The 55,608-nt window shown below is 47.7% G+C and carries 70 protein-coding genes and 2 other annotated features (1 of these 72 only partly in view); of the genes, 68 read left to right on the forward strand and 2 right to left on the reverse strand.

What is annotated here, in order from left to right; genetic code table 11:
* The first annotated feature begins 209 nt into the window (after positions 1–209).
* The 9 genes from HP398_RS29120 (at position 210) to pssA (ending at position 10,247) form a co-directional block, all read left to right on the forward strand.
* The gene (locus HP398_RS29120) at positions 210–1,331 is read left to right on the forward strand and encodes a UDP-N-acetylglucosamine--LPS N-acetylglucosamine transferase (protein ID WP_017247021.1); all 1,122 of its coding nucleotides are present in this window, start codon (positions 210–212) and stop codon (positions 1,329–1,331) included.
* A 29-nt stretch (positions 1,332–1,360) separates the two neighbouring features.
* The gene (locus tag HP398_RS29125; RefSeq protein WP_017247022.1) at positions 1,361–2,047 is read left to right on the forward strand and encodes an HAD hydrolase-like protein; all 687 of its coding nucleotides are present in this window, start codon (positions 1,361–1,363) and stop codon (positions 2,045–2,047) included.
* Positions 2,048–2,235: 188 nt separating this feature from the next.
* Positions 2,236–2,700, forward strand: coding sequence for a CtsR family transcriptional regulator (locus HP398_RS29130; protein WP_017247023.1), 465 nt, complete (start codon positions 2,236–2,238; stop codon positions 2,698–2,700).
* A 16-nt stretch (positions 2,701–2,716) separates the two neighbouring features.
* Positions 2,717–3,235, forward strand: a complete 519-nt coding sequence (gene mcsA / locus HP398_RS29135) for a protein-arginine kinase activator protein McsA (RefSeq protein ID WP_007716182.1) — start codon at positions 2,717–2,719, stop codon at positions 3,233–3,235.
* Positions 3,236–3,254: 19 nt separating this feature from the next.
* On the forward strand, positions 3,255–4,328 hold the full coding sequence (mcsB, locus tag HP398_RS29140; protein WP_017247024.1) for a protein-arginine kinase McsB: 1,074 nt from the start codon (positions 3,255–3,257) through the stop codon (positions 4,326–4,328).
* Between the two features lie 66 nt (positions 4,329–4,394).
* Entirely contained in the window at positions 4,395–6,845 is a 2,451-nt protein-coding gene (locus HP398_RS29145; protein WP_017247025.1) for an ATP-dependent Clp protease ATP-binding subunit, read from the forward strand.
* Positions 6,846–6,951: 106 nt separating this feature from the next.
* Positions 6,952–8,319: a DNA repair protein RadA gene (gene radA / locus HP398_RS29150; protein WP_016742863.1), complete on the forward strand. Its 1,368-nt coding sequence runs from the start codon at positions 6,952–6,954 to the stop codon at positions 8,317–8,319.
* Between the two features lie 8 nt (positions 8,320–8,327).
* Positions 8,328–9,404: a DNA integrity scanning diadenylate cyclase DisA gene (gene disA / locus HP398_RS29155; protein ID WP_017247026.1), complete on the forward strand. Its 1,077-nt coding sequence runs from the start codon at positions 8,328–8,330 to the stop codon at positions 9,402–9,404.
* Between the two features lie 114 nt (positions 9,405–9,518).
* The gene (pssA, locus tag HP398_RS29160; protein ID WP_017247027.1) at positions 9,519–10,247 is read left to right on the forward strand and encodes a CDP-diacylglycerol--serine O-phosphatidyltransferase; all 729 of its coding nucleotides are present in this window, start codon (positions 9,519–9,521) and stop codon (positions 10,245–10,247) included.
* 95 nt (positions 10,248–10,342) lie between these two features.
* On the opposite strand, the gene HP398_RS29165 is transcribed toward pssA, so the two are convergent.
* On the reverse strand, positions 10,343–10,738 hold the full coding sequence (locus HP398_RS29165; RefSeq protein ID WP_007716195.1) for a nucleoside triphosphate pyrophosphohydrolase family protein: 396 nt from the start codon (positions 10,736–10,738) through the stop codon (positions 10,343–10,345).
* A 286-nt stretch (positions 10,739–11,024) separates the two neighbouring features.
* Between HP398_RS29165 and HP398_RS29170 the strand changes: the two genes are divergently transcribed.
* The 26 genes from HP398_RS29170 to HP398_RS29295 all read left to right on the forward strand — a co-directional run bounded on the left by HP398_RS29170 (position 11,025) and on the right by HP398_RS29295 (position 37,806).
* The gene (locus tag HP398_RS29170; protein WP_017247028.1) at positions 11,025–12,113 is read left to right on the forward strand and encodes a PIN/TRAM domain-containing protein; all 1,089 of its coding nucleotides are present in this window, start codon (positions 11,025–11,027) and stop codon (positions 12,111–12,113) included.
* A 27-nt stretch (positions 12,114–12,140) separates the two neighbouring features.
* Complete coding sequence (gene ispD / locus HP398_RS29175; protein WP_173624361.1) at positions 12,141–12,827, forward strand: 2-C-methyl-D-erythritol 4-phosphate cytidylyltransferase; 687 nt, start codon at positions 12,141–12,143, stop codon at positions 12,825–12,827.
* A gap of 3 nt (positions 12,828–12,830) precedes the next feature.
* A complete protein-coding gene (gene ispF, locus HP398_RS29180; RefSeq protein ID WP_017247030.1) occupies positions 12,831–13,304 on the forward strand; it encodes a 2-C-methyl-D-erythritol 2,4-cyclodiphosphate synthase in 474 nt (157 codons plus the stop codon).
* A gap of 88 nt (positions 13,305–13,392) precedes the next feature.
* Positions 13,393–14,859, forward strand: a complete 1,467-nt coding sequence (gene gltX / locus HP398_RS29185) for a glutamate--tRNA ligase (RefSeq protein ID WP_173624362.1) — start codon at positions 13,393–13,395, stop codon at positions 14,857–14,859.
* Positions 14,860–14,886: 27 nt separating this feature from the next.
* Positions 14,887–15,149 (forward strand) — a binding site (T-box leader).
* Between the two features lie 163 nt (positions 15,150–15,312).
* The gene (gene cysE, locus HP398_RS29190; protein WP_012683965.1) at positions 15,313–15,978 is read left to right on the forward strand and encodes a serine O-acetyltransferase; all 666 of its coding nucleotides are present in this window, start codon (positions 15,313–15,315) and stop codon (positions 15,976–15,978) included.
* The gene (gene cysS / locus HP398_RS29195; protein WP_017247033.1) at positions 15,959–17,365 is read left to right on the forward strand and encodes a cysteine--tRNA ligase; all 1,407 of its coding nucleotides are present in this window, start codon (positions 15,959–15,961) and stop codon (positions 17,363–17,365) included. The genes cysE and cysS overlap by 20 nt, the downstream gene beginning before the upstream one ends.
* A 17-nt stretch (positions 17,366–17,382) precedes the next feature.
* A complete protein-coding gene (locus HP398_RS29200) occupies positions 17,383–17,787 on the forward strand; it encodes a Mini-ribonuclease 3 (protein WP_017247034.1) in 405 nt (134 codons plus the stop codon).
* 1 nt (position 17,788) lies between these two features.
* Positions 17,789–18,544, forward strand: coding sequence for a 23S rRNA (guanosine(2251)-2'-O)-methyltransferase RlmB (gene rlmB / locus HP398_RS29205; RefSeq protein WP_012683967.1), 756 nt, complete (start codon positions 17,789–17,791; stop codon positions 18,542–18,544).
* Position 18,545: 1 nt separating this feature from the next.
* Positions 18,546–19,070 (forward strand): NYN domain-containing protein, encoded by a 525-nt coding sequence (locus tag HP398_RS29210; protein WP_017247035.1) that lies wholly within the window; start codon positions 18,546–18,548, stop codon positions 19,068–19,070.
* Positions 19,071–19,153: 83 nt separating this feature from the next.
* Complete coding sequence (gene sigH / locus HP398_RS29215; protein WP_005828894.1) at positions 19,154–19,804, forward strand: RNA polymerase sporulation sigma factor SigH; 651 nt, start codon at positions 19,154–19,156, stop codon at positions 19,802–19,804.
* A gap of 237 nt (positions 19,805–20,041) precedes the next feature.
* A complete protein-coding gene (rpmG, locus tag HP398_RS29220) occupies positions 20,042–20,191 on the forward strand; it encodes a 50S ribosomal protein L33 (protein ID WP_003392018.1) in 150 nt (49 codons plus the stop codon).
* Positions 20,191–20,439 (forward strand): preprotein translocase subunit SecE, encoded by a 249-nt coding sequence (gene secE, locus HP398_RS29225; RefSeq protein WP_012683970.1) that lies wholly within the window; start codon positions 20,191–20,193, stop codon positions 20,437–20,439. The genes rpmG and secE overlap by 1 nt, the downstream gene beginning before the upstream one ends.
* Before the next feature lie 45 nt (positions 20,440–20,484).
* The gene (nusG, locus tag HP398_RS29230) at positions 20,485–21,021 is read left to right on the forward strand and encodes a transcription termination/antitermination protein NusG (RefSeq protein ID WP_017247036.1); all 537 of its coding nucleotides are present in this window, start codon (positions 20,485–20,487) and stop codon (positions 21,019–21,021) included.
* 186 nt (positions 21,022–21,207) lie between these two features.
* Complete coding sequence (rplK, locus tag HP398_RS29235) at positions 21,208–21,633, forward strand: 50S ribosomal protein L11 (protein ID WP_005828886.1); 426 nt, start codon at positions 21,208–21,210, stop codon at positions 21,631–21,633.
* A gap of 89 nt (positions 21,634–21,722) precedes the next feature.
* Positions 21,723–22,406, forward strand: coding sequence for a 50S ribosomal protein L1 (rplA, locus tag HP398_RS29240; RefSeq protein WP_017247037.1), 684 nt, complete (start codon positions 21,723–21,725; stop codon positions 22,404–22,406).
* Between the two features lie 42 nt (positions 22,407–22,448).
* Positions 22,449–22,612: a sequence feature (ribosomal protein L10 leader region), on the forward strand.
* A 24-nt stretch (positions 22,613–22,636) separates the two neighbouring features.
* Positions 22,637–23,152: a 50S ribosomal protein L10 gene (gene rplJ / locus HP398_RS29245; RefSeq protein ID WP_012683973.1), complete on the forward strand. Its 516-nt coding sequence runs from the start codon at positions 22,637–22,639 to the stop codon at positions 23,150–23,152.
* Between the two features lie 55 nt (positions 23,153–23,207).
* Entirely contained in the window at positions 23,208–23,570 is a 363-nt protein-coding gene (gene rplL / locus HP398_RS29250; protein ID WP_007716218.1) for a 50S ribosomal protein L7/L12, read from the forward strand.
* Positions 23,571–23,672: 102 nt separating this feature from the next.
* The gene (locus HP398_RS29255; protein WP_017247038.1) at positions 23,673–24,269 is read left to right on the forward strand and encodes a class I SAM-dependent methyltransferase; all 597 of its coding nucleotides are present in this window, start codon (positions 23,673–23,675) and stop codon (positions 24,267–24,269) included.
* Between the two features lie 309 nt (positions 24,270–24,578).
* Positions 24,579–28,118 carry a DNA-directed RNA polymerase subunit beta gene (rpoB, locus tag HP398_RS29260; RefSeq protein ID WP_017247039.1) on the forward strand — a complete coding sequence of 1,180 codons (3,540 nt, stop codon included), beginning with the start codon at positions 24,579–24,581 and terminating at the stop codon, positions 28,116–28,118.
* Between the two features lie 29 nt (positions 28,119–28,147).
* On the forward strand, positions 28,148–31,774 hold the full coding sequence (gene rpoC, locus HP398_RS29265; protein WP_017247040.1) for a DNA-directed RNA polymerase subunit beta': 3,627 nt from the start codon (positions 28,148–28,150) through the stop codon (positions 31,772–31,774).
* 138 nt (positions 31,775–31,912) lie between these two features.
* On the forward strand, positions 31,913–32,167 hold the full coding sequence (locus HP398_RS29270) for a 50S ribosomal protein L7ae-like protein (RefSeq protein WP_017247041.1): 255 nt from the start codon (positions 31,913–31,915) through the stop codon (positions 32,165–32,167).
* 122 nt (positions 32,168–32,289) lie between these two features.
* Positions 32,290–32,733, forward strand: coding sequence for a 30S ribosomal protein S12 (rpsL, locus tag HP398_RS29275; protein ID WP_005828873.1), 444 nt, complete (start codon positions 32,290–32,292; stop codon positions 32,731–32,733).
* Between the two features lie 54 nt (positions 32,734–32,787).
* Positions 32,788–33,258 (forward strand): 30S ribosomal protein S7, encoded by a 471-nt coding sequence (gene rpsG / locus HP398_RS29280; RefSeq protein WP_007716226.1) that lies wholly within the window; start codon positions 32,788–32,790, stop codon positions 33,256–33,258.
* A gap of 69 nt (positions 33,259–33,327) precedes the next feature.
* Entirely contained in the window at positions 33,328–35,406 is a 2,079-nt protein-coding gene (gene fusA / locus HP398_RS29285) for an elongation factor G (protein ID WP_017247042.1), read from the forward strand.
* A 120-nt stretch (positions 35,407–35,526) separates the two neighbouring features.
* Positions 35,527–36,717, forward strand: coding sequence for an elongation factor Tu (tuf, locus tag HP398_RS29290; RefSeq protein ID WP_017247043.1), 1,191 nt, complete (start codon positions 35,527–35,529; stop codon positions 36,715–36,717).
* A 153-nt stretch (positions 36,718–36,870) separates the two neighbouring features.
* The gene (locus tag HP398_RS29295) at positions 36,871–37,806 is read left to right on the forward strand and encodes a DMT family transporter (RefSeq protein WP_017247044.1); all 936 of its coding nucleotides are present in this window, start codon (positions 36,871–36,873) and stop codon (positions 37,804–37,806) included.
* 25 nt (positions 37,807–37,831) lie between these two features.
* Here HP398_RS29295 and HP398_RS29300 read toward each other — a convergent pair whose 3' ends face one another.
* Entirely contained in the window at positions 37,832–38,218 is a 387-nt protein-coding gene (locus tag HP398_RS29300; RefSeq protein WP_017247045.1) for a globin domain-containing protein, read from the reverse strand.
* A gap of 356 nt (positions 38,219–38,574) precedes the next feature.
* Between HP398_RS29300 and rpsJ the strand changes: the two genes are divergently transcribed.
* The 33 genes from rpsJ to HP398_RS29465 all read left to right on the forward strand — a co-directional run.
* Entirely contained in the window at positions 38,575–38,883 is a 309-nt protein-coding gene (gene rpsJ / locus HP398_RS29305) for a 30S ribosomal protein S10 (RefSeq protein WP_007716236.1), read from the forward strand.
* A gap of 147 nt (positions 38,884–39,030) precedes the next feature.
* A complete protein-coding gene (rplC, locus tag HP398_RS29310) occupies positions 39,031–39,660 on the forward strand; it encodes a 50S ribosomal protein L3 (RefSeq protein WP_017247047.1) in 630 nt (209 codons plus the stop codon).
* Between the two features lie 20 nt (positions 39,661–39,680).
* Entirely contained in the window at positions 39,681–40,304 is a 624-nt protein-coding gene (gene rplD, locus HP398_RS29315; RefSeq protein ID WP_017247048.1) for a 50S ribosomal protein L4, read from the forward strand.
* Complete coding sequence (gene rplW, locus HP398_RS29320; RefSeq protein WP_007716243.1) at positions 40,304–40,594, forward strand: 50S ribosomal protein L23; 291 nt, start codon at positions 40,304–40,306, stop codon at positions 40,592–40,594. Before rplD ends, rplW begins: the two co-directional genes overlap by 1 nt.
* A 32-nt stretch (positions 40,595–40,626) precedes the next feature.
* Entirely contained in the window at positions 40,627–41,457 is an 831-nt protein-coding gene (gene rplB, locus HP398_RS29325; protein WP_007716245.1) for a 50S ribosomal protein L2, read from the forward strand.
* 49 nt (positions 41,458–41,506) lie between these two features.
* On the forward strand, positions 41,507–41,788 hold the full coding sequence (rpsS, locus tag HP398_RS29330) for a 30S ribosomal protein S19 (RefSeq protein ID WP_007716246.1): 282 nt from the start codon (positions 41,507–41,509) through the stop codon (positions 41,786–41,788).
* A 29-nt stretch (positions 41,789–41,817) separates the two neighbouring features.
* Positions 41,818–42,150, forward strand: coding sequence for a 50S ribosomal protein L22 (gene rplV / locus HP398_RS29335; RefSeq protein WP_017247049.1), 333 nt, complete (start codon positions 41,818–41,820; stop codon positions 42,148–42,150).
* A 13-nt stretch (positions 42,151–42,163) separates the two neighbouring features.
* On the forward strand, positions 42,164–42,826 hold the full coding sequence (gene rpsC / locus HP398_RS29340; RefSeq protein WP_007716248.1) for a 30S ribosomal protein S3: 663 nt from the start codon (positions 42,164–42,166) through the stop codon (positions 42,824–42,826).
* A gap of 2 nt (positions 42,827–42,828) precedes the next feature.
* Positions 42,829–43,263, forward strand: a complete 435-nt coding sequence (gene rplP, locus HP398_RS29345) for a 50S ribosomal protein L16 (RefSeq protein WP_007716249.1) — start codon at positions 42,829–42,831, stop codon at positions 43,261–43,263.
* Positions 43,253–43,450: a 50S ribosomal protein L29 gene (rpmC, locus tag HP398_RS29350; protein ID WP_007716250.1), complete on the forward strand. Its 198-nt coding sequence runs from the start codon at positions 43,253–43,255 to the stop codon at positions 43,448–43,450. The genes rplP and rpmC overlap by 11 nt, the downstream gene beginning before the upstream one ends.
* 22 nt (positions 43,451–43,472) lie before the next feature.
* Positions 43,473–43,739, forward strand: a complete 267-nt coding sequence (rpsQ, locus tag HP398_RS29355; protein WP_007716251.1) for a 30S ribosomal protein S17 — start codon at positions 43,473–43,475, stop codon at positions 43,737–43,739.
* Positions 43,740–43,781: 42 nt separating this feature from the next.
* Complete coding sequence (gene rplN / locus HP398_RS29360) at positions 43,782–44,150, forward strand: 50S ribosomal protein L14 (RefSeq protein ID WP_017247050.1); 369 nt, start codon at positions 43,782–43,784, stop codon at positions 44,148–44,150.
* Positions 44,151–44,199: 49 nt separating this feature from the next.
* Entirely contained in the window at positions 44,200–44,514 is a 315-nt protein-coding gene (gene rplX / locus HP398_RS29365; RefSeq protein ID WP_017247051.1) for a 50S ribosomal protein L24, read from the forward strand.
* A gap of 26 nt (positions 44,515–44,540) precedes the next feature.
* Positions 44,541–45,083, forward strand: a complete 543-nt coding sequence (gene rplE, locus HP398_RS29370; RefSeq protein ID WP_007716254.1) for a 50S ribosomal protein L5 — start codon at positions 44,541–44,543, stop codon at positions 45,081–45,083.
* Between the two features lie 24 nt (positions 45,084–45,107).
* On the forward strand, positions 45,108–45,293 hold the full coding sequence (locus HP398_RS29375) for a type Z 30S ribosomal protein S14 (RefSeq protein ID WP_005828830.1): 186 nt from the start codon (positions 45,108–45,110) through the stop codon (positions 45,291–45,293).
* 27 nt (positions 45,294–45,320) lie between these two features.
* Entirely contained in the window at positions 45,321–45,719 is a 399-nt protein-coding gene (gene rpsH / locus HP398_RS29380; protein ID WP_007716262.1) for a 30S ribosomal protein S8, read from the forward strand.
* A gap of 35 nt (positions 45,720–45,754) precedes the next feature.
* Complete coding sequence (gene rplF, locus HP398_RS29385) at positions 45,755–46,291, forward strand: 50S ribosomal protein L6 (RefSeq protein ID WP_017247052.1); 537 nt, start codon at positions 45,755–45,757, stop codon at positions 46,289–46,291.
* Between the two features lie 32 nt (positions 46,292–46,323).
* Entirely contained in the window at positions 46,324–46,686 is a 363-nt protein-coding gene (rplR, locus tag HP398_RS29390) for a 50S ribosomal protein L18 (protein ID WP_017247053.1), read from the forward strand.
* 18 nt (positions 46,687–46,704) lie between these two features.
* Entirely contained in the window at positions 46,705–47,202 is a 498-nt protein-coding gene (gene rpsE, locus HP398_RS29395) for a 30S ribosomal protein S5 (RefSeq protein WP_007716268.1), read from the forward strand.
* A gap of 16 nt (positions 47,203–47,218) precedes the next feature.
* The gene (rpmD, locus tag HP398_RS29400; RefSeq protein ID WP_007716270.1) at positions 47,219–47,404 is read left to right on the forward strand and encodes a 50S ribosomal protein L30; all 186 of its coding nucleotides are present in this window, start codon (positions 47,219–47,221) and stop codon (positions 47,402–47,404) included.
* Positions 47,405–47,437: 33 nt separating this feature from the next.
* Positions 47,438–47,878, forward strand: coding sequence for a 50S ribosomal protein L15 (gene rplO / locus HP398_RS29405; protein WP_007716272.1), 441 nt, complete (start codon positions 47,438–47,440; stop codon positions 47,876–47,878).
* Positions 47,878–49,173 (forward strand): preprotein translocase subunit SecY, encoded by a 1,296-nt coding sequence (secY, locus tag HP398_RS29410; protein WP_017247054.1) that lies wholly within the window; start codon positions 47,878–47,880, stop codon positions 49,171–49,173. Before rplO ends, secY begins: the two co-directional genes overlap by 1 nt.
* Before the next feature lie 60 nt (positions 49,174–49,233).
* Entirely contained in the window at positions 49,234–49,878 is a 645-nt protein-coding gene (locus HP398_RS29415) for an adenylate kinase (protein ID WP_017247055.1), read from the forward strand.
* Between the two features lie 6 nt (positions 49,879–49,884).
* Positions 49,885–50,631 carry a type I methionyl aminopeptidase gene (map, locus tag HP398_RS29420; protein WP_012683998.1) on the forward strand — a complete coding sequence of 249 codons (747 nt, stop codon included), beginning with the start codon at positions 49,885–49,887 and terminating at the stop codon, positions 50,629–50,631.
* Between the two features lie 118 nt (positions 50,632–50,749).
* Positions 50,750–50,968, forward strand: coding sequence for a translation initiation factor IF-1 (infA, locus tag HP398_RS29425; protein ID WP_003333772.1), 219 nt, complete (start codon positions 50,750–50,752; stop codon positions 50,966–50,968).
* Between the two features lie 34 nt (positions 50,969–51,002).
* Positions 51,003–51,116 carry a 50S ribosomal protein L36 gene (gene rpmJ, locus HP398_RS29430; RefSeq protein ID WP_003333770.1) on the forward strand — a complete coding sequence of 38 codons (114 nt, stop codon included), beginning with the start codon at positions 51,003–51,005 and terminating at the stop codon, positions 51,114–51,116.
* A gap of 21 nt (positions 51,117–51,137) precedes the next feature.
* On the forward strand, positions 51,138–51,506 hold the full coding sequence (rpsM, locus tag HP398_RS29435; protein WP_017247056.1) for a 30S ribosomal protein S13: 369 nt from the start codon (positions 51,138–51,140) through the stop codon (positions 51,504–51,506).
* 16 nt (positions 51,507–51,522) lie between these two features.
* On the forward strand, positions 51,523–51,924 hold the full coding sequence (gene rpsK, locus HP398_RS29440) for a 30S ribosomal protein S11 (protein ID WP_005828803.1): 402 nt from the start codon (positions 51,523–51,525) through the stop codon (positions 51,922–51,924).
* Positions 51,925–52,080: 156 nt separating this feature from the next.
* On the forward strand, positions 52,081–53,025 hold the full coding sequence (locus HP398_RS29445; RefSeq protein WP_017247057.1) for a DNA-directed RNA polymerase subunit alpha: 945 nt from the start codon (positions 52,081–52,083) through the stop codon (positions 53,023–53,025).
* 56 nt (positions 53,026–53,081) lie between these two features.
* Positions 53,082–53,441: a 50S ribosomal protein L17 gene (rplQ, locus tag HP398_RS29450; protein WP_017247058.1), complete on the forward strand. Its 360-nt coding sequence runs from the start codon at positions 53,082–53,084 to the stop codon at positions 53,439–53,441.
* A gap of 167 nt (positions 53,442–53,608) precedes the next feature.
* Entirely contained in the window at positions 53,609–54,460 is an 852-nt protein-coding gene (locus tag HP398_RS29455) for an energy-coupling factor transporter ATPase (protein ID WP_017247059.1), read from the forward strand.
* Positions 54,436–55,308, forward strand: a complete 873-nt coding sequence (locus HP398_RS29460; protein WP_017247069.1) for an energy-coupling factor transporter ATPase — start codon at positions 54,436–54,438, stop codon at positions 55,306–55,308. The genes HP398_RS29455 and HP398_RS29460 overlap by 25 nt, the downstream gene beginning before the upstream one ends.
* A gap of 2 nt (positions 55,309–55,310) precedes the next feature.
* Positions 55,311–55,608 carry the 5' portion of an energy-coupling factor transporter transmembrane component T family protein gene (locus HP398_RS29465; RefSeq protein ID WP_069852847.1) on the forward strand. It continues 500 nt past the right edge of the window, so the window shows 298 of its 798 coding nt (coding positions 1–298); the start codon lies at positions 55,311–55,313; its stop codon lies beyond the right edge, outside the window.

The following is a 55,608-nucleotide window of genomic DNA, read 5'->3' on the forward strand; positions in this document are numbered from 1 at the left end:
CAGGGAATGAAACCAACCTCTTTACCCCAGAATGGGTAAGGAGGTTTTTCGTTTTTATAGCAAAAAGTCAAACTCGCGATTATTTTGTCGATAAGTTAGGCCGAATGACCGACAAGTTCCCTCTTGCAGACGGGTCTTGGGGTAGACTAACATGAGAAGGTACCTGATCCAGGCGTTGGAGTAGGCGAGGTTATGAAGGAGAATCGTTCATGAAAAAAATTCTAATCTTTTCCGCTTCCATCGGTAACGGACACAACCAGGCAGCGCGGGCCATGCAGGAAAGCTTGGCCGAGAGTGGTTGCACATCAATGATCATCGATACGTTGGAATATATTAGCCCCACCTTTCACAAGATTTTGCTAGAAAGCTATATGAATCTGTTAAGGCTGTCACCCAAGATGTGGGGAAGGATTTACCATAATACGGAAAAAACCCGTTTCTTCGATATGAATGTGCTGATGAATAAGTTATTGGCAAACAAACTGAAAAAGCTGATCAACAGTGTACAGCCTGATGCCTTTATTGCTACGCATCCGTTTGCAAGCTGTATGCTCTCCGTCCTGAAGGGGAGAAATGATTGGAAGGAACCAATCTATACGATCATTACTGACTATACCATCCATCCTTCGTGGATTAATCACCATATCAATTATTACTTCATCGGCCATGAACAACTGTATTACTTGTTAGACGTTTATCGTCAGGATCATCAAAAATTCATTCCGATGGGCATTCCCATTATGAAAAAATTCAGCTTACCATTGGACCCTGATTTGATTCGGCAAAAGCTGGGCCTCGCTCCTGGACAAAAGAGCATTATTCTTTCAGGGGGCGGATTGGGTCTCGGCTCGATGGAAAAGGTATTAGATGGTCTAGAAGAGATTAACATTCCTCTGAAAACTTTTGTGTTAACAGGGACAAACGACAAGCTGTACAATAAAGTGATAAATCGTACGTATCGCCATGAAGTCGTTCCACTAAAATTCATCAATAACTTCCATGAATACTTGGAGACGGCTGATTTAATTGTCACCAAATCAGGCGGACTTACATCAGCTGAAGTAATGAGTAAACGGGTACCCATGATTATTTACAACCCTCTGCCTGGACAAGAAGAGAGGAACAGCCACTTTTTGCTCAATAATGGATGTGCGGTACATGCCAATCTCTCGGAGCAATTGATTTACTTTATCGATGAACTATTGCATAGCCCGTCCAAGGTGGACTATATGCGTAGAATGGGACAGAAAATTTCAAAGCCAGATGCTGCACAACGAATTACCGAGTTTATCATGGATGATATGAATATGTTGTCAAGAGAAGTAGAATAGCTGCCTAGCCAGACAAAATGGAGGAACCCATGACTGTACCATTCGCCATATTATTTGATATGGATGGCACGTTACTGCAAACAGAAAAGCTATCGACCCCCGCATTTATTCGAACGTTTGACCAGCTTCGTCAACAAGGGCTATGGCAAGGGGAAACCCCTGACGAGCGTGAACTGATCAATGTACTGGGAATGACGATCGAGCAGATCTGGGACAAATTGCTGCCGGGCGCGAGTGAGGAAGCCATTCGCTCAGCAGACGCCTTCTTGCTAGATAATGAAATCCAATTACTCAAAGAAAGAGTGACCGAGCTATATCCGGATGTAAAATCAACCTTGGAAACACTGCGTGAGAAAGGATTTGCTTTGTTTGTAGCAAGTAATGGGCAAGAAGAGTACATCGATGCCATTTGTCAGGAATACGAGTTAAAGCCGCTGATGACCGATCTGTACTCAGCCGGCCGATTCCGTACGCATTCCAAAAATGACCTGGTTGCAAAATTGTTGTCGGATTACAAAATCGGGCAAGCCATCATGGTAGGAGATCGTCACTCCGACGTGGAAGCAGGCAAGACAAACGGTTTATTTACCATTGGATGCGACTTCGGTTTCGCCAAACCAGGGGAGCTTGATGGGGCAGATGTCATCATCACCAGCTTCACTCAGCTACTGAATCATTTGCCAGCAATCGACACCAATACACAAGAACAAACATAAACCATTCCTCAGGGAGTGGTTTTTTTGTTGATCATGTCCAAGTTTCAAGCGACCTTCTTTTGCCCACACTAGAATGTGTAAGGGACACTTGCGGGCACGCACTAAACCCATTATAATTAACGTCAAAGATAGTCAAAGTCAATAGGTAACCTCATAAGAACATACACAGAGGAATAGGAGGCGATGACTTGCGTAACATCTCGGACATCATTGAACATCACTTGAAAAGCATCATTACAAACAGTCCCAATGGATCGATCGAGATTCAGCGTAGTGAGCTTGCCGACCATTTTCAATGTGTGCCGTCTCAGATCAATTACGTCATCAATACGCGCTTTACCGTTCAAAAAGGATACATTGTAGAGAGTAAGCGCGGGGGCGGCGGGTATATTCGTATACGCAAGGTGCAGATTGTCAGCAAAGCACGCTTGCAGGAATTGCTAACAGAAGAACTGATTGGTGAGAGCATCAGTCAGAGCGTGGGAAATGCGATCGTAGAAAGACTAATGGAAGAAGGATTAGTCAACATCAGAGAAGCCACCTTGATGAAAATCGCTACCTCGCGAAATGTATTGACGCTAGAAGCTGAATTGCGGGATCGTTTGCGGGCAAATATTTTAAAGCAGATGATCGCAGCAATCTTGTTGAAGTAAAAGGAGGTATGATGTTATGAACTGTGAGGAATGCGGAAAACGACCGGCGACACTTCATTTGACGAAAATCGTCAATGGCGAAAAAACCGAATACCATATTTGCGAGCAGTGTGCTCATGAAAAAGGGGACGTCTTTACCGGCTTTCACAACTTCAGCATCAACAATCTCCTGTCAGGACTTTTAAAATTTGATCCCATGCAAAAGAATGGACGCGAAACGGCAACGAATAAGCCGCTTCAATGCGAAACATGTGGACTCACATATTCTCAATTTAGTAAAAGTGGACGATTTGGCTGTAGTGATTGCTACACCTTTTTGGGTGACCGACTGGACCCCCTTTTCCGCCGGATTCACGGAAACACACAGCATAGTGGAAAAGTACCAGAGCGTACCGGTGGCAAATTGAAGATCCGTAAAGAGCTGGAACAACTAAAGCAAGCACTGCAAAGTCATGTCGCAAGTGAAGAGTTCGAGAAGGCAGCAGAAATGCGTGATCGAATTCGAGCATTGGAACAAAAAATGGCCCAATCGTAGCAAGGGAGGTTAGCTGGTTATGTCCCAAAAGCAGTTTATGCAAAACCCGTGGAGCAATTGGATGAAAGGAGAAGGTCCTGATTCCGACATTGTCATTAGTACACGGCTGCGTATCGCCCGTAACCTGCGCCAGCACCCCTTTCCGTTATTGGCAACGGACTCGCAGGGCGAGGAAGTCGTCAGAAAGGTAACGGAAGTAAGCGATTCGGAGGCAATGCGCAAAAGGCATCAGCTTCAGGTCATCCAGATGGATCAAATTAACCCATTAGAAAAAAGGGTACTCGTAGAAAAGCATCTGATTAGCCCTCATCTGGCAGAGGAATCTCGCAAAGGTGCTGTATTACTTCGTGAAGATGAGTCTGTCAGCATTATGGTTAATGAAGAAGACCACATTCGAATACAGGTACTATTACCCGGGTTTCGTTTGAACGAGGCATGGGAATTAGGTACGAAGATAGACGACATTTTTGAGAAAAACTTGAACTACGCTTTCGACGAAACACGAGGATATCTGACAAGCTGCCCAACCAATGTGGGTACGGGTATTCGTGCATCTGTAATGCTGCACTTGCCGGCTCTGGTGATGACGCAGCAGATCAGCAGAATTTTACAGGCAATTAATCAAGTTGGTCTAGTTGTTAGAGGAATTTACGGAGAGGGCAGCGAAGCTCTAGGGAATCTTTTTCAGTTATCCAATCAGGTCACACTGGGGATGTCTGAGTCAGATATCCTTTCCAATCTCTACGGTGTAGCCAGACAGATTATTGAGCAAGAGCGTGTGGCACGTACTTATTTGCTGGAGCATACCCGGGTTTCTTTAGAGGATCGGATTTTTCGGTCGTATGGCATCCTGATGTACGCTCGCACAGTAGAGTCAAAGGAGGCGGCTCAGCGCCTGTCCGATGTACGTTTGGGGATTGATCTAGGTATTATTCCAAATGTATCTCCGCTCGTCCTAAACGAACTGTTGGTCACGACACAGCCGGGGTTTTTACAACACCACGCTGGACAAAAGCTCACTCCGGACCAACGCGACGAAAGAAGGGCACGGCTGATTCGCGAACGTCTGCGCGTAGTAGAATCACAAGAGTAATCGTAATGGTATCACGCAATTGTTAACCATATAGAGAAAAAACACGGTTATACGGAGGTGTACGATATGATGTTTGGACGTTTTACAGAACGAGCACAAAAAGTACTGGCGCTTGCCCTGGAAGAGGCGGTTCGTCTCGGACACAAAGATATTGGGACAGAGCATGTGCTGCTGGGACTCATTCGAGAAGGCGAAGGGATTGCGGCGAAGGCATTGCAATCACTTGGGCTTGGCCTCGATAAAATCCAGAGTGAAGTGGAGTCGTTAATCGGGCGAGGAACAGAGCAGTCCGGTAGTAATTACACACCAAACTATACACCTCGCGCCAAAAAGGTTATTGAACTGTCAATGGACGAAGCCCGCAAACTGGGTCATACCTATGTGGGGACTGAACATATTTTGCTTGGCTTGATCCGTGAAGGAGAGGGCATTGCTGCGAGAATCATGAACAATTTGGGCGTTAGCCTGAACAAGGCACGTCAACAGGTGCTCCAGCTCCTTGGCAGCTCGGAAATGATGGCATCTCATCAACCGTCTGGAGGGAACCCAGCGGCGAATACGCCGACATTGGACGGCTTGGCAAGGGATCTGACTGCAATCGCTCGTGATGGCGGACTGGACCCTGTCATTGGTCGCCAAAAAGAAATCGAGCGTGTGATCCAAGTACTTAGTAGACGTACTAAGAACAACCCTGTTTTGATTGGGGAGCCTGGCGTCGGGAAAACAGCTATCGCAGAAGGTCTTGCCCAAAAAATCGTGAACAACGAAATTCCAGAGACCCTTCGTGATAAGCGCGTCATGACACTCGATATGGGAACCGTTGTTGCGGGAACCAAATATCGTGGTGAGTTCGAAGATCGTCTGAAAAAAATCATGGACGAAATTCGCCAAGCAGGAAACATCATCCTGTTTATTGATGAGCTGCACACCTTGATTGGTGCTGGTGGAGCAGAAGGCGCAATTGATGCCTCCAACATTTTGAAGCCTGCTCTGGCACGTGGCGAGCTACAGTGCGTGGGTGCCACTACGCTGGATGAATATCGCAAGTACATCGAAAAAGACGCGGCACTGGAGCGTCGTTTCCAACCGATTCAGGTTGATGAACCGACACCGGAGGATGCGATTCGTATCCTGCATGGCCTTCGTGATCGTTACGAAGCCCACCATCGTGTCAAAATTACCGATGAAGCAATCGAGCAGGCAGTAAAACTGTCTGACCGCTATATTACGGAACGCTTCCTGCCTGACAAGGCTATCGACTTGGTCGACGAGGCGGCCTCCAAAGTTCGCTTGCAATCCTTTACGGTTCCACCAAACCTCAAAGAGCTGGAGGGACGTCTGGAAGAGGTACGCAAGGAAAAAGACGCTGCCGTACAATCACAAGAGTTCGAGGAAGCAGCAGCACTTCGCGATCAGGAGCAAAAACTGCGTGAAGAACTGGATAAAACGAAAAAAGACTGGAAAGAGCGCCAAGGCCAGCTGAACATGGAGGTTACGCCAGAAGACATCGCGCAAGTAGTGGCGAGTTGGACGGGTATTCCTGTATTGAAGCTGAAGGAAGAAGAAACAGAGCGTTTGCTGAAGATGGAAGAGATTTTGCACGATCGCGTCATTGGTCAAGATGAAGCAGTCAAATCCATCTCGCGTGCAATCCGCCGTGCCCGTGCTGGTTTGAAAGATCCAAAACGCCCGATCGGCTCGTTTATCTTCCTAGGACCTACTGGTGTGGGTAAAACTGAATTGGCTCGTGCCGTAGCAGAGACGCTTTTCGGTGACGAGGATGCCATGATTCGTGTAGATATGTCCGAGTACATGGAGAAGCATTCCACCGCTCGTCTGGTCGGTGCCCCTCCTGGCTATGTAGGCTTTGATGAAGGCGGTCAGCTGACCGAAAAAGTGCGTCGCAAGCCTTACTCCGTCATTTTGCTGGACGAAATCGAGAAAGCTCACCCAGACGTATTCAACATCCTGCTACAAGTATTGGATGATGGTCGTCTGACAGACTCCAAGGGACGTACCGTTGATTTCCGCAACACGGTTGTCATTATGACTTCCAACGTCGGAGCAAGCATGATCAAGAAAAATACGACGCTCGGCTTCACGACCAACGATTCGGAAAGAAAGTACCAGGATATGAAGGACAAAGTCATGGATGAGCTGAAAAAGAGCTTCCGTCCTGAGTTCTTGAACCGTATCGACGAAGTCATCGTGTTCCACTCTTTGGAGCAAGAGCACATCGAGCAAATCGTATCTCTCATGACAGAAGATCTGCGTAAACGTTTGAAAGAGCAAGACATTGATTTCCAATTGAGTGAAGAGGCCAAGAAAGTATTGGCAAAAGAAGGCTTTGATCCGGCCTATGGTGCGCGTCCTCTGCGTCGTGCTATCCAGCGCCACATCGAGGATAATTTGTCCGAGGAATTGCTCAAGGGCACGATCAGTAAAGGCGATACCGTCAATATCGAAGCCGAAGAAGGCAAGCTGGTTGTTAAGCGCCTCGAAAAAACGAAATCATAAGCTGGATTGAAACGTAATAGAATGCCTCCTGATTCGGGAGGTATTCTTTTTTTGGGTGCGTAATTATGATAAAAGTAGAGAAAGAAATCCAAGTGAGGGTGCGACTATGTCAAAGTATAAAACGAAATACGCGTGTCAAGAATGTGGCTATGAATCGCCAAAATGGATGGGAAAATGCCCGGGGTGTAGCAGTTGGAACACCTTGGTGGAGGAAGTGACCGTAAAAAATCCACATCGTCACGAAGGGATGAGCGGCGGCCAGCGCCAATCTGCGATTCCATTGACTCAGGTAGCCAGTGAAGAAGAGCCACGCATGGATACCACGATCGGAGAATTGAATCGTGTTCTTGGTGGAGGACTTGTTCCGGGTTCACTCATTTTGGTTGGAGGAGACCCCGGAATCGGAAAATCGACATTGCTTTTGCAGACATCTTTTGCCTTGGCTCATCAAGGGGCAAAGGTTCTCTATGTATCTGGAGAGGAGTCGGCAAAACAAATCAAAATTCGCGCGGATCGACTCCATTTGCAAACGCCGCCGATGTTTGTATTGGCAGAAAATGATTTGGATTTGATCGAACAGCATATTAATCAAGTAGACCCGGATGTGCTAATTATTGACTCGATCCAGACCGTGTTTCACCCGACGATCCAATCGGCTGCTGGAAGTGTCGCACAAGTGCGGGAGGCGACTGCCCAATTGATGCGGATTGCAAAAGGGAAAGGAATTGGTACCTTCATTGTCGGTCACGTTACCAAGGAAGGCTCCATCGCCGGACCGCGTATGCTTGAGCACATGGTAGATGCTGTTCTCTATTTTGAAGGGGAGCGCCACAATACGTTTCGAATTTTGCGCGCCGTCAAAAACCGTTTTGGTTCGACAAACGAAATCGGTATTTTCGAGATGAAGGATCGCGGTTTGGAGGAAGTGGCGAATCCGTCTGAGATATTTTTAGCAGAGCGTCCATTTGGTGTTGCGGGTTCCACGGTCGTAGCCAGCATGGAGGGCACACGTCCCGTTTTGGTTGAGCTACAAGCACTCGTTGCCCCGACCAGCTTTGTAACCCCACGGAGAACGGCAACAGGGGTCGATCATCAGCGTGTGGCGATGATCATGGCAGTGTTGGAAAAGCGTATGGGCATGATGCTACAAAATCAGGATGCATATGTAAACGTAGCAGGTGGGGTCAGATTGGATGAGCCAGCGGTTGATTTGGCGATTGCCGTAAGCATTGCAAGCAGTTTCCGTGATCACGCTACCAATCCGCATGATGTCGTTATCGGAGAAATTGGCTTGACTGGTGAGGTGCGCGGTGTCTCTCGTATTGAGCAACGAGTACGAGAAGCACATAAGTTAGGCTTTAAGCGTGTTATCATCCCGGAGAAAAACATCCGCGGTCTGGATGCGCCAGCAGATATTCAAGTGATTGGTGTGAGTAATATTGCCGATGCGTTGAACGAGGTGATAAGGAGGTAGGAGTGGGCATGCAGGGGAACATCAAAAGAGCTCCGCAATTCGGTGATGTGCTTCGTCTCGTGGCACCCGGCACACAGCTTCGTGAAGGATTGGAAAATGTTTTACGGGCCAAAACCGGGGGCTTGATCGTCATTGGGTGCGGTCCAGAGATGAAGACGATTGTCGATGGCGGTTTTTCCATCAATTGTGATTTTTCTCCTGCCCATTTGTATGAATTAGCGAAGATGGATGGGGCGATTATAGTAAGTGAAGACGCAAAACGTATCCTGTACGCGAATACGCAAATCTTCCCACCCTCCTCAGTCCCCACGAGCGAGACGGGGACACGGCATCGTACAGCGCAACGGACAGCCATTCAAACGAATCATCTGGTCATTGCTATCTCTCAGCGTCGCAATGTGATCACGTTGTACCAGGGGAATTTCCGGTATGTCTTAAGTGAAATCAGTGTCATTTTGGCCAAGGCGAATCAGGCTGTATCTACCCTTGAGAAATACAAGGCCGTTCTTGATCAAACATTGACGAATCTTGGTGCGTTAGAATTTGAGGAGCTCGTAACTCTACACGAAGTTGCCTCGGTTTTGCAACGGATTGAGATGGTGTTACGTATTAAGACAGAGGTCTCCAAGTACATATGTGAGCTAGGGGTAGAAGGAAGGCTCGTCAGTATGCAGTTGGAGGAATTGGTTTCAAACATTGAGGAAGAGGCACACATGCTTATTCGGGATTATTCCCGAGATCCATCCTATTCACCTGATCTCGTGTTGCGGGACATGAAAAAATTAAACTCGGAGGAAATGCTGGAACTCACTTCTTTTTTGCGAACGCTAGGGTATTCCTCCAATGCCAGTATGCTGGATGAATCCGTTTCCCCTAGAGGTTATCGGATCCTGTACAAGATCCGGCGTTTGCCCGTTACGATCATCTCAAATCTGGTAGAGCATTTTCATCATCTGCCGCGAATCATGATGGCAACGATTCAGGAATTAGACGAAGTGGAAGGCATTGGCGAGGTACGAGCGAGAGCGATTAAAGAGGGGCTGAAACGGATTCAAGAACAAGTGTTCATTGACAGACACATTTAAAGTAGAATAGGATAAAGGCATTATTTGTATTCAACATTTGCCTAGGGGACTTGGATGAAAACAAGGTCGACAGGATAACCTGCTCCTTACGCAAAAGAAATCAGGAGGTAGTCTATGTTCGTGAAATCGTTACCGAACATACTAACCGTAAGCAACTTGTTTCTGGGAGTTTTAGCAATTATTCTTGCGTTTCGAGGCGATCAATACGTCGAATATGCAGCGATCACAGTGATCATTGGTATGCTGGCAGACGGGCTGGATGGACGTGTAGCTCGTATGTTGAATGCCCAAAGCGAGTTCGGAAAGGAATTGGATTCACTTTCGGACGTCATTACGTTTGGGATTGCGCCAGCGTTCATCATGTATGTTGTCGTCTTGCAACACTTTGATTTGCTTGGGATTCTCATTACAGCCATTTTTCCGATCTGTGGTGCGCTGCGTTTGGCGCGTTTTAACGTACAGGCCGGGGTTCCGGGGTATTTCATCGGTTTGCCGATTACGGCAGCGGGGGGCGTACTGGCTACGCTCGCACTCTATCACCAAGTATTCACTCCGGTATTGCTTGCCGTAAGTATGTTGCTGCTTGCCTTTTTGATGGTATCAAAGGTCAAGTATCCTAACTTTAAAAAAGTGGGGATTCCAAAGTCTGCTTACTGGATCACACCCATTATCATCGCGATTGTGGTTGTTGTAGCGATTAAGTATCCGCAGCAATTTCCAAAAATCGTCTTCCTGCCACTTGCTTTTTATGCACTGTACGGAATAAAAAAAAACGTTGACTTTCTTGTCAAAAAATTACGCAAGCGTAAAAACAAAGAGGAAGAATCCGTTCCGTTTGAATAGTTACGGCATAAAAAAACCCACACTTCAATGTGCGGGTTTTTCTTTTTTGTATGCAACTTTTTTTAGGGTTCATTCGTAATACGAGTAACGGACTTTTAAGACAGATTGAAGACACCCAAAGTATTCAGTCGGTTGGATTCTTTCTGAAGCACATCTTCTAGCTTAATGTCAGTAATATTGCACAGGGCAGTGAGGTAAAAGAGATTTTTGCCAAGCTCAGCAGTAACTACATCGCGACAATGCTCGCACAGCGGTCCGTTAAAGTGGGTGTCCAAATGGGACTTGTTGTCCTCCAGATTCTTGTTCGAATCGTACGTCTGTTTTTTGGCAACCACTTCGACACAGCCGCATTCGGTGATGGCTTTGGTCAGTGAACGGTTAATGCGGGATGCCGTTTCCTGAACTTTGGACATGACGTCCAGTACGCTACGATGTCTGATCAAAAGCTCGGATACTTGCGTTTGAAAGTCGTCTATGTTTCGATTGTCCATCTGGTTCACCTCTGCTTTAGGCTGTTGGTATCGTCATAATTTTCTCTCATTACGATACTGACATTATAAGAAGGGAGTCAGCTCTCTGTCAATTTAACATCGAAGGAAACGAGTGTTCCCGGGTTGACGAGAAAATGACAACTATGTTAAAATTTTTGGCTATTTGACATGGCAAAATCTTTTTTGCTATAGTGAGGGAAAGTAAAATGAAGCATTATAATGATTTGGAAAAAAATAGGGTTTTACTCTTAGGCTTCTGTCTATATTAGTAAAAGGAGGTGAAGGCATGTTACGCCGAGTAGGAAAATTCATTTTTGTTTTGATTGGTGGCGGATTAGGGTATCGCTTTGGTGACGAACTGTTTTCGTTGCTCGATCCACTGTTAAACTTTGGTGTAGTAGCCGGATCGCAATATATTGGAGCTGTACTAGGTGCCATCTTGTTTTTCTTTTTAGCGAATTGGGTTGTGGATTATGTTCTGCGCATCGTTCGATGGGGTGAAGAGACACTCGTCAAAATGCCGGTTGTCGATGTGATGTTCGGAGCGATGGGGTTGATTAGTGGTCTTATTATTGCATTCTTATTATTCCTGCCCATCAGTAAAATTCCGATTCCATTTGTAGGAGATCTTTTGCCGTTAATTGTTTCCGGGTTGCTCGGTTATTTGGGCTTCCAGGTAGGATTTCGCAAGCGGGACGAGATTATGTCGGTATTTTCGATTGGACGTAAGGATAAGAAAAAGGATAGTGCAACAACTGCCGCTAACTTGGAAAATAAAATTCTCGATACCAGTGTCATCATTGACGGACGCATCGCAGATATTTGCCGTACTGGCTTTCTGGAAGGGGTACTGGTCATTCCGGGATTTGTGCTAGAGGAACTGCAGCATATCGCCGATTCCTCCGATGTACTGAAGAGAAACCGCGGTCGTCGTGGTCTGGATATCTTGAACAAGATTCAAAAAGAAATGAAGGTAAAGGTCCAGATTTGGGAAGGCGATTTTGAAGAAGTATCCGAGGTGGACAGCAAGCTGATCAAGCTCGCTAAGCTCATTAACGGAAAGGTCGTAACAAACGATTTTAACCTGAACAAGGTATGTGAGCTGCAAGGTGTTGCGGTATTGAACATCAATGATTTGGCGAATGCAGTTAAGCCCGTAGTTTTACCTGGAGAAGAGATGAACGTTCAAGTCATCAAAGATGGGAAAGAGCATGGTCAGGGTGTCGCTTATCTGGACGATGGCACGATGATTGTTGTAGAGGGCGGACGAGAATACATCGGAAATGACGTCGATGTTCTCGTAACGAGTGTGCTGCAAACTTCTGCGGGACGCATGATCTTCGCCAAACCAAAGTTGCTGGAACGAGCGTTATAGAAAAGACAACAGGAGAGGGATGAATCAGTGAGTACGGGTGTCGTGATCGTTGCAGCCGGTTCGGGTAAACGAATGGGTGGACAACGAAACAAGTTGTGGTTACCGCTTGCGGGCGAGCCGATCTTGGCTCATACGGTACGTCTTTTTGCCACTCATCCCGACATTGATGAAGTCGTGCTAGTGGTGAGTGAAGCAGACCACGCAGAAGTAACGACCTTGATCTCGGCTGAAAAGCTGACGGTTGTGGTTACTCTGGGTGGAGCAGAGCGACAAGACAGTGTGAGAAATGGCTTGGCATCGCTATCCGCAAATTGCGATTATGTACTAGTTCACGATGCTGCCCGTCCTTTCGTCACTCGCAAACAGATCAGTGACATGATCAAACAGGTGCAACAAGATCAGGCAACGATCATGGCAGTACCTGTCAAAGATACGATTAAAGTGGTGGGGGCAACAGGACTTGTAGAGTCAACCCCAGCACGGGAAAGCTTGTGGGCGGTTCAAACCCCACAAGCTTTTCGTATGTCTTTATTGCGAGAGGCACATCAGGCAGCAGAGGCAGCGGGGAAGCTGGGTACGGATGATGCGATGCTGGTTGAGTGGCTGGGTCATCCGGTATCGATTATGCACGGAAGCTATGAGAACATTAAGATTACTACGCCAGACGATCTGTGGTTTGGTGAAGAGATATTGCGGAAACGAAAGGGAGAGTAGCTCATGCGTATTGGACAAGGTTTTGACGTGCATCAATTAGTAGAGGGGCGTCCATGCATTATCGGTGGCGTCACCATCCCGTATGAAAAAGGCTTGCTAGGGCATTCTGACGCGGATGTTCTCCTCCATGCGATTAGTGACGCGATTCTTGGAGCGATTGGTGAGGGGGATATTGGCCGTCATTTCCCAGATACAGACCCGGCTTTCAAGGATGCGGATAGCGTGAAGCTGCTGGAGCATGTATGGAAGTTGGTTCGGGAGCGCGGCTACCGTTTAGGAAACGTGGATGCAACGATCATTGCCCAAGCGCCGAAGATGGCGCCATACATCCCGCAAATGTGTGAAGTCATTGCACGCGTGCTGGAGGCAGAAGATCTCTCGCAAGTGAATGTGAAAGCGACTACCTCCGAGAAACTCGGTTTTACAGGCAGAGGGGAAGGAATCGCTGCACAGGCAGTATGCTTGCTTGTCAAGTAGAAGGGCAAGGTGTAACATAAAGCCTTAGATACGTTTTTACTTAGGTCAAGGTTTATAGCCTTTTACATTCATAAGGATGGTGCTACCAATGGCGAAAGAAATTCGCACTCGTTATGCGCCGAGTCCTACGGGGCATTTACACATCGGCGGTGCGCGAACAGCGCTCTTTAATTATCTTTTTGCGAAACATCACGGTGGTTCGTTCATCGTTCGGATTGAAGATACGGACCAAACGCGCAATAAGGAAAATGCGGACGAAGAGCAAATGAAAAACCTGAAATGGCTCGGCGTAACATGGGAAGAAGGTACAGACGTTGGTGGACCATATGGACCGTACCGTCAAACAGAACGCCTGGACATTTATCGGAAATATATCGATCAACTGCTGGCAGAAGGCAAAGCGTACTACTGCTACGCGACAAAAGAAGAGCTGGATGCAGAACGTGAAGAACAGCTCGCGCGTGGAGAAACACCGCGCATTTTGGAAAAGCACCGCCATGTAACGGACGAGCAGCGTGCTCAGTACGAAGCAGAAGGGCGAGTGCCATCCATTCACTTCCTCGTTCAGGATAATCGCGAGTATGTCGTGAACGACCTGATTCGTGGCCAGGTAACATTCGACTCCAACGAGATGGGCGATTTCGTTATTTGCCGTCCGGATGGAATTCCTACATACAACTTCGCTGTTGTAGTGGATGACTATTTGATGAAAATTAGCCACGTCATTCGTGGAGAAGAGCATCTGTCCAATTCGCCTCGTCAATTGATGATTTATGAAGCGTTTGGCTGGGAAGCGCCTGACTTTGCTCACTTGGCACTGATCCTCAACCAAGATGGCAAAAAGATGTCCAAGCGCGATGAGAGCATTCTTCAGTTCATTGAACAGTACCGTGACCTCGGCTTCTTGCCAGAAGCAATCGTGAACTTCCTTGTTCTTTTGGGATGGTCTCCAGGTGGCGAAGAAGAGATTTTCTTAATGGAAGATCTGATTAAGCTGTTCTCAATGGACCGCGTGAACAAGTCGCCAGCTGTGTTTGATGCAACGAAGATGAATTGGATGAACAACTTCTATTTGAAGCGTCAACCGCTGGATATGATTACAGACATGTGTATCCCGCATCTGCAAAAAGCTGGCTTCATCGAAGAGAATTTGTCTGCTGAGAAGCGCGAATGGGTTCGCAGTATCGTAGGTCTGTACCAAGAGCAAATGTCCTACTGTGCGCAAATCGTTCCGTTGGCAGCTCTTTTCTTCCTCGACGAAGTGGTGTACGATGAAGAAGCAACTCTGGTGCTAAAAGAACCGCAATTGCCGGAAGTGCTTGCTTCCTTTGTGAAACACCTTTCCGCCCAAGATGCATATAATGTGGATGTTATTAAAGCGGTACTCAAAGACGTGCAAAAGGAAACGGGTCACAAAGGCAAGGCGTTGTTTATGCCGGTCCGTGTAGGAGCAACTGGTCAGGCGCATGGTCGCGATCTGGCGGAGACGTTGTATCTGCTTGGACGCGACAAGGTGATTGCACGTGCAGAGCAAGTAATTGCGAACGGTCAGTAAGTATTGGCTGGTTTTCTTTTATAAATAATGAATGCGACGATCAGGAGAAGTACAACAGTCTGCACATCTACAGAGAGGATGGATAGGTGAGAGCCATCTGGTGTGCCCTGTATGGAAATGCCCCTGTGAGCAATGAGCTGAACCTATCTTTTTGAAAAGATATCAGTAGGCGCCATCGGCTTCCCGCCGTTATCGGGATATGAGCGAGATTTGCTCATGACTGTTGTGAGTTTTTCGTGACAGTGATGACGATCTAAGCAGAGTGGAACCACGGTAAACCCGTCTCTGTCCCTTCGTGTTTTTTGAGGGGATAGGGGCGTTTTTTATTTTTTTGAAAAGGTAGTTCAAAAAGTGGTTCTCGCTATTTTCTCGATGCTGAAAAGACAACTTTTTGAACCCTGACATTGAGGTTGAACGTGAGCAGGTAAATCAGGCAGGAGGTGCCACCCAAAAATGTTAGCACAGATGAGAGATGACATTCATGCTGTTTTTGAACGAGACCCGGCTGCGCGAAGTACGCTGGAAGTCGTTATGACCTATTCCGGTTTGCACGCGATATGGGGGCACCGGATTGCCCACAGGCTCTGGAAGGCTGAGCTGTGTACACTCGCCCGAATTGTCTCTCAACTATCCCGTTTTTTCACGGGAATTGAGATTCACCCGGGCGCAACAATTGGCCGCGGCCTGTTCATTGACCATGGCATGGGTGTTGTGATCGGAGAGACGTGCGAAATCGGAGACAATGTAACGATTTACCAAGGGGTTACACTCGGGGGAACAGGTAAGGAAAAAGGAAAGCGTCACCCTACAATCGGCAATGATGTCATTATTGCTACGGGAGCAAAGGTGTTGGGCTCCTTCAAAATTGGCGATAATTCAAAGATAGGGGCTGGTGCCGTTGTCTTGCAGGAGGTACCGCCTAACTCGACCGTAGTAGGAATCAAGGGACGCATCGTCATCCAGGATGGCAAGCGGGTCAAAAATGATCTGGACCATGTAAATATGCCAGACCCGGTAGCGGATACGATTCGTATGATGCAAAAGGAAATTGATCAGTTACGCAAAGAATTGGAGCTTTTGAGGGAGGATAAAAAGAACGATGGGCATTCAGCTGACTAACACGATGACGCGGCGAAAGGAACCGTTTCACACATTGGAGCCAGGGAAGGTAAAAATGTACGTGTGCGGTCCGACCGTGTACAACTACATCCACATTGGAAATGCGCGCCCTGCCATTGTATTTGATACACTTCGCCGTTACTTGAAATATCGTGGCTACGAAGTGACATTCGTGCAAAATATTACGGACGTAGATGACAAACTGATTCGTGTGGCGAATCAGGAAGGTGTCACTGTCAAAGAAGTGGCGGATCGATACACGGATGCGTACAACGCTGATCTGAAATCACTAAACGTACTGCCACCTGATATTCAACCGCGAGTGATGCAGACCATTCCGGAGATCATTGAATTCGTGCAAGGGCTGATTGAAAAGGGCTTTGCCTACGAGAGTGAAGGTGACGTCTATTTCCGCACGGGACGTTTTCAGGAATACGGAAAACTTTCGCATCAACCGTTGGATGATTTGCAGGCAGGAGCTCGTGTAGAAATCAACGAGAAAAAGGAACATCCCCTGGACTTTGTCCTTTGGAAAGCGGCTAAGACCGGAGAAGTTACCTGGGGCAGTCCGTGGGGCGAAGGAAGACCGGGATGGCATATTGAGTGCTCGGCGATGGCCCTGAAGTTTTTGGGTGAGGAAATCGATATCCATGCGGGCGGAACAGACCTTGTGTTCCCGCACCACGAGAACGAAATTGCCCAGTCGGAATGCTTTACGGGTAAAGTCTTTGCTCGCTACTGGCTACACAACGGCATGCTCAATATCGATAACGAAAAAATGTCCAAATCCCTCGGGAATTTCTTGCTTGCACGCGATCTTTCGGAGAAATTCGGCGGTCAATTAATTCGCTTCTTTATGCTTCAGGGGCACTATCGCAACCCGATCAATTTTAGCGAAGAGTTGATTGAACAGGCGGCTAATGGTCTAGATAGAATTAAGACCGCGCATACGAATCTGTCTCATCGTCTGGATACCGTGCGCGCAGAAGAGCCGAATGATCAGGCACAGGAGCAGGCACGAATCATTGGAGAGCTTCGTGAGCGTTTTATTGCTGAGATGGATGATGATATCAATACAGCGAATGCCATTACCGTTATTTTTGACGTCGTGAAGGAAGCCAACCTGTATTTGCGTCATCAAAATGTAGGCGAAACCGAAGTTCGTGCGTACATGGATTTGTTGGTGGAGTTGACGGAAGTTCTTGGTCTTGAAATTGCAGAAGAGCAGGAACTGTTGGATAGTGAGATTGATGCGTTGATCGAAGAGCGCACAGAAGCTCGCAAAGCAAGAAACTTTGCCCGTTCTGACGAAATCCGCGATCTGCTCGCAGCAAAAGGAATCGTGCTGGAGGACACGCCACAAGGTGTTCGCTGGCGTCGAAAATAAGGGGCCGAAGAAAATAGATGCAAAAAGAAGAACTAACCCGAGATCCTAATCTGACAAATCCACTCGTGCTTGCCTTCCTCGGGGATGCTACCTATTCGCATTGTGTTAGGTATCATTTGATCGCCAAGGGGCTGGTTAAACCAAACCAGCTCCACAAGGCGGCCAACCGCTATGTTTCAGCGAAAGCACAGGCCAATGTGTTGTTGACGTTAATGCCCACATTGCCGGAGGAAGAATTGAATGTAGTGAAGCGGGGGCGGAATGCCAAATCCGGTTCCAGTGCGAAAAACGCCGATATTATCGACTACCGTCATGCAACGGCTTTTGAAGCATTGATCGGGTACCTGTACTTGTGTGGAAAAGAAGAGCGGATCGCTGAAATTGTGCAGCAGGCTTTTGCCATAGTGGAAGGAGAATCGTGAAATGAGTGAAGAATGGATTCTGGGGAAAAACCCCGTCATCGAGGCTTTGCGATCGGGTCGTACGATCAATAAGATTTGGGTTGCAGAGGGAACGAATAAAAATTTGATGGGACCTGTCTTTGCTTTGGCAAAAGAACAGGGTGTCATTGTGACGACAGCGAACCGCAAAAAGCTGGATCAGCTCGTGTCGACGGACAACCATCAGGGTGTAGTGGCTTCTGTTGCTGCTTACGATTACGTAGAAGTAGACGATATTTTGAAGCGGGCAGAGGAAAAAAACGAGGCGCCGTTCATTTTGCTGTTGGACGAGCTGGAAGATCCGCATAACCTCGGTTCGATCATGCGTACAGCCGATGCAGTCGGTGCTCATGGTGTCATCATTCCAAAACGACGTTCTGTCAGTCTTACGGCAACAGTGGCAAAAGCTTCGGCAGGGGCGATCAACTACGTGCCAGTAGCGCGAGTGACGAACTTGGTTCGTACCATGGAAGAGCTGAAAGAACGCGGTGTTTGGATCGCAGGAACAGACGCGAGTGCCAAACAAGATTTCCGCCAGGGTGATTATACGATGCCGCTCGCGATTGTCATTGGCAGCGAAGGAAAAGGCATGAGTCGCCTCGTTCGGGAAAACTGTGATTTTCTGTACAGCCTTCCGATGGCGGGCAATGTTACCTCACTCAACGCTTCTGTAGCAGCTGCCTTGTTGATGTATGAAGTCTATCGCTCCAGGAGTCCAATTCCAACGCGGGTGAAATGACATGTCAAAACGAAAAGCCAAGCAGCTGTTGATCGTAGATGGATACAATATCATCGGCGCCTGGCCCGATCTGCGCCTGCTGAAGGATCAAGAGCGGATGGACGAGGCGCGTGATCAGTTGATCGCAAAAATGGCAGAATACCAGAGCTACACAGGGACGAAGGTTATCATCGTTTTCGATGCGTACAACGTTCCTGGCATTGGCCGTCAAATGGAAGACTTCCAGGTTGAAGTCTATTTCACGAAGAAAAAGGAGACGGCTGACGAAAAAATAGAGCAGTTAGTCTCCGAATTTCACAATAAAAATCGACAAATTTATGTGGCAACTTCTGACTATACGTCACAACGTGTCATATTTGGGCAGGGAGCTTTGCGCAAATCTGCCCGGGAGTTGTTGCTCGATATGGAAAATGCGGGGAAAGAAATCAAGAAACAAGTCGAAAAAACGCAAGAAGACGGCTTCTCCAGGCGGATTACGCTGAATGATGAAATAGCGAAAATATTCGAAAAATGGAGAAGGGAATAACTTGGATTCGGTTGACGCTTTTTTACGGCATCATGTATAATAGCGCTATCTATTGGAGAAACCGGTTGGCGGAGGGATCATTTGTGAGTGTTGACCTCAAGGAGTTAAAACATGCCCAATATGAACTAATGACCGACGAAGAAGTAGTCGACCTGGTTCGCGATAATGACGCCGAAGCTTTGGAGTATTTGATCAACAAATACAAAAACTTCGTTCGTGCCAAAGCGAGATCCTATTTTCTTATTGGGGCTGACCGCGAAGACATCGTGCAGGAAGGGATGATCGGACTGTACAAGTCTATTCGCGACTTCCGAGGAGACAAGCTCACGTCGTTCAAAGCATTTGCCGAGTTGTGTATTACCCGTCAGATCATTACCGCGATCAAGACGGCGACACGCCAAAAGCACATCCCGCTCAATTCTTACGTGTCACTGGACAAGCCTATCTACGATGAAGATTCTGACCGCACGTTACTCGATGTGATCTCGGGAACAAAAGTGACCGATCCAGAGGAATTGTTTATCAATCGGGAAGAGTTCGATGATATCGAGGGCAAAATGAGTGAAATCTTGAGTGATTTGGAGCGCCAGGTTCTTATGCTCTATTTGGATGGACGATCCTATCAGCAGATTGCCGTCGAGCTGAAGCGTCACGTCAAGTCTATTGATAATGCATTGCAGCGAGTAAAGCGCAAGCTAGAGCGCTATTTGGAAGGAAGAGAGATTCATCTGTAGAGAATCTCTCTTTTTATTTTGGAAGCAAAAGGACTTCTTCTTGTCAAGTCATTTTGTTTGACATGGGTATTTCGGTATGATAAATTTATTTAGGTAGCCATAGACTCTTATCTCTCTGTTCTATGGTTACTTAGGTGAATGAAATGGTCTGGAAAAAGTAGCGGTTTTCCCGTACTATTTATCATCGGGGTACTTTTAACTAATAGCAGGTTTGAAATGAGATGGAGGTGGCAATAAATGCGAGTAAACATCACGTTGGCGTGCACCGAGTGTGGCGAGCGTAACTATATCTCCACGAAGAACAAGCGCACCACTACTGAACGTGTTGAACTGAAAAAGTATTGCTCCCGTGACAAGAAGCAAACCCTTCATCGCGAGACGAAGTAATGGTTGATGCGACGAAGTCAGGGGGTGGCAAAGTGGGTTTTTTATCACGAATCGGAGCCAGTTTTCGCCGTACCGGTGGTTTTTTTAGTGACGTAATGTCCGAACTAAAGAAAGTCCGTTGGCCTAACCGTAAAGAGTTGACAACCTATACGCTTGTTGTACTCGTTACGGTTGTGCTCCTGGCAATATTCTTCTTCGTCGTTGATTTGGGTATCTCGCGCTTGATCGATTTGATTCTAGGAACGTAATTATGCAAGTCTTAGGAGGGACGGACGGTTATCGTCCTGTTGGATATGGAAAAAGCATGGTATGTACTTCATACGTACTCAGGTTACGAAAACAAGGTTAAAACAAATCTGGAGAAGCGGCTCGAGTCGATGGGCATGGAAGACAAGATCTTTCGCGTTCTTGTTCCCACTGAAGAAGAGGTGGAAACCAAGGATGGTAAGAAGCGCACCGTCACGAAAAAAGTGTTTCCTGGATACGTCCTTGTTGAAATGGTGATGACGGACGACTCTTGGTATGTCGTGCGCAACACTCCTGGGGTTACCGGCTTTGTCGGATCCACGGGCGCCGGCTCTAAGCCGACAGCGCTGCGTCCTGAAGAGGCCGATACGATTCTCAAGCAAATGGGAATCGAAATTCCCAAGATCAGAGTCGATTATGCTCTCCGCGATATGGTGCGCGTCATAGATGGTCCATTTTCCAATCGCACCGGGGAGATTATCGAGATTCACCCGGACAGGCAGAAGGTTCGCGTATTGGTGGACATCTTCGGTCGCGAAACACCGGTAGAGCTAGACTTTACACAAGTTCAAAAATTGGATTAGGATTCAACTTGAAAAGTATCGCGCTATGTGGTACATTTCATTTTGTTTTAACAATCCCACAACATTAATTGGGGTTTCTTGCACTCTCACTATAGATCGAAAGTCTTTTACATAGAGACTTTCAAAAAACGGTGGGAGGGGGCATTCCCCCGTAATAACCACATGTGAAGTAAGGAGGTGTGTTACGTGGCTAAGAAGGTTATCCGCGTAATTAAATTACAAATCCCAGCAGGTAAAGCGAATCCTGCACCTCCAGTAGGTCCGGCTCTCGGTCAAGCTGGTGTAAACATCATGGGATTCTGTAAAGAATTCAATGCTCGCACTGAAAGCGAAGTAGGTATGATCATCCCGGTGGAAATCACCGTGTTTGAAGACCGTTCTTTCACTTTTATCACAAAAACTCCTCCAGCTGCAGTTCTGTTGAAGAAAGCTGCTGGTATCGAGTCTGGTTCTGGCGTACCAAACAAAACAAAGGTCGCTACGCTGAAGCGTGATAAAGTTCGTGAAATCGCAGAACTGAAGCGTCCTGACCTGAATGCTGCATCCGTAGAAGCGGCTATGCGCATGGTAGAAGGTACAGCTCGTTCTATGGGTATCGTAATCGAAGACTAATTGTCTTGAGTGCAAGGGGGCACAGACGTTGTGCCCCCCTGTCTGTGGGAGGATCAACCGCTACGACCACATTGAAGGGAGATTTAATCATGGCGAAAAAAGGTAAGAAATATCAAGAGGCTGTAAAGCTCGTTGATAAAAACAAAGTATACGAAGTAGCAGAAGGTATTGAGCTGGTTAAAAAAGCAGCTACTGCTAAGTTCGATGAAACTGTTGAAGCAGCTTTCCGTTTGGGTGTAGACCCTAAGCGTGCTGACCAACAAATCCGTGGCGCTGTTGTATTGCCACATGGTACTGGTAAAGTACAACGTGTTCTCGTATTCGCTAAAGGCGAAAAAGCAAAAGATGCAGAAGCAGCTGGCGCAGACTTCGTAGGCGATGCAGACATGATCGCGAAAATTCAAGGTGGCTGGTTCGACTTTGACGTTGTAGTAGCTACTCCTGACATGATGGGTGAAGTAGGTAAATTGGGTCGTGTACTCGGTCCAAAAGGCCTGATGCCAAACCCTAAGACCGGTACTGTTACTTTCGATGTAACAAAAGCGGTTAACGAAATCAAAGCAGGTAAAATTGAGTACCGCGTAGACAAAGCAGGTAACATCCACGCTCCGATCGGTAAAGCATCCTTCGATGCTGACAAGCTGGCTGACAACCTGGCTGCTCTGACTGACGCACTGAACCGTGCGAAACCAGCTGCAGCAAAAGGTGTTTACATGAGAAATGTAACCCTGAGCTCCACTATGGGCCCTGGTGTACGTGTAGCTGTAAAATAATGACACTTGACTTCCTTTATGGGAGTTGTTAAGATAGTCCCTGTTGATGAAAAGAATATGCCGTAGACAGAAGGCGCGGTGCTTGTGAGAGTAACGCTTAATATCCCTCCGAGGCGTGTAATGTACGAATGAGGAAACGCTGTTTTCCTTTGACGATATAGCATTATGCCCTCGTGAGTCTGCGAGGGCATTCTTCATTTTCTAGGATTAGAGCACGGGAGGTGTAATCAATGGCAGAAATTCGTCCAACCGTTATTCGTGAAGAAAAGGTACAAGCGATCAACGAAATCGCAGCTAAGCTTCGCGAAAGCCAAACTACAGTGGTAGCTGACTACCGCGGTCTGACAGTAGCACAAGTAACTGAGCTCCGTAAGCAATTGCGTGAAGCTGGTGTTGAGTTCCAGGTGTTGAAAAACTCCCTGACTCGTTTGGCTACTGAGAAGGAAAGCCTGACTGAACTGGATCAATATCTGACTGGACCAAACGCTCTGGCGTTCTCCAAAGACGATATCATCGCTCCAGCGAAAGTTATCGCTGAATTCGCTAAGAAAAACGATAAGCTGGAAATCAAGGGTGGCGTTATCGAAGGTAAAGTAGTTGATGCTGAGCAAATTAAAGCTCTGGCTTCCCTACCAAACCGCGAAGGTCTCTTGTCCATGCTTCTCTCCGTCCTGCAAGCTCCTATGCGCAACGTTGCATTGGCAGTCAAAGCAGTGGCAGAACAAAAAGAAGGTCAAGGCGCGTAATCGCCTGATCGGCTAATTTCAAAAAAATACTATTCCTTGAATGGAGGATTCACAAATGTCTAAAGACCAAATCTTGGAAGCCATTAAAGGCATGTCCGTTCTCGAACTGAACGATCTGGTAAAAGCAATCGAAGAAGAATTCGGCGTAACTGCTGCTGCTCCTGTAGCTGTAGTTGCTGGTGGCGGAGCAGAAGCTGCTGCTGAGCAAACTGAATTCACTGTTAACCTGGTAAGCGGCGGCGCTTCCAAAATCAACGTAATTAAAGTTGTTCGCGAGCTGACTGGCTTGGGTCTGAAAGAAGCAAAAGACCTGGTAGACAACGCTCCAAAAACACTCAAAGAGGGCGTTTCCAAAGACGAAGCAGAAGCTCTCAAAGCAAAACTCGAAGAAGCTGGCGCACAAGTAGAAGTAAAGTAAGTTAGCTTCCTTTAGGATATCCCCTTGCCTGCGGCAGGGGGATTTTCTATAAGCTTTTGATGATAGAGGTTTTCGTAAACGATGAGGAAGGGTGAATCACACGTGGCAGACCATTACTATACCAATCAACCGGGTGCTGCACATGATGAACAGCAATTTACGTTCAATCTCCGTGGTAATGAACTTCGCTTCATAACGGATGCTGGCGTTTTTTCCCGAGACCGGATTGACTTTGGAAGTGTATTGCTCATCGAGAACATGGAAATCCCCAGTCATGCGCGTGTGCTGGATGTGGGATGCGGGTATGGTCCGATGGGGTTGACGGCTGCCAAGCTTGCTGATCATGGTCGGGTGACGATGATCGACGTGAACGAGCGTGCGGTTAACCTGGCTCGTCGTAATGCAGAAGCAAATGGAATAAAAAATGTTGAGCTTCGAGTGAGTGATGTCTACAGCGGCGTGCAAGGCGAGCAGTTTGATGTCATTCTGACCAATCCGCCGATTCGTGCGGGTAAGGAAATCGTTCATCGCATTTTTGTAGAGGGATACGACCTGTTGGTAGAAGGTGGAGAAATGTGGGTTGTCATTCAGAAGAAGCAAGGAGCCCCATCCGCATTGAAGAAGCTACAGGAAACGTACCGCGAAGTAATAGAAATTGATCGGGAAAAAGGCTATCACATATTCAGGGCAATCAAATAAGCAAGAAGAAATCATTAGAAAAGTTTTCTTGACGTGAATAATTGAATGTGATAGCATTATAAAATGTCAATATGGGATAAATGTCTATTTTTCAGCAATTCCCTGTCTGTCAAGCGTTTCTACTTTTTTCCTGAGATAGGAATGTTTGCGTGAAAACATGGGAATTCTTTTAAAATAGAGTTTCTCTGGGTTAAAAATGGTTGAAACTACTTTAACCCATTTTTATTTTTAGGCATTCGAATGCGACTGAAAGAAGTTGCCGAATGCCGAGTTTCTATGTGTGAAAACACAACCTGAGGGGTGAATAAGTTGGCAGGTAAAGTGATTCAAAGTGGCCGACACCGCCAGCGTCGTACGTATTCACGTATTAACGAAGTGCTGGGCCTTCCAAATCTCATCGAGATTCAACAAAAGTCCTACCAATGGTTCCTTGATGAGGGGCTCCGTGAGATGTTCCAAGACATTTCGCCAATCCAGGACTTCACAGGTAATCTCGTGCTGGAGTTTATCGACTACAGTTTGGGAGAGCCGAAGTACGATGTTGACGAGTCGAAAGAACGTGACGTCACCTATGCGGCGCCTCTGCGTGTGAAGGTACGTTTGTTGAACAAAGAGACGGGAGAAGTGAAGGAACAAGAAGTCTTCATGGGGGATTTCCCGCTCATGACCGAAACGGGAACCTTCATTATTAATGGTGCTGAGCGCGTTATTGTCAGCCAGCTTGTTCGTTCCCCCAGTGTATATTACAACACCAAAGTGGACAAAAACGGCAAGCAGACGTTTACAGCTACAGTAATCCCGAACCGGGGTGCTTGGCTGGAGCTGGAGACCGATGCGAAAGACGTAATTTATGTCCGCATCGACCGTACGCGAAAAATCCCGGTAACGGTTCTTTTGCGTGCGTTGGGCTTTGGTTCTGACATCGAGATTCTCAACTTGCTGGGTGAAGATGAATACATCAAGAACACGCTGGAAAAAGACAATACCGATTCTACGGAAAAAGCGCTCATCGAAATCTACGAGCGTCTTCGTCCGGGCGAGCCGCCAACAGTCGAAAATGCGAAGAGCCTCTTGATCTCTCGTTTCTTCGACCCTAAGCGCTATGACCTGGCTTCTGTTGGTCGTTACAAAATGAACAAGAAGCTTCATCTGAAAAACCGTCTGTACAACCAACGTTTGGCTGAAACATTGATCGATACCACTACAGGTGAAATTTTCGCCGAAGCCGGTCAAATGATTGACCGTCGTGTATTGGAACGCATTGTGCCAGCTCTGGAAGGCAGCATCGGATTTATTGACGTTCGCACGCATGGCGGCGTTCTAGAAGATGAAGCAATCCATTTACAATCTATCAATATTTTCTCTCCGATCGAAGATGGCAAGATCATTAAAGTAATCGGAAACGGAAATGTAGATAAGTCCTTCAAGCATATTACGCCGGCGGATATCGTATCGGCGATCAACTATTTCATGAATCTGCTGCACAGTGTTGGTTCCACAGACGATATCGACCACTTGGGTAACCGTCGTCTGCGATCCGTGGGTGAGCTTCTGCAGAACCAGTTCCGTATCGGTTTGTCCCGTATGGAGCGTGTGGTTCGTGAGCGTATGTCCATCCAGGATCAGAACCAAATTACACCGCAAGCTCTCATTAACATCCGTCCAGTGATTGCATCACTGAAGGAGTTCTTTGGTAGCTCGCAGTTGTCTCAGTTCATGGATCAAACAAACCCATTGGCTGAGCTGACACACAAACGCCGTCTGTCCGCACTCGGACCTGGTGGTTTGACGCGTGAGCGCGCGGGCTTCGAAGTGCGTGACGTTCACCATTCCCACTACGGTCGTATGTGTCCAATTGAGACGCCGGAGGGACCAAACATTGGTTTGATCAACTCCCTGTCTTCCTTTGCACGCATTAACGATTACGGATTCATCGAAACGCCTCGTCGGAAAGTAGATCCGGAAACAGGCTTCGTGTTGACTGATATCAGCTATTTGACGGCTGATGAAGAAGACGTGTTTAACGTGGCACAGGCAAATCAGCCGCTTGATCACGATGGCCGTTTCGTAAACGACATGGTTATCTGCCGTCGTAAAGGTGAGATCTTGAGCGTACCGCGCGACAAGGTAGACTTCATGGACGTTTCGCCAAAGCAGGTTGTATCCGTAGCGACTGCGCTGATTCCGTTCCTCGAGAACGATGACGCCAACCGCGCACTGATGGGTTCAAACATGCAGCGGCAGGCCGTTCCGCTTTTGATTCCACAAGCACCGTTTGTCGGTACTGGTATGGAGCATAAAGCAGCGCAAGACTCCGGCGTGGCGATCGTTGCCAAGAATCCGGGTCAAGTAGAGCGCGTAACGGCTCGCGAAATCTGGATTCGTCGTTACCAAGAAATCGACGGTAGAAAAGTTGCCGGCGATCTCGATAAATACAAAATGCACAAGTTTATCCGTTCCAACCAAGGTACCTGCATCAACCAGCGTCCAATTGTAAGCACTGGAGACTGGATTGAAAAAGGCGATATCATTGGGGACGGCCCATCCACTGAAAAAGGTGAATTGGCTCTCGGTCGTAACGTAATCGTTGCGTTTATGACGTGGGAAGGATACAACTACGAAGACGCGATTCTTCTGAGTGAAAAACTTGTAAAAGATGACGTGTATACGTCTATCCATATTGAAGAATACGAGTCCGAAGCTCGCGACACCAAGCTGGGTCCAGAGGAAATCACTCGCGATATTCCAAACGTCGGGGAAGATGCTCTGAAAAACCTGGACGAACGCGGTATCATCCGTGTTGGTGCGGAGATTCAGGACGGCGACATTCTCGTTGGCAAGGTTACTCCTAAAGGGGTTACTGAGCTGACAGCAGAAGAACGCCTCTTGCATGCCATCTTCGGTGAAAAGGCTCGTGAAGTTCGTGATACATCCCTGCGCGTACCGCATGGTGGGTCCGGTATCATCGTAGACGTAAAAGTATTTACGCGTGAGAATGGCGACGAATTGCCACCAGGCGTAAACCAACTCGTTCGCGTTTACATCGCCCAAAAACGGAAAATCTCCGTGGGTGACAAAATGGCCGGTCGACATGGTAACAAAGGGGTTATCGCCCGCATCATGGCGGAAGAAGATATGCCGTTCCTGCCAGATGGCTCTCCAGTAGAGATCGTACTCAACCCGTTGGGCGTACCTTCGCGTATGAACATCGGTCAGGTATTGGAGACTCACTTAGGTATGGCAGCGAAGCTTCTGGGTATCCACGTAGCAACGCCGGTATTCGACGGTGCACGTCAGGCAGAAGTATTCGAAACGTTGGAAGAAGCAGGTCTGGATCGTGACGGAAAAACGATCTTGTTTGATGGTCGTACAGGTGAACCATTTGACCGCCGTGTAACAGTTGGTTGTGTATACATGCTGAAACTGGCTCACTTGGTCGATGATAAAATCCATGCTCGTTCTACAGGTCCTTACTCTCTTGTTACGCAACAGCCATTGGGTGGTAAAGCTCAATTTGGTGGTCAGCGTTTTGGGGAGATGGAGGTTTGGGCATTGGAGGCATACGGTGCTGCCTACACCTTGCAAGAAATCCTCACTGTCAAGTCGGATGACGTCGTGGGCCGCGTGAAAACGTACGAAGCGATCGTTAAGGGCGAAAACGTTCCAGAACCAGGTGTTCCAGAGTCCTTCAAGGTATTGATCAAGGAACTCCAGAGCTTGGGTATGGACGTGAAGATTCTGTCCGGTGATGAGCAGGAGATTGAAATGCGTGAAATGGAAGACGAGGATGAAGGTAACGGTGAAAAACTGAACCTCGTTCTCGAAGGCGGAAGCTTGAACGAAGAGTAAGATTCCGGTACCAAGGGAGGTAACGCCCTGTGATTGACGTGAACAACTTCGAATATATGAAGATCGGCTTGGCTTCCCCCGATAAGATCCGTTCGTGGTCTTTCGGGGAAGTAAAGAAGCCAGAGACGATCAACTACCGCACACTGAAACCGGAAAAAGACGGCTTGTTCTGCGAACGCATCTTTGGACCAACCAAGGACTGGGAATGCCATTGCGGTAAATACAAGCGTGTTCGTTATAAAGGTGTAGTGTGCGACCGTTGTGGCGTGGAAGTGACCCGCGCCAAAGTACGGCGTGAGCGTATGGGGCACATTGAGCTGGCTGCCCCAGTTTCTCACATCTGGTACTTCAAAGGGATTCCAAGCCGTATGGGCTTGGTGCTCGACATGTCCCCTCGTTCCTTGGAGGAAGTTATCTACTTTGCTTCTTACGTAGTAACCGATCCGGGTGACACTCCTCTCGATAAAAAGCAATTGCTCTCCGAAAAAGAGTATCGCAACTATCGTGAGAAATACGGCCACTCCTTCCAAGCGATGATGGGAGCAGAAGCGATTAAGCGCCTGCTTGCTGAAATCGATCTGGATAAAGATGTGGAAACGTTAAAAGAAGATTTGAAAACGGCACAAGGACAGCGTCGCAACCGTGCGATCAAGCGCCTGGAAGTGCTCGAGGCGTTCCGCAACTCCGGTAACCACCCGGATTGGATGGTTCTCGACGTACTGCCGGTTATCCCGCCGGAGCTTCGTCCAATGGTTCAGTTGGATGGTGGACGTTTTGCCACTTCCGACTTGAATGACCTGTATCGCCGTGTAATCAACCGTAATAACCGTCTGAAGCGCCTGCTCGAACTGGGTGCTCCTGACATTATCGTACAAAACGAGAAACGCATGCTGCAGGAAGCAGTAGACGCGCTCATCGACAACGGTCGTCGTGGACGTCCGGTAACAGGACCAGGTAACCGTCCTTTGAAATCTCTCAGCCACATGCTGAAAGGTAAACAAGGTCGTTTCCGTCAAAACCTGCTCGGTAAGCGTGTTGACTACTCCGGTCGTTCCGTTATCGTTGTAGGACCTAACCTGAAGATGTATCAGTGCGGTTTGCCAAAAGAAATGGCGCTGGAGCTCTTCAAGCCGTTCGTGATGAAAGAGCTGGTTTCCAAAGGCCTCGCTCACAACATCAAGAGCGCAAAGCGCAAGGTTGAGCGCGTTCAGCCAGAAGTTTGGGACGTTCTCGAAGACGTTATTCGCGAGCACCCGGTACTGTTGAACCGTGCCCCCACCTTGCACCGTCTGGGTATCCAGGCTTTCGAACCAGTTCTGGTTGAAGGTCGTGCGATCCGTCTGCATCCGCTCGTTTGTACAGCGTACAACGCGGACTTCGACGGTGACCAAATGGCGGTTCACGTTCCGTTGTCTGCTGAGGCACAGGCGGAAGCCCGTATTCTCATGCTGGCAGCGCAAAACATCTTGAACCCGAAAGACGGTAAGCCGGTAGTAACACCATCCCAGGATATGGTGCTTGGTTCCTACTACCTGACGCTGGAACGCGAAGGCGACAAAGGCGAGGGTACGATTTATCGCGATCCTCACGATGCGATTGCCGCTTATCAGCAAGGCTTTATCAGCCTGCATACGCGCATCGCTCTGCCAGCGAAACGCCTGAACAAAACCAGCTTTACTGAGCGTCAAGAGAACTCGCTGATCGTAACGACAGTAGGTAAAGTAATCTTCAACGAAATTTTCCCTGCTGATTTGCCGTTCATCAATGCACCGACTAGGGCTAACCTGCAAACGATGGTTCCAGATGAGTGCTTTGTATTTGATAAAGGTACAAATGTTTCGGAGTTCATTAAAAACCTCCCAGATCCGGGTGCTGTTAAAAAAGGATTCTTGGGAACCATTATTTCCGAGTGCTTCCGTCGCTTCGGTACGATGAAAACATCCATGATCCTCGACAGAATTAAGGAACTGGGCTTCACGTATTCGACGAAAGCAGGTATTACGATTGCCGTAGCGGACATCGCGGTACCAGGAAAGAAAAAAGACATCCTTGATGCGGCAGATGAGAGAGTTGCAACTGTCATGACGCAATTCCGTCGTGGTTTAATTACCGAAGACGAGCGTTACGACCGCGTTATCTCTATCTGGTCCAAGGCCAAGGATGAGGTAACAGAAGTATTGATGAAGTCCATGGATAAGTTCAATGCGATCTTCATGATGGCGAACTCCGGTGCCCGTGGTAACGTATCCCAGATCACTCAGCTGGCTGGTATGCGCGGTCTGATGGCAAACCCATCCGGTCGAATCATCGAGTTGCCGATTAAATCCAACTTCCGTGAGGGTCTGACGGTATTGGAATACTTTATCTCCACGCATGGTGCGCGTAAAGGTCTCGCCGATACAGCGTTGCGTACAGCGGACTCGGGCTACCTGACTCGTCGTCTGGTAGACGTTGCTCAAGACGTGATCGTACGCGAAACCGATTGTGGAACAGATAAAGGTATCCGAGTAACAGCAATCAAGGATGGTAAAGAAGAAATCGAGAAGCTGTCTGACCGTCTGACAGGACGTACTTGCTTCGAGACTTTGCGCCACCCTGAGACGAAAGAAATTATCGTGCACCGCAATGAGGAGATCTCTGAAGAGGTTGCCGAGTATATCGAAAAAGAAGGTATTACTTCCGTATATATCCGTAACGTACTTGCTTGCCGCACCAGCCATGGTGTTTGCAAACTGTGCTACGGACGCAACCTGGCGACAGGTGCCGAGGTGGAAGTGGGAGAAGCGGTTGGTATTATCGCTGCTCAGTCCATTGGTGAGCCGGGTACCCAGCTGACCATGCGTACCTTCCATACCGGTGGGGTTGCGGGAGACGATATTACCCAAGGTTTGCCGCGTATTCAGGAGTTGTTCGAAGCGCGTAATCCAAAAGGGCAAGCAGTCATCTCCGAGATCGATGGTGAAGTCGTCGACATTCGCGAAGGGAAAGATCGTCGCGAAATCGAAGTACGTGGAGAAGCGGAAAATAAAGTGTATGCAGCACCGTATGGCTCTCGCATCAAGGTTTCTGTTGGTGTCAAGCTGAATGCTGGTGATGAGCTCACGGAAGGTTCCGTAGACCCGAAAGAAATGCTCAAAGTTCGTGGCATGCGCGGCGTTTCCAACTACATCTTGCAAGAGGTACAAAAAGTTTACCGTATGCAAGGGGTAGAAATTAACGACAAGCACGTTGAGGTTATGATTCGCCAGATGCTGCGCAAACTGCGCGTCATCGACAGCGGAGATACTGACCTCTTGCCAGGCTCCTATGTAGAGGTACCAGAATTTGAAGTAGCGAACACAAAAGCGCTCATGGAAGGCAGAAGTCCAGCAGTAGGTCGTCCGGTTCTTCTCGGGATCACCAAAGCATCCCTCGAAACCGACTCCTTCCTGTCGGCAGCATCCTTCCAGGAGACGACTCGTGTTCTTACCGATGCAGCGATCAAAGGAAAAGTGGATCGCTTGCTAGGTTTGAAAGAGAACGTTATTATCGGGAAGCTGGTTCCAGCAGGTACCGGTATGTCACGTTACCGCAATGTAAAAGTTGCTAGCCAAGTAGATTACGAAGCAGAGCTGGAAGCAGCGAAGGCTGAGCAAGAAGCAGTTTCTGTAGAGTAATTGCGGGAAAAGCGCCCATCACCAATTGGTGGGCGCTTTCCTAAATAAAAAATATCAAATGGGCGTTGACAACAACTAGCCCACCTGATATTATATTCAAGTGTGCCTGACATCTGTACTTTGGAGGATATGAGAATCATGTCTTATGAAAAAGTCGAGCGGGCCAAGGACTTGACAATCGGCATTAAGCAGACGATTAAAGCTGTTGAAAGCCAACAGGTAGAAGCAGTGTATATCGCTGTCGATGCAGATAAGCGTTTGACCCAAAAAGTCGAGCTCCTTTGCAAAGAGAAGGGTGTTCCAGTCATCCATGTAGATTCCATGCGTCGTCTAGGCAAAGCGTGCGGAATTGAAGTGGGAGCAGCTACTGCTGCGATTAAAAAAAGTGGTTGACGATGTTTTTGTCTGTGGTTACACGTTGCGTAATACTGGACAAGGACTTTCTATTTGACCTAAAAATGACTCACCTGGATCTGTGGTCTTGAAGATTGGGTATTAAGAAGGGAGGTAACATCATGCCTACAATTAACCAATTGGTGCGTAAAGGTCGCGAGGATAAGGTTGTGAAGTCGAAGTCCCCAGCTCTTCAAAAGGGGTACAACAGCTTCAAGAAAAGCCAAACCAACCAAAGCTCTCCTCAAAAACGTGGTGTTTGCACTCGTGTAGGTACCATGACTCCGAAAAAACCGAACTCCGCGTTGCGTAAATACGCTCGTGTGCGTTTGACAAACGGAATCGAGGTAACAGCTTACATCGGTGGTATTGGCCACAACCTGCAAGAACATAGCGTCGTGCTGGTGCGCGGCGGTCGTGTAAAAGACTTGCCAGGGGTACGCTACCATATCGTTCGTGGTGCACTTGACACTGCTGGTGTGAACAACCGTAAACAAGGTCGTTCCAAGTACGGTACTAAGCGTCCGAAGCCAGGTCAAGCAGCAGCTGCAGCGAAAAAGAAATAAGACAAACGCCTGTGAAGTGGCGTGACTTTATATCGAAAAGAAGGAGGGAATACGATGCCTCGTAAAGGTCCTGTAACCCGTCGTGACGTGCTGCCAGATCCTATTCACAACAGCAAGTTGGTTACTCGCTTGATTAACCGCCTGATGTTGGATGGTAAGCGTGGTGTAGCTCAGAACATTCTCTACAACGCATTTGACATCATCCAGGAGCGCACAGGTCGCAACCCGATGGAAGTGTTTGAAGAAGCACTGAAAAACGTAATGCCAGTACTGGAAGTTAAAGCTCGCCGTGTAGGTGGTGCTAACTACCAAGTACCAATCGAAGTAAAACCGGAGCGCCGTACCACTCTTGGTCTGCGTTGGATGGTTAACTACTCCCGTAACCGTGGAGAGAAAACCATGGAACAACGTCTTGCTAACGAGATCATGGACGCTGCTAACAACACCGGTGCAGCAGTTAAAAAGCGTGAAGACACGCACAAGATGGCTGAAGCGAACAAAGCGTTTGCTCACTATCGCTGGTAGGAATTGAATCGGGTGTCCGTATTGGATACCCGTTTATTCTCAAACTCGAGTATGGAAGGAGCATACCTAATGGCTCGCGAGTTCTCTTTGCCGAATACGCGTAATATCGGTATCATGGCTCACATCGATGCTGGTAAGACGACGACTACTGAGCGTATTCTGTTCTACACTGGTCGCGTTCATAAAATTGGTGAGGTGCACGAAGGTGCAGCAACCATGGACTGGATGGAACAAGAGCAAGAGCGTGGTATCACGATCACTTCGGCTGCTACTACTGCTCAATGGGCTGGTCATCGTATCAACATCATCGATACACCAGGCCACGTAGACTTCACTGTAGAAGTTGAGCGCTCCCTGCGCGTTCTTGACGGTGCTGTAACCGTTTTTGACGCAAAAGGTGGCGTTGAGCCACAAACCGAAACCGTATGGCGCCAAGCTGACCGCTATGGCGTACCACGCATGTGCTACATCAACAAAATGGATATCATGGGTGCTAACTTCGATATGTGCTTGGGTCAGATCAAATCTCGCCTGGGTGCAAACCCTGTAGCAATCCAATATCCAATCGGTGCAGAAGATCAATTCAAAGGTATGGTTGACCTGATCGAAATGAAGGCAATCGTATATACCGATGATTTGGGTAAAACTTCTGACTCCGCTGAAATCCCTGCTGACCTGCTCGCTCGTTGCGAAGAACTTCGTATGGCGATGGTTGAGGCAGCTGCGGAACAAGACGAAGAGCTCATGATGAAGTACTTGGAAGGCGAAGAGCTGACCAACGACGAAATCCGTGCTGCTCTGCGTAAGGGTACTATTGAGTGCAAACTGACGCCGGTAATGTGCGGTTCTTCTTACAAGAACAAAGGTGTTCAGCCTATGCTGGACAACGTAGTATCTTACCTGCCGTCTCCAGTAGATATCCCTGCAATTAAAGGTACATTGCCAGACACTGAAGATGAAGTTGATCGTCCAGCTGACGACAACGGTCCGTTCTCTGCTCTTGCGTTCAAGATCATGACTGACCCGTATGTTGGTCGTTTGACATTCTTCCGTGTATACTCCGGTGTACTGAATTCCGGTTCTTACGTTCTCAACTCTACTAAGGGTAAACGTGAGCGTGTAGGCCGTATCCTGCAAATGCACGCAAACCACCGTGAAGAGATCCAAACGGTTTACTCCGGTGACATTGCAGCAGCTGTAGGTTTGAAAGATACAACAACTGGTGATACTCTGTGTGATGAAAAGGCTCCTGTAATCCTCGAGTCTATGGACTTCCCAGAGCCAGTTATCTCTGTTGCGATCGAACCAAAATCCAAAGCAGACCAAGACAAGATGGGTATCGGCCTGTCCAAACTGGCTGAAGAGGATCCAACGTTCAGAACTCGTACAGACGAAGAGACTGGTCAAACTATCATCTCCGGTATGGGTGAACTTCACTTGGAGATCATCGTTGACCGTCTGAAACGCGAATTTAAAGTTGAGTCGAACGTAGGTGCTCCACAGGTTGCTTACCGTGAAACATTCCGTAACGCAGCGAAAGTGGAAGGTAAATTCGTTCGTCAGTCCGGCGGTCGTGGTCAATACGGTCACGTTTGGGTGGAATTTGCTCCACTCGAAGCTGGTCAAGGCTTCCAATTCGAAAACAAAATCGTTGGTGGTGTAGTACCACGCGAATACATCCCTGCTGTTCAAGCGGGTATCGAAGAGTCCATGAAAAATGGTGTTATCGCCGGCTTCCCGCTGGTTGATATCAAAGCTACTATCGTAGACGGTAGCTACCATGATGTTGACTCCAACGAGATGGCATTTAAAGTAGCAGGTTCCCTCGCATTGAAGGAAGCTGCGAAAAAATGTGGCGCAGTACTGCTCGAGCCAATCATGAAAGTAGAAGTTACAATGCCAGAAGAGTACATGGGCGACGTAATGGGCGACCTGAACTCCCGCCGCGGTCGTATCGAAGGTATGGAAGCTCGTGCAAATGCACAAGTAATCCGTGCGATGGTACCACTGTCCGAGATGTTCGGTTACTCCACAATTCTTCGTTCCCGTACCCAAGGCCGTGGCGTTTACTCCATGGTGATCGACCACTACGAAGAAGTACCTAAATTTATCGCTGAAGAGATCATCAAGAAATCTAAAGGCGAATAATTACAGGTTACAGCTTTATCTTGCAATCAGAAAGGTTTACAATATGGAAGGGACAACCATTCGTAAGGTAAACCTTTCTTCAAACCATAAAACCCTTATCTATAAGGAGGCTTTCCTCTCATGGCAAAAGCGAAATTTGAGCGTAATAAACCACACGTTAACATTGGTACTATCGGTCACGTTGACCATGGTAAAACTACCCTGACTGCTGCTATTACAACTGTATTGGCACAGAGCGGTAAAGCACAAGCTATGAACTATGCTGCAATTGACGCTGCTCCAGAAGAAAAAGAGCGCGGTATCACAATCAACACTGCTCACGTTGAGTACGAAACTGACAACCGTCACTATGCTCACGTTGACTGCCCTGGTCACGCTGACTACGTGAAAAACATGATTACTGGTGCTGCTCAAATGGACGGCGCTATCCTGGTTGTATCCGCAGCTGATGGCCCTATGCCACAAACTCGCGAGCACATCCTGCTCTCCAAGCAAGTAGGCGTACCTTACATCGTAGTATTCATGAACAAATGCGACATGGTAGACGATGAAGAGTTGTTGGAACTGGTTGAAATGGAAATCCGTGACCTGTTGTCTCAATATGAGTTCCCAGGTGACGACACTCCAGTAATCAAAGGTTCTGCTAAAGAAGCTTTGGATAACCCAACTGGTGACTGGGCTAAGAAAATTGTTGAGCTGATGGAAGCTGTAGATTCCTACATCCCAACTCCTGAGCGCGCAACTGACAAGCCGTTCCTGATGCCTGTAGAGGACGTGTTCACGATCACTGGTCGTGGTACTGTTGCTACTGGTCGCGTAGAGCGCGGTGTAGTAAAAGTTGGTGACCAAGTTGAGATCATCGGTTTGGCTGAAGAAACAAAAACAACTACTGTAACTGGCGTTGAGATGTTCCGCAAATTGCTGGATTCCGCTCAAGCTGGTGACAACATCGGTGCTCTTCTGCGCGGTGTAGACCGTAACGACATCGAGCGTGGACAATGCTTGGCGAAACCAGGTTCCGTTAAGCCTTACACGAAGTTCAAAGCAGAAGTTTACGTTCTGTCCAAAGAAGAAGGCGGACGTCACACTCCTTTCTTTGCTAACTACCGTCCACAATTCTACTTCCGTACAACTGACGTAACAGGTATCATCCAACTGCCAGAAGGCGTTGAAATGATCATGCCTGGCGACAACACTGAGTTCACTGTAGAACTGATCGCTCCAGTAGCGATGGAACAAGGTACTCGCTTCGCGATCCGCGAAGGTGGCCGTACAGTAGGCGCAGGCGTTGTAGCTTCTATCGACGCTTAGGTTTTACTGATACACAAAACCCGACAACTTTGGTTGTCGGGTTTTTTTATGTGCTTTTATCGAATTTTTAAATAACTCCCATCAAAATCATTCAATTTGCCTCTCGTAGCAATATGCTACAATACCATCAGGATTGGATGGGGGATACTAGAGATGAAAAATAATGAGCGATTATTGTTTCTTATGCTTGCAGGTGTTGTCACGCTGTGGGGATTGAACGTGGTCATGGTCAAATATTTAGCAACGTTCCCTCCATTATATGTCGCCGCTATACGTATGACTGTCGGTGGAATCTGTTTATCGCCACTCATCTTCTTATACAGAAAGAGTTTGCGATTTAGCAAAACAGATTGGTTTTTGTTGGCTGGTGTCGGTGCTAGTTCTATCGCGCTTCATCAAATAACGCTTGCGGCGGGTGTTCAATATACGACAGCAGGAAATGCATCGCTTATTCTTGGATTAAATCCATTGGCAACGGCGCTCTTGGCGATGCTTCTCTTAGGGGAAGGTATGTCGTTGAAAAAAGGGCTTGGCATTGGAATGGGCTTTGCCGGAGTATTGATTGTCGTCATCTCTCAGCACGGTGGCCTTCATATGAATGGCTGGGGAGATGCCATTATGTTTTTCTCCATGCTCATGTATGTAACGGGTGGTTTACTCATACGGAAATTGGTCGTAAGAGGGGTACCGGTACTTTTAATTACGGCTTTATCGCAAATGTTTGGGGTCATTTTCTTGTGGGGAGTTGCATTGACTGTTCAACCAGCTTCCTATTATCTTTCTTTGGATGTTTCTTCCTTCCAGTGGCTTGTGATATTTGCTTCAGGTGCGCTATCAACAGCTCTCGGCTCGATCGGCTGGAATTATGGGATACGTCAGCTGGGAGCGAGTCGAACGGCTGTTTTCCTAAATGGAATGCCAATGGCCAGTTTGGTATTTGCGGCGATATTCCTGGGAGAAAGCCTTCAACTCGTACACTTACTAGCACTGTGTATGATCGTAGGCGGTGTTTATTTGGGATCGCGTAGCTTGGTGGGAGCGAAAGCCACACGGGCGGCAGCAACGCCTGATATAACAACAAAAGCGTAGGACAGTAATTGTCCTACGCTTTTTCTTATTGATCCCACTTATTGACCATATGGTGGGCGGTTAAACGCAAGCGATCAAAGATTTGCTTCCGAATCTCGCCTTCGAGTCCAGTCAGATCCATGGCTTTATCCATACAAGCGAGCCAAGCCTCTGCCTGTATAGGTCCAATAGGGAACGGCATGTGCCGTGCTCTCAGCATTGGATGGCCATGGGCATCCGAATACAGGCTTGGACCACCGAGAAACTGTGTCAAAAACTGATATTGTCGCTCCTTCACTTGCGTTAAATCTTCAGGGAAGAGTTCGGTAATATCGGGATGCTGCTTTACCAGATCATAAAAGGTATCGACAAGACGGGTCAAGGTATCTGCACCGCCAATGATTTCATAAGGGGTTTGATTCACATCAGACATTGAGGAAAACCTCCATTTCATAACGATTACAATCATAAGTATAACGTCTTCCTTCTATTATAGATAGATTGCTCGGCGAGTTGGCAGGTAATCCCGCTTGCCTTTCTTCGCAGAAATCTGTAAGATGATCAAGGTGAGTCATTCAGTAGGCACACCATGTACAAAAAAATATACGGAAACCCAAGAAAAAACTTGCGTTGCCCAGATCTTTTTAGTACAATATTGAATGTTGGTCATGGACTTGCGATGATGTGGGAGGTTGCTGACACACCCGGGCCCTTTGCCATGACTGGGGTGCAGGATATTTCCACGGAGAAATGTCTGTTTAAAAAATGGGCGAAAAAGGAGGGACTTCAATGGCAAAGCAAAAGATTCGTATTCGTTTGAAGGCGTATGATCACAAAATCCTGGATCAGTCCGCAGAGAAAATCGTGGACACTGCGAAGCGTTCCGGTGCTAACGTATCCGGTCCAATTCCACTTCCTACGGAGAAAGCAATTTACACGATCCTGCGTGCGGTTCATAAGTACAAAGATTCTCGTGAGCAATTCGAGATGCGTACACATAAACGTTTGATCGATATCTTGAATCCAACACCACAAACAGTAGATGCTCTGATGCGTCTAGATCTGCCATCTGGTGTGGACATCGAGATTAAACTGTAAGGTCCCAAAAAGCGATACACGCGCAGACGTTGTCTTGATAAGCGTGTTATACCAAGCAACAAACCCTTAAATGGCACCCCTGCGCATCGATGGGGACTTGATACAACATAAAGCGTTTTACTGAAATAAGCACAGGAGGTGGCACAAATGACCAAAGGAATCTTAGGGAAAAAACTTGGAATGAGTCAAGTTTTTGGTCCAAACGGAACAGCGATTGCTGTAACGGTTATCGAAGCAGGTTCTAACGTAGTTCTTCAGAAGAAAGACGTTGCGAACGACGGTTATGAAGCGATTCAAATCGGCTTCGAAGACAAAAAAGAACAGCGCGCTAACAAGCCGGAAAAAGGCCATGCAGCAAAAGCTAACACTGCTCCTAAGCGCTTCATTCGCGAAATTCGCGGAGTAAACCTCGCTGACTATGAGGTTGGTCAAGAGTTGAAGGCTGACATTTTTGCTGAGGGAGAATTCGTTGACGTTGCCGGCGTAACCAAGGGTAAAGGTTTCCAAGGTGCGATCAAACGTCACAATCAATCCCGCGGTCCTATGGCTCACGGTTCACGCTACCATCGCCGCCCAGGTTCTTTGGGTGCTGTCGATCCAGGTCGTGTATTTAAAGGCCAAACCCTGCCAGGTCAAATGGGTGGAGACAACGTTACCATTCAAAACCTGGAAGTGGTTAAAGTTATCGCAGAACGCAACTTGATTCTCGTAAAAGGCTCCGTGCCTGGTCCGAAAAACGGCTGCGTACTGGTTTCCACGGCAGTCAAGAAGAACTAGTAAGGAAAGGAGGAACTGACATGCCGAAAGTAGCTCTTTATAACCAAAGCGGTTCTCAAGTTGGCGAAATCGATCTGGCAGACAGCGTATTTGGGATTGAGCCTAACAGCGCAGTTCTGTACGATGCGATCGTGATGCAACAAGCATCCCAACGTCAAGGTACACATGATGTAAAGAACCGTTCTGAAGTACGTGGTGGTGGCCGCAAGCCATGGCGCCAAAAAGGTACAGGACGTGCACGCCAAGGTTCCATTCGCTCTCCGCAATGGAAAGGTGGCGGTGTTGTATTCGGTCCAACTCCGCGCAAATACGGTTACAAACTGAACCGTAAAGTTCGCCGTTTGGCACTGAAATCCGCACTCTCCGCAAAAGTACAAAGCAATGAAATGTTGGTTTTGGATGCTCTGAACATTGCAGCTCCTAAAACTAAAGAAATGACAGTTGTTCTGAACAACTTGAAAGCAGATCGCAAAGTTCTGATCGTTACTTCCGAGTACGACCAAAACGTAGCTCTTGCTTCCCGCAATATTCCAGGTGCAAAAATCGTAGATGCTGCAGGCATTAACGTTCTTGATCTGGTAGCGCATGACAAAGTAATCGTGACGAAAGAAGCGATTGCGAAAGTAGAGGAGGTGCTCGCCTAATGAAGAGCCTTCATGATGTCCTTAAACGCCCTGTCATTACCGAGCGCACCACTGACATGATGGCTGAGAAAAAGTACGTATTCGAAGTACCTCTCAAAGCCAACAAGACAGAAATCAAACAAGCTGTTGAAAAAGTATTTGGCGTAAAAGTAGAAGCAGTTAACACAGTTCGTGTACCTGCGAAACCAAAACGCTACGGAAAATACTCCGGTTACACATCCGAGTGGAAGAAAGCAATCGTTAAGCTGACTGATGACAGCAAAGAATTGGCCTTCTACGAGGGAGTATAACCTCGACGACTACCGAAAAGGAGGGTATTAACATGGGTATCAAAAAGTTTAAACCGACTTCTCCTGGTCGTCGCCAAATGACGGTTTCTACTTTCGAGGAGATCACCACGTCGACTCCCGAAAAATCCTTGTTGGCGCCTCTCAGCAAAAAAGCTGGTCGCAACAACCAAGGTAGAATTACCGTTCGTCATCAAGGTGGCGGTCACAAACGTAAATACCGTATTATCGACTTCAAACGTAACAAAGATGGTATCATTGGTCGCGTAGCAACCATTGAATACGATCCAAACCGTTCCGCTAACATCGCGCTGATCAACTATGCAGACGGTGAAAAGCGTTACATTATCGCTCCACAAAACCTGAAAGTGGGCGACCAGATTGTATCCGGAGCAGATGCCGACATCAAAATCGGTAACGCACTGCCAATGGAGAAAATCCCGGTAGGTACTACCATCCACAACATCGAGCTGAAACCTGGTAAGGGTGGCCAATTGGTTCGCGCTGCTGGTACTTCTGCTCAATTGCTTGGTCGTGATGGTGAATTCGTAATCGTACGCCTGTCTTCCGGTGAAACTCGCCGCATTCATAACGTATGCCGCGCTACCATCGGTCAAGTAGGTAACCAAGATCACGAATTGCTGAACATCGGTAAAGCAGGACGTTCCCGCTGGTTGGGTATTCGCCCGACAGTTCGCGGTAGCGTAATGAACCCTAACGATCACCCACACGGTGGTGGTGAAGGTCGCGCTCCAATCGGTCGTAAGGCTCCTGTTACTCCTTGGGGTAAACCAACCCTGGGTCTCAAGACTCGTAAGAAGAAGAACAAGTCCGACCAGTACATCATCCGCCGCCGTAAAAAGTAAGGTAGGCTGATACTATAACCGAACGCCTATGGCGAAGGGAGGTTCACTAATGGGACGTAGCTTAAAAAAGGGTCCTTTCGTGGATGACCACTTGATGAAAAAAGTTGACGAGCAAAATGAAAAGAACGAGAAACGCGTGATCAAAACATGGTCTCGCCGTTCCACCATCTTCCCTGATTTCGTAGGACACACGTTTGCAGTTTACGATGGCCGCAAACATGTACCTGTATACGTATCGGAAGACATGGTTGGTCATAAATTGGGTGAATTCGCACCAACTCGTACCTTCAAGGGTCACGTCGACAACGACAAGAAGTCCAAGAAGCGCTAATTTTCTCTTGACAGAGAGGAGGTACAAAGATGGAAGCAAAAGCAGTTGCACGGAATATTCGCATCGCGTCTCGTAAAGTCCGCCTGGTGGTTGACTTGATCAGAGGCAAGCAAGTAGGTGAAGCTTTGGCGATCTTGAAACACACGCCAAAGGCAGCTTCTCCAGTTGTTGAAAAGCTCCTGAAGTCGGCTATTGCAAACGCTGAGCACAACTATGAGCTGGATCCAAATAGCTTGGTAGTAGGCAAAATCTTCGTAGACCAAGGTCCTACGTTGAAGCGTTTCCGTCCGCGCGCTATGGGTCGCGCTAGCCGCATCCATAAACGCACGAGCCACATCACAGTGGTACTAAACGAGAAATAAGGAGGGATTACGTGTGGGTCAAAAGGTAAGCCCGGTAGGTCTTCGGATCGGTGTCATTCGTGACTGGGAGTCCAAATGGTACGCTGACAAGGACTTCGCAACTCTGTTGCACGAAGACTTGAAAATCCGTAAGTATGTAAAAGGGCGTCTGAAGGATGCTGCTGTATCCACGATCGAAATCGAACGCGCAGCTAATCGCGTGAACGTTACGATTCACACCGCTAAGCCTGGTATGGTAATTGGTAAAGGTGGTTCAGAGGTTGAAACTCTGCGCAAAACTTTGACCGAACTGACTGGCAAACGCGTTCATATCAACATCAACGAAGTAAAACGTCCGGATCTGGATGCTACTCTTGTAGCTGAAAATATTGCACGCCAATTGGAAAACCGCATTTCTTTCCGCCGTGCGCAAAAGCAATCGATCACTCGTTCGCTGCGCTCTGGTGCTAAAGGTATCAAAACCTTGGTAAGCGGTCGTCTTGGCGGCGCGGACATCGCACGTTCTGAAGGTTACAGCGAAGGTACTGTTCCGCTTCACACATTGCGCGCTGACATCGACTACGGTACTGCTGAAGCACATACCACTTATGGTCGCATCGGTGTTAAAGTGTGGATCTATCGTGGAGAAGTCCTTCCAGCGAGAAAGAACGTCGCTACTGAGGAAGGAGGCAAGTAATCATGTTGACGCCAAAACGCGTGAAACACCGTAAACAACACCGCGGGAAAATGGCAGGTAACGCAAAAGGCGGTACCACTGTTGCGTTCGGTGAATACGGATTGCAAGCAATGGAACCATCTTGGGTAACCAACCGTCAAATCGAGGCTGCCCGTATTGCAATGACCCGTTACATTAAACGTGGTGGTAAAGTCTGGATTAAAATTTTCCCTGACAAACCAGTTACACAAAAACCGCTCGAAGTACGGATGGGTTCCGGTAAAGGTTCTCCTGAGAAATGGGTAGCGGTAGTGAAGCCAGGCAAGATCATGTTTGAACTTGCTGGTGTTCCTGAAGAAGTCGCTCGCGAAGCTATGCGTCTGGCTATGCACAAACTGCCTATCAAGTGCAAGTTCGTGAAGCGTGAAGAAGTGGGTGGTGACGCACATGAAGGCTAATGAGTACCGTAATTTGACCACTGCCGAGCTCGAACAAAACGTTACTTCTTTGAAAGAAGAGTTGTTCAACCTTCGTTTCCAGTTGGCTACCGGTCAACTCGAAACCACATCTCGTATCAAACAAGTGCGTAAGGATATTGCTCGTGCGAAAACCGTCCTGCGCCAGAGAGAATTGGGAATCGGCTAATTATAGGAAGGAGGTTTGAACGATGACCGCAGATCGCAATATGCGTCGAACCGTTGTAGGTCGCGTCGTTTCCGACAAGATGGATAAAACCATTGTTGTTCTTGTTGAAACTTACAAGACACACCCATTGTACGGTAAACGCATGAAATTCTCCAAAAAGTTCAAGGCTCACGATGAGAACAACGCAGCAAAAGTTGGCGACATCGTAGAAATCATGGAAACTCGCCCATTGTCTAAAGACAAGCGTTTCCGTATGGTACGTATCGTTGAAGAGGCAGTAATCGTATAAGTCAGATTTTCGGATAGATAAATCCGAAAGGAGGAACAGTAAATGATCCAAACTCAAACGAGATTGGCTGTTGCTGACAACTCCGGTGCTAAGGAACTCATGTGCATCAAGGTTCTGGGTGGTTCCGGTCGCAAAACGGCGAACATCGGGGATGTTATCGTGTGCTCCGTAAAATCCGCTACACCCGGCGGCGTTGTCAAGAAAGGTCAAGTAGTTAAAGCGGTTGTAGTACGCACAGCAAGTGGCGTTCGTCGTAACGATGGTTCTTACATCAAGTTCGATGAGAATGCAGCTGTAGTTATCAAAGACGATCAATCCCCTCGTGGTACTCGTATCTTTGGACCTGTGGCTCGTGAGCTCCGCGATAAGGATTTCATGAAGATCATCTCTCTGGCTCCAGAGGTTATCTAATTGAACGGCAAAACTCAGGCAGTTTGTTCGATAGGAGGTGCACCAAGCGATGCACGTTAAAAAAGGCGACACTGTTATCGTAAATGCGGGCAAAGATAAAGGCAAAAAAGGTCGCGTTCTCGCTGCTTATCCGAAGAAAGAACGCGTTCTGGTTGAAGGTATCAACCTCGTGAAGAAACACAGCCGTCCGTCCCAAGCTAACCCGCAAGGTGGCATTGTGACTCAAGAAGCAGCTATTCACGTATCCAACGTATCTTTGATCGATCCGAAGTCCGGAAAAGCTACTCGCATCGGTTACAAAGTATTGGATAGCGGCAAGAAAGTTCGGTACGCGAAAAAGTCTGGCGAAGTACTCGACAAGTAGTCAGGTTGGAAAGGAGGATATCCTAGATGGCAACAAGATTGAAAGAAAAGTATACGAGCGAAATCGTGCCTGGCTTGATGAGCAAGTTCAACTACACTTCCATCATGCAAGTGCCGAAAGTAGAAAAGATCATCATCAATATGGGTGTAGGCGAAGCGGTAGCTAACGCTAAGTCCTTGGATACTGCAATTGAAGACCTGCAAATCATCGCTGGTCAAAAGCCTGTAGTAACAAAGGCTAAGAAATCCATCGCGGGTTTCAAATTGCGTGAAGGTATGCCGATCGGTGCAAAGGTTACTCTGCGCGGCGAGCGTATGTACCACTTCCTCGACAAATTGATGAACGTATCTCTCCCGCGTGTTCGTGACTTCCGTGGAATTTCTTCCAAGGCTTTTGACGGTCGCGGTAACTACACACTCGGTCTGAAGGAACAACTGATCTTCCCTGAGATCGAGTACGATAAAATTGATAAAGTTCGTGGTATGGACATCGTTATTGTTACTTCCGCGAAAACGGATGAGGAAGCTCGTGAGTTGCTGACTCAAATGGGTATGCCATTCCGTAAATAAACCCACTCGTAAGGAGGGAAGAATGTGGCAAAGAAATCAATGATCATCAAGCAACAGCGGCAGCCGAAGTTTGCAGTACGCGCGTACACTCGTTGCGAGCGTTGCGGACGTCCTCACTCCGTATTGCGCAAATTCAAACTCTGCCGTATTTGCTTCCGTGAACTTGCTTATAAAGGTCAAATTCCAGGCGTGAAAAAAGCAAGCTGGTAATTTGAAACGGGAAGGAGGTTTTCTCTCATGGTTATGACTGATCCAATCGCAGATATGTTGACACGTATTCGTAACGCCAACATGGTTCGCCACGAGAAAGTGGAAATCCCGGCGTCCACCATCAAGAAGGAAATCGCGCGCATTCTGAAAGAAGAAGGCTTCATCCGCGATGCGGAGTTTGTTGAAGACAACAAACAAGGAATCATCCGCGTATTCCTGAAATATGGTGCGAGCAACGAGCGCGTCATCACAGGTCTGAAACGTATCTCCAAGCCAGGACTTCGTGTTTATGCAAAGAACAATGAAGTACCTAAGGTTTTGGGTGGTCTCGGTTGCGCGATCATCTCTACATCCACTGGTGTAATGACTGACAAGCAAGCTCGTCAAGCACATGTTGGTGGAGAGGTTCTCGCATACATTTGGTAATTAATAGATCGTAAATAGCACAGGAGGTGCACCACATGTCTCGTGTCGGTAGAAAACCGATCGTGGTCCCTGCAGGCGTTACCCTCACTCTGAACGGTACTGAGCTGACGGTAAAAGGCCCTAAGGGTCAACTCGTTCGTAGCTTCCATGAAGATATCAAAATCAACATCGCTGAAAACGAAGTAGTAGTAGAGCGTCCAAGCGATAACAAACTTCACCGTTCCCTGCATGGTACGACTCGTGCGCTGGTATCCAACATGGTAACTGGCGTATCTGAAGGCTTCACTCGTACCCTGGAACTGGTCGGTGTAGGTTACCGTGCTGCCAAGTCTGGCAACGGTGTTACTCTCTCTCTTGGTTTCTCCCACCCAGTGGAAGTTACTCCAGAAGCGGGTATCGAAATCGATGTACCTAACCAAACGACTCTGATTGTTAAAGGTATCAACAAAGAGCGTGTAGGCCAAGTTGCTGCTGAGATTCGTTCCCTGCGCAAACCTGAGCCATACAAAGGTAAAGGTATCAAGTACAGCAATGAAGTGGTTCGTCGTAAAGAAGGTAAAAAAGGTAAATAAGCTTCTAGCTTCATGAGAAAGGAGGCCGCTTAATGTTTACGAAAGCTGATAAAAACAAAGCTCGGAAAAAACGTCATCTGCGAATCCGCAAACGCGTGATTGGTTCTACCATTCGCCCGCGTCTGAACGTATTCCGTTCTTCTAAGCACATCTACGCTCAATTGATCGACGATGCAACTGGCGTAACACTGGTATCCGCATCTTCTTTGGATAAAGAGCTGGGCCTGAATAATGGCGCTAACGTGGAAGCTGCTACAGCTGTTGGCACACTGATCGCTAAGCGTGCACAAGAAAAAGGTGCGACTGAAGTGATTTTTGACCGCGGTGGTTACATCTATCATGGACGTATTAAAGCACTGGCAGAAGCAGCTCGTGAAGCTGGTCTGCAATTCTAACAACAAGGAGGGTAAGGAATGCGTATCGACCCTAGCAAATTAGAGCTCGAAGAAAAAGTAGTCGCAGTTAACCGTGTAGCAAAAACGGTTAAAGGTGGACGTCGTATGAGCTTCAGCGCCTTGGTTGTTGTGGGAGACCGTAACGGCCACGTAGGTGCTGGTATGGGTAAAGCTCAAGAAGTTCCAGACGCCATTCGCAAAGCGATTGACGATGCTAAGAAAAAATTGATCCGTGTACCGATGAGAGGAACAACTGTTCCGCACCAAGTACTGTGCCAATTCGGCGCTGGTAAGGTTCTCATCAAGCCTGCTGCCCCTGGTACAGGTGTTATCGCTGGTGGACCTGTTCGTGCCGTACTCGAACTGGCTGGTGTAGGCGATATTTTGAGTAAGTCTCTTGGTTCCAACAATCCTATCAACATGGTCAACGCTACGCTGGAAGGCCTCGGCCGTCTGAAAACAGCGGAAGATGTCGCGAAATTGCGCGGTAAGACTGTTGACGAGTTGTTGGGTTAATAAGGAGGGAATGAAAATGGCAAAATTGCAAATCACCCTCAAACGCAGCTTGATTGGTCGCACTGTTGACCAACAAGATACTGTAAAAGCTCTGGGTCTTCGCAAAATCAACTCCACTGTAGTGAAGGAAGATAACGCTGCAATTCGTGGAATGGTTTTCAAAGTGAAGCACTTGGTTGAAGTGAAAGAAGTAGAAGCTTAATTGAACATCTCAATTAGTTAGGAGGTGCAACGTATGAAATTGCATGAACTGCAACCTGCAGAAGGATCCCGTCACACTCGTAAGCGCATCGGTCGCGGTATTGGTAGCGGTACTGGCAAAACTGCTGGTAAAGGTCACAAAGGTCAAAACGCTCGTTCCGGCGGAGGTGTTCGCCCAGGATTCGAGGGTGGTCAAAACCCATTGTACCGTCGTCTGCCTAAGCGTGGTTTCACTAACATCAGCCGCAAAGAATTTGCGATTGTTAGCTTGGACGCGCTGAACCGTTTCGAAGAGGGCACTGTAGTAACACCTGAGCTGTTGAAAGAAACAGGTGTTATCAGCGCGCTGCGCGACGGTGTTAAGGTTCTTGCTAACGGTGAACTGACTGTGAAGCTGACTGTAAAAGCTCACAAGTTCTCCGGAGCAGCTGCTGAGAAGATCGCTCAAGTCGGTGGAACAACCGAGGTGATCTAATGTTAGCGTCCTTAACTAACATTTTTAAAATTAGCGACCTTCGTCGCAAGATCCTTTTTACGCTCATGATGCTGGTTGTTTTCCGGATCGGAAGCTATGTGCCAGTTCCTAACGTAAATGTCGAGTTGTTTCAGCAGAATACAAACCAATTACTGGGCTTGTTGAACACCTTCTCAGGTGGAGCACTGCATAACTTCTCGATTTTTGCCATGGGTATCATGCCGTACATTACGGCATCGATTATCATGCAGCTGATGTCCATGGATGTTGTGCCTAAGCTTACGCAATGGGCACGTGAAGGGGAAGTTGGCCGTCGCAAGATTGCCACCGTTACCCGTTACGCTACCATCATCCTTGGTTTGATTCAGTCTGTAGGGATGACAATTGGATTCAACAATATGGCGCCTGGATTGCTAAACGACACGTCGGTTAGTAGCTATGCACTCATTGCGTTGACTTTGACAGCTGGGACCGCATTCATGATGTGGATGGGGGAACAGATTACGGAAAAGGGTATCGGTAACGGGATTTCGATCCTGATCGTTGCCGGGATCGTTGCTGGATTGCCTAATGCAGCTACGACGATTTACACCACGATGTTTGGTGATCCATCTGTAAATATCTTTTTCAGCATCGTCAAGGTTCTGCTTATCCTATTGGTGGTCCTCGCCATTATTGTCGGGGTTATCTTTATGCAGCAAGGTCTTCGTAAGATTCCAGTGCAATATGCGAAACGAGTGGTTGGACGCAAAATGTACGGTGGTCAATCTACCCACATTCCGCTAAAAATCAACTCTGCTGGTGTTATTCCTGTTATCTTTGCGGTATCGCTGGTAATGTTCCCGTCAACGATTGCTCAGTTCTGGGTGGATGCATCTGGACAAGGATTTGCTAACTGGATTTATCAGAACTTCCAAGTCAACAAACCATTAGGAATGACGCTCTACGCTATCTTGATTCTCGGATTCACCTACTTCTACACATTCGTACAGATCAACCCTGTACAAATGGCAGATAACATGAGAAAAAATGGCGGTTACATTCCTGGTATCCGACCTGGTAAAAACACTGAGGTATTCATTACTCGTACATTAAACCGGTTAACATTGGCGGGCGCTTTGTTCTTGATGCTTATTGCGATTTTGCCATTCTTCTTCGGTAGTATTGCAAACTTGCCGCAATCCATTTACATCGGTGGTACATCGCTGTTGATCGTGGTTGGGGTATGCTTGGATACAATGAAGCAGATTGAAAGCCAGATGATCAAACGCCACTACCAAGGGTTTATCAAGTAATGACTTAGATGTTTACAGAAAAGCTTCTGTAGCTTTTTTGATGGGACGGAGGGAATGGACGTGAATATAATTCTGATGGGACTGCCTGGAGCCGGTAAAGGGACACAGGCAGAACGTATCGTAGAAGAGTTTGACATCCCGCACATTTCGACTGGCGACATGTTCCGAGCTGCGGTCAAAAACGAAACGCCGCTCGGACTAGAGGCTAAATCCTACATGGATAAAGGTCATCTCGTCCCAGACGAGGTCGTCATTGGTATTGTGCGGGAGCGCCTTTCGATGGAAGACTGCGCAAAGGGATTCCTCTTAGATGGTTTTCCGCGCACAGTTCCTCAGGCGGAAGCGTTGACAGCTACAGTAAAAGAGCTGGGACGCGAAATTGACCATGTAATTAACATCAACGTTCAACGCGAGCAATTGATTGAACGTCTGACCGGTCGCTGGATCTGCCCTGTTTGCGGTGCTAGCTATCACACGATGTTCAATCCTCCAAAAGAGGCTGGCGTATGTGATAAAGATGGTGGTAAGCTGTATCAGCGTGAAGACGACAAGATCGAAGTGGTAACACAACGCCTTGACGTAAATATCGCTCAAACACAGCCACTTATCGACTACTACTCCGCACAGGAACTTCTGCGAGATATCGATGGAGAACAAGATATCCAGGTAGTGTTTGCGGAAATTAAGTCTTTGTTGCGAGGGTAATTGCGAATGATTATCCTAAAGTCGAAAGCAGAACTTGAGGTTATGCGCGAAGCTGGTCGTATCGTCGCACTCACCCATCAAGAACTGGCCAAGGCGATCAAGCCTGGTGTCACGACGAAGCAGCTAGACGAAATTGCCGAGACCTTTATTCGAAGCATGGGAGCAATTCCATCGTTTAAAGGCTATGGTGGCTTTCCAGGAAGTATCTGTGCTTCAGTCAATGAAGAACTCGTACACGGGATCCCAGGTAAACGGGCGTTGCAAGAAGGAGACATTATCAGTATCGACATTGGTGCCCAGTTTCAGGGTTACCATGGCGACTCCGCTTGGACGTATCCGGTCGGTAAGATTTCAACAGAAAACCAGAAGCTGCTCAGAGTAACGGAAGAGTCGTTGTACAAGGGGCTTGAAAAAGCTGTTCCGGGTGGACGCTTATCCGATATCTCTCATGCGATTCAGGTTCATGCAGAAGCTGCCGACTTCACACTCGTTCGCGAGTATGTGGGGCATGGGATCGGGCAAAACTTGCACGAAGATCCACAGGTTCCTAACTACGGCCCTCCTGATCGAGGACCGCGGTTAAAACCAGGCATGGTGTTGGCAATTGAGCCAATGGTAAATGCCGGCGAACGTTATGTCCGCACATTGGAGGACAATTGGACGGTAGTAACAGTGGATCGGAAAACTTGTGCTCATTTTGAACACACCATCGCGATTACGGAAGATGGCTATGAGATTTTTACACGGACATAAAAACGGTAGTTCCGAATGATTCGGGATTGTCGTCCAACGTGTCGACGATAAGTTCGTTGTGTGATCATTTCGCAAAACTCATGGTCCGACTGAAGAGCAGAAGAAAGGAGAGTTTACCATGGCAAAAGATGATGTAATTGAGGTGGAAGGTACGGTAATCGAACCTTTGCCAAATGCTATGTTTCGAGTAGAATTAGAGAATGGACATAAAGTCCTCGCTCACGTCTCAGGAAAAATCCGCATGCACTTTATCCGTATCCTGCCGGGGGATAAAGTAACTGTTGAACTGTCGCCGTACGACTTAACCCGCGGACGTATTACGTACCGCTATAAATAGTAAGCAAAACCCCTAGAAAAGGGAGGCAAGAACCATGAAAGTGAGACCTTCGGTTAAACCGATCTGCGAGAAATGCAAGGTTATCCGTCGCAAAGGTAACGTAATGGTTATTTGTGAAAATCCGAAGCATAAGCAAAAACAAGGGTAAACAAGGAGGTGCTTTTGACACATGGCACGTATTGCAGGCGTAGACTTGCCGCGCGAAAAACGCGTTGAAGTTGCTCTTACCTACATTTTTGGTATTGGCCGCCCCACGTCTCAAAAAATTCTGTCCTCTACTGGAGTAGACGCTAACACTCGTGTTCGCGATCTGACAGAAGACGAAGTAAACAAACTTCGTGAGTACATCGACAAAACTGTGAAGGTGGAAGGTGACCTCCGTCGTGAGATCTCCCTCAACATCAAGCGTCTGATGGAAATCGGTTGCTTCCGTGGCATCCGTCATCGTCGTGGACTTCCAGTTCGCGGTCAACGTTCTAAAACAAATGCTCGTACGCGTAAAGGTCCACGCCGTACAGTAGCAAACAAGAAGAAGTAAAGGAGGGTAATCTGACATGGCGAAAAGAAAACAAGCTACAGCAACTCGTACCCGTCGTCGTGACCGTAAGAATGTTGAAGTCGGCGTAGCACACATCCGTTCTACTTTCAACAATACGATCGTCACTATCACGGATCCACACGGTAACGCGATCTCTTGGTCCAGTGCTGGTTCCCTCGGCTTCAAAGGCTCCCGTAAAAGCACTCCATTTGCTGCGCAAATGGCTGCTGAAGCGGCTGCACGCGTTGCAATGGAACACGGCATGCGTTCCCTTGAAGTATCAGTAAAAGGCCCAGGTGCTGGTCGTGAAGCTGCGATCCGTTCCCTGCAAGCTACTGGTCTTGAAGTGAACATGATTAAAGACGTGACGCCAATTCCGCATAACGGTTGCCGTCCACCAAAACGTCGCCGCGTGTAACTGGTTTATATCGTTCAGAACATGTCCATACTAGAATGGTAAATTCTGATTTATAGCTTGTCATGCACGCAAACGGTAAACCGCCGGGGAAATTCCTGAGTGGGCACGTATGCGGCCCACCCCAGGATTTCGACGTTTTGAAGGAGGGTTTGTTTAATGATAGAAATAGAAAAACCAAAAATCGAGGTTGTGGAAGTTAGCGACGACAACTCGTATGGAAAGTTTGTTGTAGAACCTCTAGAGCGCGGATACGGAACTACCCTTGGCAACTCGCTGAGACGAATTCTTCTTTCGTCCTTGCCAGGCGCGGCAGTTCGTACTGTTCAAATCGATGGGGTTCTTCACGAATTCTCCACGATTGAAGGCGTCGTTGAAGATGTAACCGAGATCATCCTGAACATCAAAGGCTTGGCGCTGAAGATCCATTCCGATGAAGAAAAAGTAATCGAGATCGATGCAGAAGGCGAAGGCGTTGTCAAAGCGGGAGATATCCGTGCTGACAGTGATGTGGAGGTCTTAAACCCTGATCTTCATATTGCAACGTTGGCCAATGGCGGTCGTCTGCATATCCGCATGACAGCTGGACGTGGTCGTGGTTATGTTCAATCTGACGGAAACAAATCTGAGGATCTGCCTATTGGTGTGATTCCGATTGATTCGATCTACACGCCGATCAAGCGCGTTAACTATCAAGTGGAAAATACCCGTGTAGGGCAAATGACCAACTATGACAAGTTAACACTTGAGGTTTGGACTAACGGTAGCATCAGTCCGGAAGAAGCCGTAAGTCTCGGCGCAAAAATCATGACGGAGCACTTGAACCTGTTCGTCGGTCTGACTGACGAGGCGAAGGATGCAGAAATCATGGTAGAGAAGGAAGAGGACAAGAAAGAGAAAGTCTTGGAGATGACTATCGAAGAGCTCGATCTTTCCGTTCGTTCCTACAACTGCTTGAAGCGTGCCGGTATTAATACCGTGCAAGAGCTGACGCAGAAGACAGAAGAGGACATGATGAAAGTACGCAATCTGGGGCGCAAATCTCTTGAAGAAGTTCAAGAAAAGTTAGCTGAACTGGGCCTGTCCCTGCGCAGCGACGATTAGAATAGCAAACCAAGAAGCAAACTTTTGTTCTCTCGATTAAGAGGGAGGTAAACCACATGGCACAACGTAAATTGGGTCGTCGTAGCTCAGCTCGTAAAGCGCTGTTCCGCGACTTGGTAACAGACCTGATCATCAACGAGCGCATCGAAACTACAGAGATGAAGGCGAAAGAACTGCGCCCAATCGCTGAAAAAATGATCACGCTCGCGAAACGTGGCGATCTGCATGCTCGCCGTCAAGTTGCTGCTTTCGTTCGCAAAGAAGTTGCGAATGCTGAAGGCCGCGATGCGGTTCAAAAACTGTTCGATGAAATCGCTCCTCGCTTCAAAGAGCGCAACGGTGGATACACTCGTATCCTGAAAACCGGCCCTCGCCGTGGCGACGCTGCTCCAATGGCGTACATCGAATTCGTTTAATACATGTAAACTGGTCGTTTACTCAGGTTTCGGCCTGGTAGATTACCGCGAAAAGGGTGGGGGCAGATCTGGTCATAGGCTGGACTCTGATTCAACCCTTTTTTCCTTTCTCATCGAAATCCTGCTAGTCAGTTCCCTGTGAAGGCTGGGGAGGTTGTGAATGCCTCATGAATGAAGATAACCTGCTGGCATTGCGTGATGTTTCTTATACCTACGATGGTGAGGATGGCCAACGGGTTCCGGTATTACAAGGTGTTGACCTTACCATTCAAAAAGGTTCCTTTGTATCCGTATTGGGTCACAACGGTTCTGGCAAATCAACAATGGCAAAGCTGATGAATGCTCTGCTGCTTCCAGAAGGCGGCACAGTACTTATCAGTGGAATGGATACGAAAGATGGGGAGCTGCTTTGGGAGATCCGACGACATGTTGGCATGGTCTTTCAGAACCCGGACAATCAGATTGTTGGGGCTACTGTGGAAGATGATGTCGCCTTTGGCCTAGAAAACATGGGTGTGGACCCCAAAGAGATGAGAGATCGTATTGATGAGGCGCTCGTTTCGGTAGGGATGGAGTCTTATTTACAGGCACAACCACATCGTCTGTCTGGGGGTCAAAAGCAACGCGTGGCGATCGCCGGAATTATGGCGATGCGTCCTTCTGTCATCATCTTGGATGAAGCGACAGCGATGCTTGATCCACAAGGGAGAATGGAAGTGCTGAATCTGGCTCGTCAACTGAACCGTGACGAGGGACTCACAATCATTAACATTACCCATTTTCCGGAAGAAGCCATTTATTCGGATAAGGTCATCGTCATGAATGCAGGTGAAGTCCTGATGGAAGGTAAGCCGAGTGAAGTGTTTAATGAGGTAGATCGTTTGAAACAGGTGGGACTGGATGTGCCATTTGCCGTTCGACTGCGACACGCACTTCATTCCAAAGGGATTGATTTACCGTTTGTCCTGCATCAAGAGGAGCTGGTGGAGCACGTATGCAAATTACTTTTGACCAAGTAAGCCATATCTACGCAAAGGGAACACCGTTCGAACGAGTTGCCTTACACAATATTTCGCTGACGATTCCATCCGGTTCGTTTGTCGGAATTATTGGCCACACAGGCTCGGGTAAGTCAACGCTGATTCAGCACTTGAACGGGTTACTGATGCCTAGTACAGGGCAAATCACCCTGGGTGATGCGGTCATTACTCCAAAGCGGCGATTACCCCATGCTCAAAGGCGCGATATTGGGCTCGTCTTTCAATATCCTGAACATCAGTTGTTTGAAGAAACGGTTGCGAAGGATGTTGCTTTTGGACCGCTCAATTTTGACTTGCCAACGGAAATGGTGGAAGCGCGCGTAAAGGAGTCCCTTGAAATTGTCGGCCTGGATTATGCCACGATCAAGGATCGCTCGCCGTTTCATTTGAGTGGCGGGCAAATGCGACGTGTTGCTTTGGCTGGTGTTCTTGCCATGCAGCCGAAGGTTCTGGTATTGGATGAACCAACTGCGGGTCTTGATCCTGCGGGACGAGTAACGATTCTGGAAGGAATCTACCGGATTCATCGGGAACAAAACCTCACGACACTATTGGTCACGCACAGCATGGAAGAGGCAGCCCGTTATGCAGACTATTTGCTTGTGATGGCACAAGGCCAAGTAGCTTTGCAGGGGAAGCCGGAGGAAGTATTCATGCATGTGGATCGTCTCCGAGAGCTGTCTTTGGATGTACCGGAAACGGTGGCTCTCGTATCGCAAATGAATCAATTGCTGCCGGACAAGGCTAGTCTGCCGAGCTCCCTTTATCGGGAAGAAGAGCTGATTGCCCATCTGCTGGAACGACTGTCCGTACCAAAGGAGGGCTAGGCATGCTGCAGAATATCGCAATTGGTCAATACGTACCAGGGCAATCTTTTTTACATCGTGCAGATCCGCGAAGCAAGCTTCTCTTCATCATCCTTTTTGCTACCTTGATTTTTCTGGCTAACAATACGGTAACGTACGCCATACTGATTGGTTTTACCCTGTATGCTGCACTTCTTTCTAGGCTTTCGTTGTCCTATATATTAAAAAGCTTAAAGCCAGTCTGGATCCTGATTTTGTTTACCGTTGTCTTGCATATTTTTATTACAAAAGGCGGAACGGTCTACTTTCAGTGGGGATGGT

Source organism: Brevibacillus sp. HB1.4B (assembly GCF_013284285.1).
In the GTDB taxonomy this organism is placed as follows: domain Bacteria; phylum Bacillota; class Bacilli; order Brevibacillales; family Brevibacillaceae; genus Brevibacillus; species Brevibacillus porteri.

Coding starts and splice junctions, on each gene's coding strand:
- HP398_RS29120 (WP_017247021.1), top strand. CDS start 210: ATGAAAAAAATTCTAATCTTTTCCGCTTCCATCGGTAACGGACACAAC.
- HP398_RS29125 (WP_017247022.1), top strand. CDS start 1,361: ATGACTGTACCATTCGCCATATTATTTGATATGGATGGCACGTTACTG.
- mcsA (WP_007716182.1), top strand. CDS start 2,717: ATGAACTGTGAGGAATGCGGAAAACGACCGGCGACACTTCATTTGACG.
- mcsB (WP_017247024.1), top strand. CDS start 3,255: ATGTCCCAAAAGCAGTTTATGCAAAACCCGTGGAGCAATTGGATGAAA.
- HP398_RS29145 (WP_017247025.1), top strand. CDS start 4,395: ATGATGTTTGGACGTTTTACAGAACGAGCACAAAAAGTACTGGCGCTT.
- radA (WP_016742863.1), top strand. CDS start 6,952: ATGTCAAAGTATAAAACGAAATACGCGTGTCAAGAATGTGGCTATGAA.
- disA (WP_017247026.1), top strand. CDS start 8,328: ATGCAGGGGAACATCAAAAGAGCTCCGCAATTCGGTGATGTGCTTCGT.
- pssA (WP_017247027.1), top strand. CDS start 9,519: ATGTTCGTGAAATCGTTACCGAACATACTAACCGTAAGCAACTTGTTT.
- HP398_RS29165 (WP_007716195.1), bottom strand. CDS start 10,738: ATGGACAATCGAAACATAGACGACTTTCAAACGCAAGTATCCGAGCTT.
- HP398_RS29170 (WP_017247028.1), top strand. CDS start 11,025: ATGTTACGCCGAGTAGGAAAATTCATTTTTGTTTTGATTGGTGGCGGA.
- ispF (WP_017247030.1), top strand. CDS start 12,831: ATGCGTATTGGACAAGGTTTTGACGTGCATCAATTAGTAGAGGGGCGT.
- gltX (WP_173624362.1), top strand. CDS start 13,393: ATGGCGAAAGAAATTCGCACTCGTTATGCGCCGAGTCCTACGGGGCAT.
- cysE (WP_012683965.1), top strand. CDS start 15,313: ATGTTAGCACAGATGAGAGATGACATTCATGCTGTTTTTGAACGAGAC.
- cysS (WP_017247033.1), top strand. CDS start 15,959: ATGGGCATTCAGCTGACTAACACGATGACGCGGCGAAAGGAACCGTTT.
- HP398_RS29200 (WP_017247034.1), top strand. CDS start 17,383: ATGCAAAAAGAAGAACTAACCCGAGATCCTAATCTGACAAATCCACTC.
- rlmB (WP_012683967.1), top strand. CDS start 17,789: ATGAGTGAAGAATGGATTCTGGGGAAAAACCCCGTCATCGAGGCTTTG.
- HP398_RS29210 (WP_017247035.1), top strand. CDS start 18,546: ATGTCAAAACGAAAAGCCAAGCAGCTGTTGATCGTAGATGGATACAAT.
- rpmG (WP_003392018.1), top strand. CDS start 20,042: ATGCGAGTAAACATCACGTTGGCGTGCACCGAGTGTGGCGAGCGTAAC.
- secE (WP_012683970.1), top strand. CDS start 20,191: ATGGTTGATGCGACGAAGTCAGGGGGTGGCAAAGTGGGTTTTTTATCA.
- nusG (WP_017247036.1), top strand. CDS start 20,485: ATGGAAAAAGCATGGTATGTACTTCATACGTACTCAGGTTACGAAAAC.
- rplA (WP_017247037.1), top strand. CDS start 21,723: ATGGCGAAAAAAGGTAAGAAATATCAAGAGGCTGTAAAGCTCGTTGAT.
- rplJ (WP_012683973.1), top strand. CDS start 22,637: ATGGCAGAAATTCGTCCAACCGTTATTCGTGAAGAAAAGGTACAAGCG.
- rplL (WP_007716218.1), top strand. CDS start 23,208: ATGTCTAAAGACCAAATCTTGGAAGCCATTAAAGGCATGTCCGTTCTC.
- HP398_RS29270 (WP_017247041.1), top strand. CDS start 31,913: ATGTCTTATGAAAAAGTCGAGCGGGCCAAGGACTTGACAATCGGCATT.
- rpsL (WP_005828873.1), top strand. CDS start 32,290: ATGCCTACAATTAACCAATTGGTGCGTAAAGGTCGCGAGGATAAGGTT.
- rpsG (WP_007716226.1), top strand. CDS start 32,788: ATGCCTCGTAAAGGTCCTGTAACCCGTCGTGACGTGCTGCCAGATCCT.
- fusA (WP_017247042.1), top strand. CDS start 33,328: ATGGCTCGCGAGTTCTCTTTGCCGAATACGCGTAATATCGGTATCATG.
- tuf (WP_017247043.1), top strand. CDS start 35,527: ATGGCAAAAGCGAAATTTGAGCGTAATAAACCACACGTTAACATTGGT.
- HP398_RS29295 (WP_017247044.1), top strand. CDS start 36,871: ATGAAAAATAATGAGCGATTATTGTTTCTTATGCTTGCAGGTGTTGTC.
- HP398_RS29300 (WP_017247045.1), bottom strand. CDS start 38,218: ATGTCTGATGTGAATCAAACCCCTTATGAAATCATTGGCGGTGCAGAT.
- rpsJ (WP_007716236.1), top strand. CDS start 38,575: ATGGCAAAGCAAAAGATTCGTATTCGTTTGAAGGCGTATGATCACAAA.
- rplC (WP_017247047.1), top strand. CDS start 39,031: ATGACCAAAGGAATCTTAGGGAAAAAACTTGGAATGAGTCAAGTTTTT.
- rplD (WP_017247048.1), top strand. CDS start 39,681: ATGCCGAAAGTAGCTCTTTATAACCAAAGCGGTTCTCAAGTTGGCGAA.
- rplW (WP_007716243.1), top strand. CDS start 40,304: ATGAAGAGCCTTCATGATGTCCTTAAACGCCCTGTCATTACCGAGCGC.
- rplB (WP_007716245.1), top strand. CDS start 40,627: ATGGGTATCAAAAAGTTTAAACCGACTTCTCCTGGTCGTCGCCAAATG.
- rpsS (WP_007716246.1), top strand. CDS start 41,507: ATGGGACGTAGCTTAAAAAAGGGTCCTTTCGTGGATGACCACTTGATG.
- rplV (WP_017247049.1), top strand. CDS start 41,818: ATGGAAGCAAAAGCAGTTGCACGGAATATTCGCATCGCGTCTCGTAAA.
- rplP (WP_007716249.1), top strand. CDS start 42,829: ATGTTGACGCCAAAACGCGTGAAACACCGTAAACAACACCGCGGGAAA.
- rpmC (WP_007716250.1), top strand. CDS start 43,253: ATGAAGGCTAATGAGTACCGTAATTTGACCACTGCCGAGCTCGAACAA.
- rpsQ (WP_007716251.1), top strand. CDS start 43,473: ATGACCGCAGATCGCAATATGCGTCGAACCGTTGTAGGTCGCGTCGTT.
- rplN (WP_017247050.1), top strand. CDS start 43,782: ATGATCCAAACTCAAACGAGATTGGCTGTTGCTGACAACTCCGGTGCT.
- rplX (WP_017247051.1), top strand. CDS start 44,200: ATGCACGTTAAAAAAGGCGACACTGTTATCGTAAATGCGGGCAAAGAT.
- rplE (WP_007716254.1), top strand. CDS start 44,541: ATGGCAACAAGATTGAAAGAAAAGTATACGAGCGAAATCGTGCCTGGC.
- rpsH (WP_007716262.1), top strand. CDS start 45,321: ATGGTTATGACTGATCCAATCGCAGATATGTTGACACGTATTCGTAAC.
- rplF (WP_017247052.1), top strand. CDS start 45,755: ATGTCTCGTGTCGGTAGAAAACCGATCGTGGTCCCTGCAGGCGTTACC.
- rplR (WP_017247053.1), top strand. CDS start 46,324: ATGTTTACGAAAGCTGATAAAAACAAAGCTCGGAAAAAACGTCATCTG.
- rpsE (WP_007716268.1), top strand. CDS start 46,705: ATGCGTATCGACCCTAGCAAATTAGAGCTCGAAGAAAAAGTAGTCGCA.
- rpmD (WP_007716270.1), top strand. CDS start 47,219: ATGGCAAAATTGCAAATCACCCTCAAACGCAGCTTGATTGGTCGCACT.
- rplO (WP_007716272.1), top strand. CDS start 47,438: ATGAAATTGCATGAACTGCAACCTGCAGAAGGATCCCGTCACACTCGT.
- secY (WP_017247054.1), top strand. CDS start 47,878: ATGTTAGCGTCCTTAACTAACATTTTTAAAATTAGCGACCTTCGTCGC.
- map (WP_012683998.1), top strand. CDS start 49,885: ATGATTATCCTAAAGTCGAAAGCAGAACTTGAGGTTATGCGCGAAGCT.
- infA (WP_003333772.1), top strand. CDS start 50,750: ATGGCAAAAGATGATGTAATTGAGGTGGAAGGTACGGTAATCGAACCT.
- rpmJ (WP_003333770.1), top strand. CDS start 51,003: ATGAAAGTGAGACCTTCGGTTAAACCGATCTGCGAGAAATGCAAGGTT.
- rpsM (WP_017247056.1), top strand. CDS start 51,138: ATGGCACGTATTGCAGGCGTAGACTTGCCGCGCGAAAAACGCGTTGAA.
- rpsK (WP_005828803.1), top strand. CDS start 51,523: ATGGCGAAAAGAAAACAAGCTACAGCAACTCGTACCCGTCGTCGTGAC.
- HP398_RS29445 (WP_017247057.1), top strand. CDS start 52,081: ATGATAGAAATAGAAAAACCAAAAATCGAGGTTGTGGAAGTTAGCGAC.
- rplQ (WP_017247058.1), top strand. CDS start 53,082: ATGGCACAACGTAAATTGGGTCGTCGTAGCTCAGCTCGTAAAGCGCTG.
- HP398_RS29455 (WP_017247059.1), top strand. CDS start 53,609: ATGAATGAAGATAACCTGCTGGCATTGCGTGATGTTTCTTATACCTAC.
- HP398_RS29460 (WP_017247069.1), top strand. CDS start 54,436: ATGCAAATTACTTTTGACCAAGTAAGCCATATCTACGCAAAGGGAACA.